This is a genomic window from Actinoplanes sp. NPDC051475 (genome assembly GCF_040689425.1).
GTDB lineage: Bacteria > Actinomycetota > Actinomycetes > Mycobacteriales > Micromonosporaceae > Actinoplanes.
The window spans coordinates 112,544-168,755 of record NZ_JBFAZZ010000010.1 but is presented as its reverse complement, the minus strand read 5'-3'; the positions used below and the strand labels follow the sequence as shown (position 1 = coordinate 168,755).

The window sequence follows — 56,212 nt, the reverse complement described above, 5'->3', positions numbered from 1 at the left end:
GATCGTGCGCGGCGACGAGGTCCCCGCGGCGCAGGGCGACCATACCGAGCAACCAGTCGACGGTACGGCGGCCACGATCCTCCGGCCGTCCCGCCTCGATCACCCGCGCCCCGCCGAGCAGATCGGCCGCCTCGTCGAGCTCGTCACGGCGCCAGAGCAGCTCGGCCAGCGCGATGATCGTGGGCAGCGCGGCGGCCGGCACCCCGGTCCGTTCCGCGGCCGCGATGACTTCCCGGCACACCTGCTCGGCTTCCCGCGTGCGACCCGCCTCGATCAGCGACACGCGGTGACCGGCGAGCGCCCGTACGACCATGGCGGAGTCACCGGCCGCCCGCGCGGCCACCTCGGCCCGATCCAGGAACCGTTCGCGCTCGTCCCGGTCCGACGAGAGCCCGGCATGCACGAGATAGGCGGACGCCATCTCGGCGCGGGCGACGGTCAGGCCCTCCAGCCGGCCGTACAGCCTGTACAGCAGGTCACGCCCCTCGCGCGCGCCGCCGTGCTCGCGCCACCACGGGTCCAGCGCCCCCACCAGACGCAGGCCGGCGCGCGGGTTGCCGCCGGTGACGGACCAGCGCAACGCTGCTTCCCACTCCTTCACGTACGGCGAGAGCTCGGTGAGCGACACCGTCCGCAGCTGCCCGTCGGTGTCGACCACCACCCCGTCCAGCGTGTGCAGCGACCAGTCGACGTGACCGTCCCGCGCCTGCCGCTCCTCCCCGGCGGCGAGGAGCCGGCGAACGGCGTACGCGCGAACCTGCTCGGCCATCCGGTAACGCGGCCCGGACACGACCTCGACGAGCGACCGGTCGGCCAGCTCCGAAAGGGCGCCGAAGGCGTCGCCGCCGGACCACTCGACGGCGGCGAGCTCGACCGGGCCGGCGAAGACAGCCAGCCGGCGCAGAAGGGCGGCGGCCGCTCCGCTCAGGCCACGATAGGACCAGTCGAGGTTGCGGGTGAGGCTGTGGTGCCGATCCCACGCGGTGCCGTGGGACAGGTCGCCGGAGGACGGTGCGCCGATGAGCGTGGCGCCCGGACGGGACTCCTGCGGCAGCCGGTCCTGGCCGCGGCCGATGTAGCCCAGCCCAGCTGCCGCACGACCCATGCCGAACAGGCCGATCGCCGAGCGGTCGAAGCCGAACAGGCCGCCTGCCGAGCGATCGATGCCGAGCAAGCCGGACGACAGATCTTCGGTGTGCTGCGGACCGGACGAGAAGTGGTCAGCGGGATGCGGCGGCCCTGGCGAGAGGTGGTCGAAAGCATGCGGCCCGGGCGACGGGTGGTCGGCGGGATGCGGCCTGGGCCGTCGTGGGTCGGCCTGGAGAAGGCCGGCCGGCAGGAGGTCGGCATGGGAGCGTCCCGCGGGCAGGCCGTCGGCGGGCGACGGTTCGCTCGGCTCACGGCCGGCGTCGAGAGCCGCGATGGGGTCGTCGAGGCGGGCGGAGAGCTGGGTGGCGGAGAGCAGGCGGAGCCGATCGGCGGCGAGCTCGAGGGCGAGCGGGTGACCGTCCAGCCTCGACGCCACGCGGCCCAGGTCGGCAGTCTCCTCGTCCGTACCGGGCCGGCCGCCGCGAGCCGCCACCACCCGCTGCGCCAGCAGGGCGTAAGCGTCGGCGGGCACCATCGGCGGCAACCGCCAGACCAGCTCGCCGGGAACCCCCAGCGGCGCCCGCGACGTGGCGAGCACGTCAAGCCGCGGGCACGCCGTCAGCAACCGCCGGACCAGCCGTTTCGCATCGCCCGGAAGCGCGTCACAGGTGTCGAGCAGGATCAGCATGCGGCCGCGCCGGCAACGCTCGACGATCGAGTCGAACAGCGGCCGGCCCGGCTCGGTGCGCACGCCCATCGCGGCGGCCAGCGCCGCCTCCGGTCGCCCGTCGGCGAGATCGACGACCCAGGCCCCTTGCGGGTACGCCGTGAGCACCTGTTCCGCCACCGCGACCGCGAGCCGGGTCTTGCCGGAACCACCGGAACCGGCCACGGTGACGAGCCGGTGCGTACCGACGAGCTGCCGCAGCTCGCTGAGCTCGGCCTGCCGACCCACGAAGGACGTGACCGGCGCCGGCAGGTTGTGGTTGGGGGCGGTCCCCGTGCGGGGGTGGGGGAAGGACCGCTCGAGCCCCGGCGCCATGATCTGGAAGAGCCGCTCGGCGTCGTCGAAGCCCCTGAGCCGGTGGAGGCCGAGGTCGAGCAGCTCGACATCCGCCATCGGACCCGAATCGCCCCCCGGTGCGGTCGCCGGGATCTCGGCCGTCAACGCTCCCAGCGCCACCCAGGCGGGAGGCACTTTGCGTAACGCCTCCGCCAACAGAGCGTCACCGGGCATGTCCCGAGGCATCCGGGCGACGGCGCCATCCCCGGCCTGCGCGATCGGCGGTCCGGTGGTGGGCTCCCTCGCGGCTCTGCGGGATCGTCCGGCGCCGCCCTTCCCTGCCCGCCAAGATCCGACACCGGTACGCCGTGCAGCCCGATGCGATCCCTCGGCAGCTCGCTGCGTGGTGGCTGCCCCGTGTTCCCAGTCCCCTTCCTGAACCGGCTGGTGCCGATGTCCTGGATCGGTGTCGGCCGCCGGAGGACCCAGAGTTCCGGCAGCCGGCGGCAGGTCCGGGGACCAGGTCGAGACGGCCAGGGCGGTCGCCTCCGAGCAAAGGATCTGGCCACCGTGCGCCGCGGCCGCGACCCGGGCGGCCCGGTGCACCTCGGCGCTCGCGTACTCGCCGGCTACCGGCTTTGCCCATCCGGTGTGGAGTCCCATGCGCACCCGCGGGGCCACGTCCGGGCTCGGCCACGGGTACTCGTCGAGTGCGTGCTGTGACGCCACACAGGCCGCCACGGCGGCGGCCGCATCCCCGAAGGCAACGAAGAAAGAATCACCCTCAGTGAATAGCTCGACCCCGGAGTGATTACGGACAGCGCGGCGCAACACGCCCCGATGAGCGTTCAGCACACTGCCGTAGTCGTCGCCGAGCATCCGGGCCAGGCGCGTAGAGCCTTCGATGTCGGTGAACACGAAGGTCACCAGCCCGCTCGGCAGCTCGGTCCGTCCCGACACGGTGAGAACCTCCGCCCCCTTGGAAGTCGCGCTCCATGCTGCCGCACCGCGATCACACGGCACATCGTAGAAACGGTCGGTAACCGTCCACCCGCCACGACCGACCCCGGAAGGGCGACCCCCGGACGAGTCATCGACGCCTACGCACGGCACTACGCGTGACGTAACGACCCGGTTCATGTCCGAGTCACGCGGTGGATGGTCAATTCCCCCGGGCCGAACGGGCGTACCCACAAGAGTCACCTAGTGCGACTACCTGTGCGACTCCGTCAGGTGACCACTCGCTCACCTGCAGAGACTGCCCTCACAGGACACTTCGCGAGCCCGGAGCCCGGCGCGCCGTGGCCGCTCGACCGGACAATCCCGAGCCGCATCCGGAGGGCCTCGTTGCCACGCTGGAGTAGCCACGGGCGCCCAAGCGGTCCTGGACCGCGCCCTGGCTGCACCATCGGCAAGTACCCGTATCAGCAGCCGCACGCCCCTCCGCAACAGCCGCCACCACCGCCGCCGGGCGAGGGCACTGACGGCATCGCGCCACCCCGGCCCGTCACGGCAACCGTGGAAAGCAACTTGACGGTGTCGGCGTGGCCCTGAGGGCAGCTCGCCGGTGCCGAGGACTCGGCCATCGGACGATTCAGCTCGAAGGTGTCGCCGCACGCGCGGCATCGGAAGTCGTAACGCGGCATCCGAACAGGGTATGGGCTGGGCCGCGGGATCCGCTGCACCGCAGATGCGTAGTTGTGGACGTCCGACATCGGTCCCGGTGCATGAGATCCCAGGTAGCCCCTGCCCGGTAGTCTCTTGCGGGTGGTTGACGGGCAGAAGACACCCTCGAAGCGTCCGGCGGCACCGCACCTCGGCGGACCGCTCGGCAGCTCGGGTGCGGCGCCCGAGAACCTGACGCCGCCAAGCGAGCCCGCGGTGCCCGCCAAGGTCGAGCAAGCCGTCGAGCCCGCACGGGCCGAACCCGTCACCGAGGCAGCGAAGCCGGCCCCAGCAGCCAACCCGGAAGTGAAGGCCGAGCCGACCGAAGCAGCCAAGCCGGCTGAGGGCACCGACAAGGCGGACAAGACCGACGCGGCGGCGAAGACCACCGAGTCCGCCGAGACGACCGCCAAACCGTCCGAGGACAGATCCGCCCAGCCGTCCGGGGACGAACCCGCCGAGCCGTCCGGGGCCGAGCCGTCCGGGGACAAGACCGGCAAAGACGGCCCGGCGGACGGCATGACCGCCCCCTCGGCCGCGGCCCTGGCGCTGTCCTCCGGCGGCCGCGCCACCCGGGTACTGCGCAAGGCCAACCCCGCACGCGTCGCCCGCAGCACCTCCGACTGGGCGAAGCGCCCCTCCGGCCGGTTCGTGCTGCCCGCGATCATCGCGGTGCTGCTGCTCGGCGCCGCCGGGACGGCCGGTGCTTATCTCGTACCGCAGGCTTTGCAGTCGGTGCCCGCGCCCAGCGCGACGCCCACCTTCGGGGCGGATGCCGGGGGGCCGTCGGTTCCGGTGCCGGGTCCGAGCGGGCTGCCCAGCCTGCCGGGCCTCAACTCCGCCCCCGCTGTCGTGGGCGGAGGTCTGCCGGCCACCCCGCCCGTGGGGATTCCCGGCGCACGGCCCGCCGATGCCCTGTCCGGCTGGGCGCAACAGACCGGCACCCGTGTCGGCATCCCGGTCGTCGCGGTTCAGGCGTACGGATATGCGGAGCTCGTCGTAGGCAGGACAGCCCCGACGTGCCATTTGAGCTGGACCACGATCGCCGCCATCGCGAAGGTCGAGTCGGCGCACGGCAGCGCGAACGGCGCGGTGCTCGGCGCGGACGGTTCGGTGTCGCCGCCCATCTTCGGCCTGCCGCTCGACGGCAAGGGCGGGCGGCAGCTCATTCCCGACACCGACCAGGGTCTGCTCGACAAGGACGCTCAGTTCGACCGGGCGATGGGTCCGCTGCAGTTCATCCCGCAGACGTGGAACGAGATCTCCGTCGGCAACGCGGTGGACGCCGACAACAACGGCGTCTCCGACCCGAACGACATCGACGACGCCTCCCTCGCCACGGCCGTCTACCTGTGCAAGGGCGGCCGGGACCTGTCCAAGGCGGACGCCTGGTGGGACGCGATCCTTTCCTACAACGCCGTACGCCCGTACGCGCAAAAAGTCTACGACGCGGCCAACGAATACGGCGTCCGTAGCCGGGTCTAGACGACAACCCACAGTGACTGGTCGCATACATTTGCACACCCGGCCCTTCCCTGAAGGTCGAGATACCGGCAAGCTGTACGGGTGAGGGTGCGTGAGTGGGATCTGCGGTCCGCGTCGGACGCGGAGATCCGATCGCTCGTGGAGACGCTGAACCAGGTGCTGGCAGCAGACCTTCCGGACGATCCACCGTGGCAGGACGTGCAGGTCAGGGACTATCTGGCCGAGACGATGCCCGGCGAGCGCCGCATCAGCTGGGTGGCCGAGGACGACCGGCTCCCCGAGGGTGAGAGCACGGTGTTCGGGCACGTCACGCTGCTGCTGCTCGGTGACATCGGGGTGCTGGAGGTGCTGGTGCACCCCCGCCTGCGCCGCCGCGGGCTCGGCCGGCAGCTCGTCGCCGTGGCCGCACGGCGGGCATACCTGGAGGGGTTCTCGTCGATCGGGGTCGAGGCGATCGGTGACACCCCGGCCATCGCCTTCTACGAGTCGCTCGGCTTCGAGCGGGAGTTCGTCGAGGCCCGTAGCGTCCTCACTCTGTCCGGCGTGGACTGGAATTCCCTGGGCGCCATGGCGGGCAGCATCGGATCCGACTACAGGGTGGAGTACCACCCGGGCGGCCCACCGGCCGAGCTGCTCGAGGCGTACGCGCTGGCGAAGCTGGAGGGCCAGGACGAGGACAACGACCTGGACCTGCGCCCGAGCTCGTCCGACCCGCAGCGGCTGCGGGACAGCCTGGACACGCTGCACCGGCGCGGGCTGAAGCCGTACATCGTGCTGGCCATGCATGAGCCGACCGGAGTGGTCGCCGGCCTCACCGAGGTCGTCGTGCCGGCGCAGCACCCGGAGCGCGCCGACCAGTACGACACCATCGTCGTGCGGGAGCATCGCGGCTACGGGATCGACCGGGCGATCAAGGCCCGGATGCTGTTGGAACTCCGCCGGGCAGAGCCGGAGCTGCGCGAGGTGCAGACGTGGAACGCCCAGCACAACGAGTCGATGCTGAAGGTCAACGCCGAACTGGGCTTCCAGTCCGACCGGGATTGGTATGAGTACGGCGCCGACGTTGCCCAACTGGTGCAGAGGCTGGAACCCACGGATTGACCTGGGGCTTCAGGGTCGGCGTACCCGTTCTCCGCTCCGCTGTGGAGGCTCCGTGCGTCTTCATGAGCACCCTCACGTCGCTCATCGGCGGCTACGCGCCGACCGTGGGTGACGAGATCGTCGTGAAGGCGCGGGTCGCCGAGCGCTTCTCGATGACGCAGCTGTCCGGCGCGTCCCTGGTCACCAAGATCGCGTCCGACGGTCTGCTGAGCGAGGTGCAGGTCGACGACGCCGCCCCGCCGGTCGACTCGGCCGCCGCCGACAGCTTCTGGGAGCGGCACGAGGGCGCGCAGCTGCGAGCCCGGCCGGCTCCGGGGTCGTGTCGGGACTCCGAGATCCGGGTCGTCGACAAGGACGACGCGCTGCTCGAACGCGACGACCCGAACGCCCGGCGCGGGGCCGCGATGCGCGGGCCAGGCAGTTCCTTTTTCCGGTACGGCTGAGAGCACGCGGCCAGAGTGCCGGAAAACCCCGGTCGGCGCGGATGGCCTGTGGACAACCCCGCATTGTGGATAACCGATTCGGCCGGCCGACGGCGGGGTAGGTTCGCCGCATGACAGACGAACCGGTCGAAGCAGTCGAGGAAGAAGAAGACGTGCGGGTCAACAAGGGGTCGGCGGACGAGCCCTGGGAGCCCGGTGAGCAGCCCTACAGCGACAGGCCGGAGCAGGGCGGCGAGACCCCGGGCCCGGTCAACATCGAGCCGCCGGACTGAACCCACGCCCCCGCGAGAGCCCGGCCTGCGGAGACGGTTTCGCGGCGACGAGAGGGGTCAGTAGCGAGCGCGGAGGAGCCGGGCAGCCTCGGTGGCCCAGTAGGTGAGGATGATCTGGGCGCCGGCGCGCTTGATCGACGTCAGCGTCTCCAGCATCACGCCCTCGCGGTCCACCCACCCGTTGGCCGCGGCGGCCTCCACCATCGCGTACTCACCTGACACCTGGTAGGCGGCCACCGGCACGTCCACCCGCTCGCGCACCGCGGCGACCACGTCGAGGTACGGCAGAGCGGGCTTGACCATGACCATGTCGGCGCCCTCCGCCACGTCGAGGTCCACCTCGCGCAGCGCCTCGTGGATGTTCCCGGGGCTCTGCTGGTAGGTGCGGCGGTCGCCCTGCAGGCTCGACTCGACCGCCTCACGGAAGGGGCCGAAGAAGGCGCTGGCGTACTTGACGGCGTACGCGAGGACCGCCACGTCCTGGTGTCCGGCCTGGTCGAGGGCTCGGCGGACGACGCCGACCTGGCCGTCCATCATCCCGGACGGCCCGACCACGTGGGCGCCCGCCTCGGCCTGGGCGACGCCCATCCTCGCGTAGAGGGCCAACGTGGCGTCGTTGTCCACCGTGCCGTCCGGGGCCAGGACGCCACAGTGACCGTGGGAGGTGAACTCGTCCAGGCACAGATCGCCCATGACGACCGTGGAGTCGCCGACCTCGGCGATGACATCCCGGAGGGCGACGTTGAGGATGCCGCCCGGGTCGATGCCACCGGAGCCGGTCTCGTCCTTGTGCTCGTTCGTGGGCACGCCGAAGATCATCAGCCCGCCGACTCCCGCCCCGACGGCCTCGCTGGCGGCCTTGCGGAGCGACTCACGGGAGTGCTGCACGATGCCCGGCAGCGACGAGATCGGCCGCGGGTCGGTCAGCCCCTCTTTGACGAAGAGGGGCAGGACCAGCTCGGCGGGCGAGACCCGGGTCTCCTCGGCCAGCCGCCGCATGGCGGCCGAGCGCCGCAGCCGGCGCGGACGGATGTCGGGGTACGCCATGCTCACTCCCTGAGCCGAGCCGACCCACCCGGGCCGACGAACCACAAACCAACCCGGCCCACCGGGCCGCGAAAGCACGAACCAAACCGGGCCGGTCGCAAGAAGCGCCCGGCCCGGATGAAACGACTAGCGGAACCGCAAAGCCGTCGGCCCCTGCACCTTCGACCCCCGCCGCTGCTTCGCCGGCATCGCCGCCAGCTTCTCCCGGAGCTCGACCGCGTACGAGGCCAGCGCGTCCACCAGGTCCGGCACCGACGCGTGCTGGGGCTGAACGTCGACCCGCAGGCCGAACTCCGTCGCCGTCTCGGCCGTCTTCGGGCCGATCACCGCGACCACCGTCCGGGCGTGCGGCTTGCCCGCGATGCCGACGAGGTTGCGCACCGTCGAGGACGACGTGAAGAGGACGGCGTCGAAGCCGCCCGACTTGATCGCGTCGCGGATGTCGGCCGGCGGCGGGGCCGCGCGCACCGTCCGGTACGCCGTGACGTCGTCGACCTCCCAGCCGCGCTCGATGAGACCCGCGGCCAGCGTCTCGGTGGCGATGTCGGCGCGCGGGAGCAGCACCCGGCCCACCGGGTCGAGGATCTCGTCGTGCGGCGAGAACTCCGCCAGCAGACCCTCGCTGGACTGGTCGCCGGCCGGGATCAGCTCTGGCTGGATGCCGAACGCCCGGACCGCGTCGGCCGTCGCCTCGCCGATGCAGGCGATCTTCACGCCGCCGAAGTGGCGGGCGTCGAGGCCGTGCTCGGCGAACTTCTCCCAGACCGCTCGGACCGCGTTCACCGACGTGAACACCACCCAGGCGTAGCGGCCGTCGACAAGACCCTTGACCGCGCGCTCCATCTGGGCCGGGGTGCGCGGGGGCTCGACGGCGATCGTCGGAACCTCGCACGGGATGGCCCCGTACGCCCGCAGCCGGGCACTCATCGCCCCCGCCTGCTCCTTGGTGCGCGGGACGAGGACCTTCCAGCCGTACAGCGGCCGGTTCTCCCACCAGCTCAGCTTGTCGCGGTCGGCGACCTCCGAGCCGACCGTGAGTACCACGCGGCCGGTGAAGCCGAGCGCCGCCGCGACGAAGCTGTCGACGGTCGACGTGGTCGTGTACTGCGTCTCGCCGGTGCCGTCGCCGGTCACGCCGACCGCCGTGCCGGGCTCGACGCCCGACGCGAGCAGCCCGTCGCGGACCGCGGCGAGGTCGCCCGCGTCCACCGCCACCGCGAAGGAGCCCTTCTGGGCCGCCGCCGCGAGGGCGTCGAAGTCGACCGCCGTCACGTCGTCGATGTCGGCCACCGTACGGACGCCGGGCAGCGGAACACCCGCGTACGTGGCGACGCCCTCCGCCTGGCCAAGGCCCGGGACCACCTCGAAGTGCACCGCGGTGCGGGCGACGGCCTGCACCTCGCGGACCACGGACTCGTGCCCGAACGGGTCGCCGGCCACCAGGTGCACGGCGGACAGGCCGGACTTGGCGGCGGAGAGCAGCACCTTGGCGACGTCGCCGGGCGCGCCCTCGGCCGGGCTGAACTGGGTGTCGTCCTTGGCCTGCGCCTTGATCGCCGCGAGCAGCGACTCGGGGACGCCGCGGTCGTAGACGACCTGGTCGGCGTCGGCGAGGGTGTCGTGGGCCCGGCGCGTCAGCAGCCCCGGGTCGCCGGGTCCGGCGCCGACGAACGCGATGCGTCCCGCGCTCTTGCGGGCGGTGCGGGTGGTCATTCTGTGCTCCCCATCAGGGTGTCGGCGCCGGCTTCGAGGAGATCGGCGGCGAGCGCCTTGCCGATCTCCGCCGCGTCGGCGGGCGTTCCGGTGCGCGACAGCCGGACAGCTCGGGCCCCGTCCGGGCTGATCACCGCACCGCGCAGGTAGATCTCGTCGCCGTGATCGCCTTCGGCGAACTCGGCGTGTGCCGCGACCGGAGCGGAGCACCCGGCCTCGAGCGTGGCGAGCATCGCCCGTTCCGCCGTGACGGCGGCGCGGGACGGTGCATGATCGAGCGCCCCCAGCAGCTCGACCAGGTCTGCGTTGCCGGACCGGCACTCCACCGCCAGCGCACCCTGGGCCGGGGCGGGCAGCATGAGCATCGGGTCCAGCGTCTCCGTGATCTCGGCGGCCCGGCCGAGACGCACCACGCCCGCCCGCGCCAGGACGACCGCGTCGAGGTCGGCCTCGGGGCCGAGCACTCGCGCGATGCGGCTGTCGACGTTGCCGCGGATGGGCGTGACCTGCAACTGTAGGCCCAAAGCATGCAGTTGCGCGATTCGGCGCACCGCGCCCGTGCCCACCACGGCGCCCGGCGGCAGCTCCGCGAGCGTCTTGCCGTCCCGGGCGACGAGCGCGTCGCGCGGATCCTCCCGCTCGGGCACGGCGGCGATGTGCAGGCCCGGGTGCACCCCGGTGGGCAGGTCTTTGTACGAGTGCACGGCGAAGTCGATCTCGTCCGCCAGCAGCGCGTCCCGCAGGGCCGACACGAAAACGCCGACGCCGAGCTGGGCGACCGGGGCGGCCGAGCGGTCTCCCGGGGTGACGATGCGCACTAGCTCGACCGGCACACCCGAAGATGCCGTCACCAAGGAGGCGACCATCTGGGATTGGGCGAGCGCGAGCGCGCTGCCCCGGGTGCCGAGGCGCAGCGGTGTCCTCACGCTTGTTCTCCGATCTCGGGCACGGCGTCGGCCTGGGTGGCGTGCGGGACGTCGAGGTCGAAGAGCTCCCGCAACAGGGCCGCATACTGGTCGCCGCCGGGCTCGGCCGCAAGTTGACGTACCCGGACGGTGGGCGAGTGCAGCAGCTGCTGCACGACCCGGTGCAGGGTACGGGAGACGTCGGCCCGCTGCTCCTCGGTGAATTCCGGCCGGCGGGCGGACAGTTTGCGCAGCTCGCCTGCGACCACCTCGTCGGCGCGCGTACGCAGGGCGGCGACCGTGGGGGCGATCTCGGCGCCGCGCAGCCAGGCGAGGAAGTGATCGACCTCGGCGGCGACGATCTGCTCGACGGCGGCGGTCTCCGCGGCGGCCGGCATGGTGCGCCGGCTGGTGGCGAGGCTGTCGATGTCGACGACCGTCACCTGCGGCAGCTCGGCGACCTCGGGTGCCACGTCGCGCGGCACCGCCAGGTCGAGCACTACCAGCGGACGCTCCCGGCCGGCGAGGCGGTCGGGGGTGAGCACGGGCTCGGCCGAGGCTGTGGCGCAGACCACCACGTCGGCGTCGCGCAGGGCTGCGTCGAGGTCGGCGAAGTCGACCGCGGTGGCGCCGTACGCCTCGGCGAGCCGCGCGGCCCGTTCGGCGCCGCGGTTGGTGATCTGCAGCGGCCCGACGCCGGTCCGGGTCAGGGTTGCCACGGAGAGCGCGCCCATTGCGCCGGCGCCGATGACCAGGCCCGGACGCCCGCTGAGGTCGCCGCCGAACGCGTCGGCCGCGACGTCGAGGGCGGCGCTGACGACGCTCTGCCCGGCCCGGTCGATGCCGGTCTCGGCGTGCGCGCGCTTGCCGACCCGCAGCGCCTGCTGCATCAGCTCGTGCAGCAGCCGGCCGGCCGAGTCGGCCTCGGTGGCCGCGTGGTACGCGTCCCGCAGCTGCCCGAGGATCTGCGCCTCGCCGACGACCATGGAGTCGAGCCCGGAGGAGACCCGGAACGAGTGGCGTACGGCCGCCTCGTCGTAGTGCACGTAGAGGTGCCCGGCGAGCTCGCTGGCGCCGATCCCCGACTGCTCGGCGAGCACGTTGCAGACGTCGCCGAGGCCGCCGTGGAAGCCGGAGACGGCCGCGTACACCTCGACCCGGTTGCAGGTGGAGAGGACGACCGCCTCGCCGATGTACGGCTGGGCGACGAGCTTCTGGAGCACGGCAGGGATGTCGGAGCCGGCGATCGTGAGCCGCTCGAGGGTGCCGACCCCGGCGGTCCGATACGACGCGCCGACGCTGAGCAGGTTCACGACCCGACCGCCTCTATACCGCTCTCGTCCACCCGCCCGCCGGGAAGGGCCGTCAGGGACGCCTTGCGATGCTCGTGGAAGGAGAGGATCTGGAGCTCGATGGCGAGGTCGACCTTGCGGACGTCGACCCCGGCCGGCACGGACAGCACGCAGGGAGCGAAGTTGAGGATGCTGGTGACCCCCGCGGCCACCAGCTCGTCGGCGACGCCCTGCGCGGCGTTGGCCGGGGTGGCGATGACCCCGATGGTGATGCCTTCCTCGACGACCGCGCGGCCGAGCTCGTCGATGTGCCGCACCAGGAGGCCGTTTATCGGCTTGCCGACCCGCTCGGCGTCGGCGTCGAACAGGGCGACTATGCGGAAGCCGCGGCTGGCGAAGCCGTCGTAACCGGCCAGCGCGTGGCCGAGGTTACCGACACCCACGAGCGCGACGGCCCGGCGCTCGTCGAGGCCGAGGATGTACTCGACCTGGTCGATCAGCAGGGCGACGTCGTACCCGACCCCGCGGGTGCCGTACGACCCGAGGTGGGAGAGGTCCTTGCGGAGCTTGGCCGAGTTGACCCCGGCGGCGGCCGCGAGGCCCTCGCTGGAGACCGTGTCCGAGCCGCTCTCGGCGAGGTTGTGCAGGGCGCGGAGGTATTCCGGCAGCCGCGCGATCGTCGCTTCCGGGAGGTCCGGGAAGGCGGTCACCGCACCGGGATTGCCGGGCGTGTTTCCATGACGCTGCTGACTCATCTGACTCCGTGCCGACAAGGTTGTGAACCTGCGGTGAGCCCTCTGTGGCCTGGATAGACCGGCTGTGGTAGCGGGGCTCGTCGGAGTCACAGAGTAGGCGCTTGTGAAGGCGTGCACAAATCGCGATCTTGATAGCGGAACTGGACAAAGATCGAGTCAGCGTGTTATCCACGCCGACACCTGTCCGAGTATTACCGCTTCTGCGCCCCCGCGACCACCGGCGTCGGCATACCGACGACGAGTATCACAACGTCCTCGCCAGTGCTACGGCGTCGACGAGGGTGTCGGCCACCGGCACGCCCGAGGCGCGGAGCCGGGCGGGCTCGGTGAAGCCGCCGGTGTAGAGCACGCAGCGGGCACCCACAGAGGCGGCCGCGTCGGCGTCGTCGATCGAGTCACCGATGAGCACTGCCTGGTCGCCGGGGACGTCCAGCTGGGCCAGGTGCCGGGCGAGGTGGCCCGCCTTGAGACCGCCGTCGACCTCGGTCGGGCGCCCGTCGATGCGGGCGAACATCCCGGCGAGGCCGCGGGACTCCACGGCCGGGATCAGCTCGTCGTGGAACCACATGGACAGCAGCGACTGGGTGCCGGTCCACGACTTGATCGCGGCTTCGGCGTCGGCGGCGAGCGGGATCGTGGTCAGGCCCATCCGGTACGCCTCGTGGAAGATCCGGTCCAGCTCCTCGAACTCCTCGTCGGTCACCGCCCGCTCGAGGACCTCGGCATAGAACTCCGCGACCGGGCGCCGGAAGCGCCGCCGATGTTCGTCGGAGTCCACGCTGCGCCCGCCGACCGCCGCGAACGTGTGGTTCGTCGAGGAGACCACCAGCGACAGGTCGTCCAGCAGAGTGCCGTTCCAGTCCCAGACAAGATGAGTACGCGCCACGGCCGAGAGGCTACAGCCGAGGGGCCCCCGGCGGTCGAGCCATATCCCGCAGGAGGCGCTCCTCCTCGACCCGCCAGTAGCCGTGCTCCTTGCCGTCCAGGATGACCACCGGCACCCGGTCGCCGTAGTCGCGCTCGAGCTCGATGGAGTCGGCGACCTCCACCCGGGTCCACTGGCCGGCCGCGATCCGGTCCAGCACGGCCTCGGCCTCCTCGCACAGGTGGCAGCCGGTGCGACTGATGAGGGTCAGGCGGGTCAACGGAGGTCTCCCTTGCGTACCTTGCCGATCGCGGAGTGAGGCAGCTCACCCACGAGCTCGATCCCGGTGGGCAGTTTGAAGCGGGCGAGGTGCGCGGCGCAATGCACCTGCAATTCGGCCGGCGTGGGCGGCGGGTCGAGGGCCGGGACCACGTACGCGTACGGCGCCTGACCGGTCTGCGGGTCCGGCACCGCGATCACGGCCGCCTCGGCGACGCCCGGGTGCCCGTCGAGCACCCGTTCGATCTCCGCCGGATACACGTTGAAGCCGTTGACCAGGATCAGCTCGCCGATCCGGTCGACCAGCACGAGATCGCCGCCGGCGTCCGCGTACGCGATGTCGCCCGTGCCCCACCAGCCGTCGGCATCGGGGCCGTCGCGCCCGTCGGGCCAGTAGCCGGAGAACAGGTTGTCACCGCGGACGACGATCTCGCCCGGGTCGGTGCCGTCGACGTCCGAGAAGTCGATCTCCACGTCGTCGGCCAGGGCCTCGGACACGGCGCCATCGCGCCAGAGCACGCCGCCGTCCGCCGACCTCAGCAGCAGCGAGACACCGGGCAGGGGACGGCCGATCGAGCCCACCTTCTCGCGATCACTCACCGCTGTCGTGGTGAGGACCGGGGCGGCTTCCGTCAGGCCGTACCCGATCATGATGGACCGTCCGGTCACGGCGGTGAAGCGGGCGGAGTCGGCCGAATCCAGCGGAGCGGCGCCGCAGACCGCCGTGCGCACCGTCCCGAAATCGGGCGACTCCTCCCGCGACCACGCGGCATACATGGACGGCACGCCGATCACCGTGGTGACCGCGTGTTGCCTGATCAGACCCAATGTCGCGGCGGCCTCGAAGCGGTCGACCAGCACGCCGCAGGCACCGTGGTGGGCGACCGCGCCGAGCCCGGTATTGAGCCCGTAGGCATGAAAGAACGGGATCGCCAGCAGCACCACGTCGTCGGCGCCGACCACCGGCGGGTCGATGCGCTGCAACTGTTCGTGGTTCGCCTCGAGAGCACGGTGCGTGAGCATCGCGCCCTTCGGCCGGCCGCTCGTCCCGGACGTGTAGAGCAGGACCGCGAGGTCCGCCGCGGCCGGTCCGCCTGCCGCGAGCTCCGGGCCGCCCTCCGCAAGAGCATGCGACGGTACGGCCACATCCTCCCCCAACCGCAGCCGACCCAGCACCGCCTCCTCGGCGACCACCCGGGCCGCGCCACTGTCCGCCAGCGCGAACGTCACCTCGTCGGCGGTGTAGCCAGGATTGAGCGGCACCGCCACCCGGCCCGCCCGCAGCGCGCCGAAATACGCCGCGGCGAACTCCACGGTGTTGCCGAGGAGGATGGCCACGCGGTCGCCGGGAGCCGTGCCCGCGGCCAGACGCCGGGCCGCGCGGTCGACCCGTTCGTCGAGGTCAGCCCAGGTGAGCACGGTGTCGCCGGCGATCAAAGCCGGGCTGTCGGGGCGGCGCCGCGCGGCGGCGCCTACGGGATCACGGGCCGGGTCGTCGGTGAGGTCTCCCACGACGCCCGAGTCTGGCACACCGCCCACCCGAACGGGGTGCGCCGGACAGCCTGTCCGCGACCGATTCGAGGGCGTCCTGCATCGTGGCAGAAGTTCCTTCTGTCGCGTCTGCGCCACTTCGGACTATTTTCGCGCAGCGCACACAGTGTGCGACTCCGTGTGCTCAGGCTCCGTAATACTTCCCGTCTGTGTAACGGAGTCCACATCCGTGGGTGAGGTCGGCCTGCTTCGTCGGGCCGCTTCACCCGTTTTGTTGTGGACCGCCTTTCGGCACCCCTTCATCGACGGCCCGTCGGGTCAAGGAGGCGCAGTGAGTCATGTGTACGCCGGCGACCCGTACGGCCGCGGTTTCTTCGCGACTTACACAGGCGTTCCGCAGGGGCTGAACGCCCTCCGCGAGGGCGTCGCCCAGGCGATCCGCGGCGACGGACCCAAGCGAACACGGAACCGGCCGCACATCAACGAGTCGCCGAGCCGTCAGTTCCCCCCGACCGGAAACGTCAAGGGCGGCCGTGTGGCCGTACCCGGGCGCCTGCAGCCACCGCAGCAAGCGGGACCCGACCGCCGGACCGGCACGGTGGACGGCGACCAGAACGTGGTCGTGCCGAGCCAGAGCACCACCGGCCCACCCACCGAGTCGGAACCGCCGAAGTATCCGGCGCGCCCCGACCCGGGCGACGCCGCGGCCGAGGTCTGGGCCCTGGTCGAGCGGGCCCAGGCCGGTGAGTCCGCCGCCTTCGGCCTGATCTACGACCGGTACGTGGACACCGTCTTCCGCTTCGTCTACTTCCGCGTCGGCAACCGCCAGCTCGCCGAGGACCTCACCTCCGACACCTTCCTGCGCGCCCTCAAGCGCATCGGCAGCTTCACCTGGCAGGGCCGTGACCTGGGCGCCTGGCTCGTCACCATCGCCCGCAACCTGGTCGCCGACCATTTCAAGTCCGGCCGCTACCGCCTCGAGGTGACCACCGGGGACGTCCTCGACGCCGACCGCGAGGACCGCGGGCCCGAGGGCAGCCCGGAGGCCGCGGTGGTGGACCACATCACCAACGTGGCGCTGCTGACCGCGGTCAAGCAGCTCAACCCCGAGCAGCAGGAATGCATCGTGCTCCGCTTCCTGCAGGGCTTCTCCGTCGCCGAGACCGCCAGGACCATGGGCAAGAACGAGGGCGCCATCAAGGCGCTGCAGTACCGGGCCGTCCGGGCCCTCGCCCGGCTCCTGCCCGAAGGGTTCCAGTGGTGACGGCAATTTCCCCGATGTCGATCTCTTCCCACGCTGTGGTGCAGGTCGCACCCGTAACCGGTCCTGGCGGTCGCGCGTTTGTCCGGATGCGACCCGAGGTGGACCAACGGTCCGCCGGTTCCGTCGCGCCCGCCGGCAAAGCCGCCGGCGAGTCAGTCACGAGCGAAGGGGGGTGCCCGCGATGAATCTGGACTTCTTCGATCGCCGGAGCGCCGAGCGCTTCGCGGAGCTTCTCGACGAGACCAGCGGCGGCCGTCGCCACCACGCCCGCGGCCAGGCCGACGAGCATCTCGCCGAGCTGGTCGCCATCGGGCACAGCCTCTCCGCGGCACGGTCCGGTGTGCAGGTCGATCCCGAGTTCCGGATGGGGCTGCGAGCGATGCTCGTCGCCACCGCGGAACGGGACGGCATCGGTACGACGGCCAGGGCCGCCGATCCCGAGCCGGACGCCGCCGAGCCCGCCCGCAAGCTGTTCGGGCTTGCCGGGCGCCGCATCCGGGCCCGCGGTGCGATCGTCATCGGCGTCGCCGCCGGTGCCATGGCGGTCTCCGGGATCTCCGCCGCAAGCGAGAACGCCTCACCGGGCGACGCCCTGTACGGCGTCAAGCGCTCCACCGAGCGCGCTCAGCTCGCCATGGCCGGTTCGGACATCACCCGCGGGCAGCTCTCGCTGACCTTCGCCCGCAACCGGCTCGCCGAGGCGGCCGCGATGGACGGCGACGACCTCAAGTTCGGCGACGCCCTCGACGACATGGACGCCGACACCAAGCAGGGCGTGAAGCTGCTGAACTCGGCGGCGGTCACCCGCCGCGAATCCACCAGCCTGACCAGCGTCGACTCGTTCGTCGACAACCAGCGCCGGGTCCTGAACTCGGCCGTGGACACTCTCGCGCCCGCCAACCGCGAGCGCGCGGAGAAGTCGCTGAGCCTGCTCGACGCGGTCCACCAGCGCGCCGAGAACCTGCGGGACGGACTGGACTGCGACAACGTCACGCCGGCCGGCACCGACGCGCTCGGGCCCAAGCTGGGCGCCTGCCGGGCCGGTGCCTCGGACTCCTCGTCGCTGGAGCACCAGGAGGGCCAGGGCCAGGACGAGAAGGCCGCGCCGTCGGGCAGCCGGGACGCGAACAAGTCCGCGCGACCGAAGATCAGCGACGACCCGACGGAAGACCCGGGAACCACCGGCAAGGCCGTGCCGTCGGCCACCGATGACTCGTCCGCCCCGGCGACGGGCGACCCGACGCCGCTGCTGACGGACGACCCGGACAACCCGGCGACCGGCGAGGACAAGAGCCTGATCGGCGGCCTGCTGGACGGCATCTTCCACGGGGACTGAGCCGAGACAGCCCGAACATGGCGAGGGGCGGTGCCGACACTAGTGTCGGGGCCGCCCCTCACTTCGTACTGTAGCGCCGTTTGTCTATGTCTTCACCGGCCGAACGGATCGGGCCGCTTCTCGAGCAGTGAGTAGAGCGTCGCCTGAATGGTCTCGCGCACCTGGTCGGCCAGATTGAAGACCACCATCGGATCGTCCGCGTACTCGGTGAGGTGCGCGGTCGGGATCGGCGGGCAGAACTCGATCAGCCACTTGCTGGGCAGCGGCACCAGTCCGAGCGGCCCGAGCAACGGGAACGTCGGCGTCACCGGGAAGTACGGGATCCCGAGCAGCCGGGCGAGCGGCTTGAGGTCGGCCAGGATCGGATAGATCTCCTCGGCCCCGACGATGGCGACCGGGACGATCGGCGTACCGGTGCGCAGGGCCGCCGACACGAAGCCACCGCGACCGAAACGCTGCAGCTTGTACCGCTCGGCGTAGGGCTTTCCGATGCCCTTGAAGCCTTCGGGGAAGACGCCGACGAGCTCGCCGCCGCTCATCAACCGCTCGGCGTCGGGGTTGCACGCGACGGTGGCGCCGGCCTTACGGGCCAGCTCGGACAACACCGGCATGCGGAACACCAGGTCGGCCCCGAGCAGCCGCAGATGCCGCTCGCGCGGGTGCTGGTCGCGCAGGGCGGTGGTGAGCATCAGCGCGTCGAGCGCCAGCGTGCCGGAGTGGTTGCCGACGACGAGCCCGCCGCCGCTTTCGGGCACGTTCTCGACGCCGAAGACCTCGGTGCGGAACCAGTCGCGATACAGCACGCGCAGCATCGGGTGGAACACGGCCGCGGTGAGCTCGGGATCGAAGCCGAAGTCGTCGACCTCGTACGCACCGGCGAGCCGTCGCCGGAGGAACGCCAGCCCGCTGGCCACCCGCTGGTCCCAGATGTCCACGGCGTCGAGCGGCGGCGCCACGGTTTCCGGCGCTGCGCCGACTGCCGGTGCCGAGCTCTCCTCGTCGGGCTCCGGGGTCTTCGCCGCCGGGCTACTGGCTGCTGAGCTGCTCGCGTCACCCGCGTTCGCCGCCTTGCTGCGGCCGGCCGGCCGGCGCCGGCTGGAGGCACGGGTCGGCGGGGTCGCCGGCGTCGCTGGGCTGGCTGGGGTCGCCGGCGTCGCCGGGGTGTCGCCGGGCTCGTCCGCACCCGGTTCCGCCGCATCGTGGTGCTCGTGCTTCTCGGTCGCGGCGGCCGCGGCGGTCGCTTGCGGGCGGCGCCGGGGACGACGGGCCGCCGGCGGCGGGTCGGGCATCGGGATGGGCCGCTTGCCGTTCACCGGCTTGGGCCGCACCGGCTCGGGCAGCGTGAAGTCGGCGTTCCCCGGCAGCGCGGCGTGGTGTTGTTCGTCCTGGCTCATCGCGTGACGGCCTCGTGTTCGTCGGCCTGGTCAAGGGTCGGCGCGCTCGGCTCACCCGCGGCGGCGGCGCGTACTCGGCGGATGCCGTCGAGGATCGCGCGCTCGGCGGCGGCCAGCCGGTCGGCCGTCAGCGAGGAACCGTTGCGGTGGCCCTTGATGAAGTCGTCGAAGGCGGCCGCGGTGCTACGCGGCGTGAAGCCGAACTCCTTGACCAGCTTGGCTGTGTCCACCACCCGGCCATGCACGAAGAGGTCGATCTGGTCCAGGCCGATCTCGCCCACGCCCACGTTGCGCGCCAAGCCGGCGACCGTCGACAGGGTGCCCTCCGGCAGCGGTACGGCGACCCTGCCTGCCCGGCGCACCGCCTGGGACAGCGCCAGCACCCCCGCACCGGCGACGTTGAACGTGCCGGGGTGATCCTCGACCACCGAGCGGTGCAGGATCTCCAGCGCGTCGTCCACGTGCACGAATTGAAGGCGGGCGTCGCGGCCCAGCACCGTCGGCACGACCGGGCGGGCGAAGTAGCGGGTCAGCGACGTCTCGGCGGTCTCGCTGAGGAGCGGCGCGAACCGCAGCACGGTGGCCGCCACCTCGGGACGGCGCCGGCGGAAGCCGCGGACGTACCCCTCGATGTCGAGGATGTCGCGGGCGAAGGAGCCGCGCGGCACGGCGCGGGGCTCGGTGTCCTCGGTGAAGACGGCCGGGTCCCGGAACGAGGCGCCGTACGCGGCCGTCGACGAGCGCACCACCAGCTTGCGCAGCCGGCGCGCGCCCTGAGCCGCGGCGAGCAGCTGCATCGTGCCGATGACGTTCTGCTCTTTCATCGCCGCCCGCCCGCCGTGCTGCGGGTCCGGGGCGCTGGTGACCGACAGGTGGACGACCGCCTCGGCGTCCAGCTCGGCGATGGCAGCGGTAGCCGCACGCGCGTCGGCCCGGATCTGCTCGACGTCCGCCAGCAGGCCCGCGAGGGCCGGCGGCGGGGCGTGCGGATCCAGGCCGATGACCCGTTCGATCCGGGGGTCGGCAGCAAGCCGGGACGCCACCCGGGCACCGAGGAAGCGACTGACCCCGGTGACCACGACGACCCGCGGCGGGGCCGCGACTTCAGACGACACCACGGGCGCGCCTCTCACGTGCGGCTTCTTCGAGAAGGGCAAGTGCGGAGGCCGGGTCCAAGACCCGGCCGGGCGTCACTTGCCGAGACGGCGACGCTGGACGCGGGTCTTGCGCAGCAGCTTACGGTGCTTCTTCTTCGCCATACGCTTGCGGCGCTTCTTGACCACGGAGCCCATACGTCATGCCTCTCGAAACCATGTGGGCCGGTCGCTGCGCGCGCAGTGGCACGCCGACCGGACTGACAGCGGTTCGCCCCTCGGCCGCGCGGCGCCAAGACGCGCACGGGTATCACGGGGCGAACCGCTCCAGCGTAGCGGCCCGGCGGCGGCGGGACCAACACGGCCCCTCACCGGGGGCCGCGGGCCCGGGTTGTCAGGCGGTCTGGGAGAAGGCTCCCCGCAGGTACGTGTGCACAGCGTGCTCGGGCACCCGGAACGAGCGGCCCACCCGCACGGCGCTCAGCTCGCCGCCGTGCACCAGCCGGTAGACGGTCATCTTCGAGACCCGCATGAGCGCGGCCACCTCGGCCACGGTCAGGAAGCGCACCTCGGCCAGGCGCTCCTCGGCTTGGGCTGGACCCGTCATCTCCTCGCACCGATCCTTTCGCAGGCGCCACCGCCGAGGCCGGACAGGCCTTGCGCCGCGGCGGGCTGGCGCGCGTGTCATCAGTACGGTATCGAGACGGCTGTTACGAGCGCGATGCGTTCCGTGAAATGACCAGAAAAAGTCAAGCCGACACGCGGGATTTATCCCGAAAGGTGACTTACTTCTTACTCGTGAGTGCTTTGCCGAAGAAGGCGATGTTCGACGGGCGCTCCGCGAGGCGGCGCATCAGGTAGCCGTACCACTGGTCGCCGTACGGGACGTAGACGCGCACGGTGTTGCCGGCGGCGGCCAGGCGCGCCTGCTCCTCCGGGCGTACGCCGTAGAGCATCTGGAACTCGTACTCGTCGGCCCCGCGGTCGAACCAGCGCGCCCGGTCCTCGGCGATGGCGATGAGCCGCGGGTCGTGCGTGGCGATCATCGGGTAGCCGTCGCCGGACATCAGGATGTTGAGGCAGCGCACGTACGCCTTGTCGACGTCCAGCGCCGACTGGTAGGCGACCGACTCGGGCTCCGCGTACGCCCCCTTGCACAGCCGCACCCGCGACCCGGCGGTGGCGAGCTCCCGGCAGTCACCCTCGGTCCGCCGCAGGTAGGCCTGCAGCACCGCACCGGTGGTCGGGTAGTCCTTGCGCAGCTCGGCGAGGATCTCGAGGGTCGAGTCGGTCGTCGTGTGGTCCTCGGCGTCCAGCGTCACGGTGGTGCCCGCCTCGGCCGCCGCGGCGCAGATCGCGTGCGCGTAGTCGTACGCCATCCGATCGTCGATCTTCTGGCCCATGGCCGAGAGCTTCAGGCTGACCTCGGCCGCCGGCGTCAGGCCGGCGTCGCGCAGCCGGCCGAGCAGCGTCAGGTACTGGTCCCTGGTGGCGGTGGCCTGCTCCGCCGTCAGGGTGTCCTCGCCGAGATAGTCCAGGCTGATCGCCAGGCCGTCGTCGGCCAGCGCGCGGCTGGTGTGCAAGGCGTCGCCGACACCTTCGCCGGCGACGAACCGCTTGACGATCCCCCGGGTCACCGGGGCGGAGGAGATCAGCCGCTCCATCCGGGACGACCCGGCGGCGGCGAGAAAGACGGAACGGAGCATGGGCCGAGCGTATCGCCCGCGCGCGGCCCGGTCGCGGCGGAGCCGCCACCACCCGCGCCGGGCGGGCGGAACCATGTTCGTCCGGGACAGGTGAGGTTACGGTTGTCGGGTGAACTTCGATGCGTACGCGCGCACAGCGGTGGAGCTGGTCAACGCGGGCCTCGGCGACCTCGACGGGCTCAGGGCATTGTTCGGCGACGAACTCGCCTGGATGAGCGCCGAGGTCACGGAGAAGGACCTCGCGGTGTTCCGCCGTGCCCAGCGCCGGCTGCGCGACGTCTTCGAATACGGCACCTCGGGCCGGGACACCGAGGCCGTCACCGAGCTGAACGCGCTGCTCGAGGCTCACCCGGTGCAGCCGCGCATCTCCGGCCACGACGCGAGCGACTGGCACATGCACGTGACCAGCCGCGGCGCGTCGGTGAGCGCCGAGTTCCTGGCCGGCGCGGTGTGGGGCCTGTCCGTGTGGCTGTGCGAATACGGCAGCGCCCGCTTCGGTATCTGCGCGGACGAGCGCTGCGGCAACGTCTACCTGGACACGTCGTCGAACAACTGCCGCCGCTTCTGCTCCGAGCGCTGCGCGACCCGCTCGCACGTCGCGGCACACCGGGCCCGCAAGCGCGCCGCGACCCTCACGCCCGCGTAGCCGCCGGGGTCGGGGACTCGGCCGGGGCGAGGTGCCGGCGGGCGAACTCCAGCGACTCCCTCAGGTCCTGCACCCGGACATCGCGGCTGGTCACCTTGCGGGTGGAGACCTCCAGCGCCACCGAGCCCCGGAAACCGTTGCTGGAGAGCGACCGCAGCAGCTCCGCACACGGCTGATTGCCCCTGCCGGGAACCAGGTGCTCGTCGCGGCCCTCGCCGGTGCCGTCGCCGAGGTGGACGTGCTTGAGGCCGGACCCCATGCGCGCGGCCATCTCCATCGAGTCCGTGCGCGCCGCCGCGCAGTGCGAGATGTCCAGCGTGTACGCGTCGTAGCCGGCCTCCGTCGGATCCCATCCCGGCACGTACGGCACGAAGTTCCGGCCCGCCATCCGGACGGGGTACATGTTCTCGATCGCGAAGGTCGTGTCCGGATGCCGGGCCTGCACCTTGGCCAGCCCCGCCGCGAAGTTCCGGGCGTAGTCGCGCTGCCAGGTGAACGGCGGGTGCACCACCACGGTCGGAGCGCCCAGGGTCTCGGCGAGCTCCGCGGCCTTGTTCAGCCGCTCCCACGGGTCCGGGCTCCACACCCGCTGGGTGACCAGCAGGCACGGCGCGTGCACGGAGAGGACCGGCACGCCGTAGTGTTTCGCCAGGCCCTCGAGGGCGCCGGCGTCCTGGCTGACGGCATCCGTCCAGACCATGACCTCGACACCGTCGTAGCCCACCGTCGCCGCCATCTCGAACGCGGCCGCGGTCGGCTCCGGGAAGACGGAGGAGCTGGACAGGAGCACGGGGACGCGGGAAGTCACGCGTCAAGGGTAGACCCGTCCGGCTCGGCTGCCAGTTCCTCGGTCGGTATACATGGGGGCAAACCCGGCCCGCTGCGCACGGGTACGCGGCAGGCGCGCGTACGCTGTCGCAGGTGAGTCGCCGCACCCAGCTCCGCATCGTGATGGACGACGCGGCCGCCGCCCGCGCCCGCGAGGTGACCCTCGACTTTCCTCGCGAATGGATCGAGTTCACCGATCCAGCCGACGACCAGCACGTCGTCCGCGCCGACCTGACGTGGCTGCTGTCGCGCTGGACGTGCGTGTTCGGGTCCGCCTGCCATGGCATCATCGCCGGTCGCGCCCAGGAGGGCTGCTGCTCGCACGGCGCGTTCTTCACCGATGCCGACGACGAGAACCGGACGAAGCGCGCGGCGGCCCGGCTGACGCCCGAGAACTGGCAGCACTACCGCCGGGGTTTCAAGAACTACACCGAGATGGACACCATCGACGGGTCGAAGCCGGCCCGGCGTACGGCCACCCAGACGGACGACGGCCCCTGCGTGTTCCTCAACGACGCCGACTTCCCGGGCGGTGGCGGCTGCGCCCTGCACGCCCAGGCTCTGCGCGACGGCGTGCACCCGCTGACCTACAAGCCGGACGTGTGCTGGCAGCTGCCGGTACGCAGGGAACAGGACTGGACGAAGCGCCCGGACGGCACGAAGTACCTGCTGTCGACGCTGACCGAGTTCGACCGGCGCGGCTGGGGACCGGGCGGGCAGGACCTCGACTGGTGGTGCACCTCGTCCCCGGACGCGCACGTGGGGACCGAGCCGATGTACAAGTCGTACGGGCCGGAGCTCGCTGCGCTCATCGGCCAAGAGGCATACACAGAACTGGCCCGCCTCTGCGATCAGCGCGTTGCCTCAGCAATGGTCGCCCCGCACCCCGCCACCGTCGCCGCCCAAGCATCAGCAGCCCCGAGAAAGCGCGGCGGCCGCGAGCCCGCCGCCCCGCCGCGCTCCTGAGCCGGCATCACGGCTCGAACTTGTATCCCAGACCCCGCACCGTGACGATGTAGCGCGGTGCGCTGGGCTCCGGTTCGACCTTGGAGCGCAGCCGCTTCACGTGCACGTCGAGGGTCTTGGTGTCACCGACGTAGTCCGCGCCCCAGACCCGGTCGATCAGCTGCCCCCGGGTCAGTACCCGGCCGGCGTTGCGCAGCAGCAGCTCCAGCAGCTCGAACTCCTTGAGCGGCAGCTGCACGCCCGCGCCGTCGACCGTCACGACGTGGCGTTCGACGTCCATCCGGACCGGGCCCGCCGCCAGCGTGGGCGTGGTGACCTCGGACGCCTCGGCTCCCTGCCGGCGCAGCACCGCCCGGATGCGGGCGACCAGTTCCCGCGGCGAGTAGGGCTTGGTGACGTAGTCGTCCGCGCCGATCTCGAGCCCGACGACCTTGTCGATCTCGCTGTCCCGGGCGGTCACCATGATGATCGGTACAGCCGACCGCTGCCGCAGTTGCCGGCACACCTCGGTGCCGGACATCTCGGGCAGCATGAGGTCGAGCAGGACGATGTCGGCGCCGGTCCGGTCGAACTGGGTCAGCGCCGAGGTGCCGGTCGGGGCGACCGAGACCTCGAAGCCCTCCTTGCGGAGCATGTACGACAGGGCGTCGGAGAACGACTCCTCATCCTCGACCACGAGCACGCGAGCCAATGGGGGTTCCTTTCCTACTCGCCGGCCGTCAGGCCGAGGGGAGCCCGGCCGCGCCGGACTCGATCTCAATCGCAGCCGGTGACGGCAGCGGGGACTCCGGGGGTCGCGCCGGTAGGCGCAGGGTGAACGTCGAGCCACCGCCGAGTGTGCTGGACACGTCGACGCGGCCGCCGTGGTTGGTGGCGATGTGCTTGACGATCGCCAGGCCCAGGCCGGTGCCGCCGGTGGACCGGGAGCGGGCCTGGTCGGCTCGGTAGAAGCGTTCGAAGATGCGGTCGACGTCGTGCGCGGCGATGCCGATGCCCTGGTCGGTCACGTCGATCTCGACCCACTCGTCGTCCTGGCGCATGGCGAGCGACACCTGGGTGTCCTCCCCCGAGTACGCGATGGCGTTCTCCACGAGGTTGGTCACGGCGGTGGCGATCTGGGTGTCGCTGCCGTACACGGTGGTGCCCTTGGGGCCGGCGTACACGACCTCGATGTGCTTGGCCGCCGCGGTGGTGCGGGTGCGGTCGATCACCTCGGCGATGACCCAGTCCAGGGCCACCGGCTCCGGGGTGGGCAGCGGCTCGGCGCCCTGCAGCCGGGTCAGCTCGAGCAGCTCGTTGACCAGCCGCCCCATCCGGGCGGACTCGTGGTGGATGCGCTCGGCGAAGCGCCGGGCGGCGATGAGGTCCTCGGACCGCGCCTCGGGCGCCGTGTCCGGCAGCTCGGTGGCGTCGAGCAGCGCCTCGGCGAGCAGCTGGAGCGCGCCGATCGGGGTCTTGAGCTCGTGGCTGACATTGGCGACGAAGTCCCGGCGCACCCGCGCGAGGCGGTGCGACTCGGTGACGTCGGCAGCCTCGACGGCGACGTGGGTGGTGTTGAGGGCGACCGCGCGCAGGTGCAGACCGAGCGGGGCCTGAGCGTTGCCGGCGCGACCACGGGGAAGATCGAGCTCGACCTCGCGCCGTACGCCGGTGCGCCGCACCTGGCCGGCGAGGGTCCGCAGGATCGGGTGCGCCGCGATGGTGGCCGGAGCGCCACCGGACCGCAGCAGACCCATGGCCCGCGCCGCCGGGTTGACGAGCACCGGGTTGTCCTCGGCGTCGAGCACGACCACGCCCACCCGCAGCGAGTCGAGGCTCTTGCGGCCGAGTCCCTTGAGCCCGTGCTTACCGCTCGGCTCCTCGTCGATGTCGATCTTTGGTCCCCCCTCGCTCGCACCGGCCGGAAGATCGGCCGCCGTCGCCGGCGTGCCGGGCCTCCGGGAGCGGGACAGCAGCCACCCTCCCACTACGCCCATGACGAGCGCAGCGAGAATGAGTGCGATGCCGTACACCGTCTCCACGCAGCGATCGTAGGGTCATTGTTTACCTGGGTCGCGTAGATAATCGGACAAATCCGGCACGCTTCGAACAATGTTCACCGCCCGGCCCGGCGTCGTTCACCGCCGTTCATGTCCACGCCTCCGGACCCTCCTAGCGTGGCCTCTGCAAGCCCTGCTCACCCAGGCTGCCGACCCCGGTCCGGCCAGCCACGAACCCCCAGGACGAGAACATGCGCGAGGAGTTCCAAGCCGACCTCCACGAGGTCAGTCGCCTGCTGGTGACGATGGCGGAGGCGGTCCGCGCCGCGTTGCGCAAGGCAACCACCGCGCTGCTGACCGCGGACCGGGAGGCCGCCGAGTCCGTCGTCGCCCGCGACGCCGAGGTCGACGAGATCTACCGGCAGGTCGAGACGAAGGTGGCCGACACCATCGCCCGCCAGGCCCCGGTCGCCTCGGACCTGCGCATGGTGATCACGGCCCTGCACATCTCCGCCGACCTCGAGCGGATGGGCGACCTGGCCGAGCACGTCGCCAAGACCGCACTCCGCCGCCACCCGTCCCCGGCCGTACCGGCGGAGCTGCGTCCGGTCTTCCGGCAGATGGCCGAGGTCGCCGACCGGATGGCCGACAAGATCACCACGGTCATCGCCAACCCGGACGCCGAGCTGGCGGCGGAGCTGGAGAAGGACGACGACGCGATGGACGACCTCGAGCGGGACCTCTTCAAGGTCCTGCTCCACGACGACTGGCCCTACGGCGCCGAGACCGCCATCGACGGCGCTCTCCTCGGCCGCTTCTACGAGCGCTACGCCGACCACGCCGTCAACTCCAGCGAACAAATGATCTACCTGATCACCGGCCGGCCGGTAACCCAAGACTGACTACCCACAGGAACACGGAAGCCGGGATGCCACGGGGGCATCCCGGCTTCATTGCGTTCTTCGGTTTCAGCGACCCTGGTTGGCGACGGCAGCAGCGGCCTCTTTGGCGAGCTCGGGGTCGAGGTACGCGCCGCCCGCGGTCACCGGGCGCAGCGCGTCGTCCAGGTCGTAGCGCAGCGGGATGCCGGTCGGGATGTTGAGCTTCGCGATCGCCTCGTCGGAGATCTGGTCGAGGTGCTTCACGATCGCGCGCAGCGAGTTGCCGTGCGCCGCGACCAGCACCGTCTTGCCCTCGCGCAGGTCCGGGACGATCGCGTCGTACCAGTACGGCAGGGCGCGCAGCAGCACGTCCTGCAGGCACTCGGAGCGTGGCTTGAGCTCCGGGGGCAGCGCCGCATAGCGCGGGTCGTCGAACTGCGAGTACTCGTCGGTGTCCTCGATCGGCGGCGGCGGTACGTCGTACGACCGGCGCCAGAGCATGAACTGCTCCTCGCCGTACTGTTCAAGGGTCTGCTTCTTGTCCTTGCCCTGCAGTGCGCCGTAGTGGCGCTCGTTGAGCCGCCAGTGGCGCTTCACCGGGATCCAGTGCCGGTCCGCGGCGTGCAGGGCGATCTCGCTGGTCCTGATGGCGCGGCGCAGCACGCTGGTGTGCACGACGTCGGGCAGCAGCCCGTGCTCCTTCAGCAACTCGCCGCCCCGGCGGGCCTCGGTCTCACCCTTGGCATTGAGGTCGACGTCGACCCAGCCGGTGAAGAGGTTCTTGGCGTTCCACTCGCTCTCGCCGTGGCGCAGCAGCACAAGGGTCCCAGTCATGCCCTCCATTTTGCCGCAGCCCAGGTGGCCCCGTGCGCCGCCCCTCAGTGGCGACCACCACGTGGAAACCGGGCTGCGCGTGCCTCCGAAGATCACTAGGTTGTAAGTCCAGAAGGTTCCAGCGGTGCTTACACGGGGGTACGAGCGTGCGCGCGTTTTTGCGGGAGGCGGCGGGCGGACTGCCCCGACAGTTCTGGTTCCTCTGGACCGGCACGCTGATCAACCGGCTGGGCTCCTTCGTCGTCATCTACCTGGCCATCTACCTCACCCAGGACCTGCACTTCTCGCAGAGCCAGGCGGGCCTGGTGCTGGGTGCGTACGGCGTCGGCGGCGCGATCGGGACCATGGGCGGCGGGGTGCTCACCGACCGCTGGGGGCGGCGCCCGACGATGCTGACCGCCCAGTTCGGCACCGCCGCGCTGATGCTCACGCTCGGCTTCGCCCACGGCTTCTGGCAGCTGCTCGCCGGCGCCTGGCTGCTCGGGATCTTCGCCGAGGGGGTGCGACCCGCGTTCCAGGCGATGATGGTCGACGTGGTCCCGGACCGGGACCGGGTCCGCGCGTACTCGCTCAACTACTGGGCGATCAACCTGGGCTTCGCCAGCGCAGCGATCGTCGCGGGTTTCGCCGCGCAGGTCGACTACCTGCTGCTCTTCGTCGTCGACGCGGGCACCACCCTGATCACCGCCCTGATCACCCTGACCTTCCTGGCCGAGACCCGGCCGGCGCGGGTGGCCGCCCGCCGGGCGCGCGGCGGGCCGGGTCTGGGCACGGTCTTCCGCGACCGCGTGTTCCTGGTCTTCCTCGGCCTGAACTTCCTGATCGTGCTGGTGATCATGCAGCACATGTCGACGCTGCCGATCTCGATGAGCGCCGACGGCCTGAGCCCGGCCACCTTCGGCTGGGTGATCGCGGTGAACGGGCTCATGATCGTCGCCGGCCAGCTGTTCGTCCCGAAGCTGATCGACGGCCACAACCGTTCCCGGGTGCTGGCCCTCGCCACGGTCATCCTGGGCATCGGTTTCGGCCTGAACGCCTTCGCGGGCACGGCCGCGTTCTACGCGATCACGGTGGTGATCTGGACGCTGGGCGAGATGCTGCAGAGCCCGTCCAACTCCGCGCTGGTCGCGGAGCTGTCGCCGTCCCTGCTGCGCGGCCGCTACCAGGGCGTCAACTCGCTCTCCTGGTCGGCCGGGTCGGCGCTGGCCCCGGTCATCGGCGGGTTCGTCCAGCAGCATGCGGGCAGCGCGGTGCTGTGGCTGGGCTGCGCGGTGATCGCCGCCCTGGTGGCCGCCGGCCAGCTGATCTCCGGCCCGGCCCGGGAACGCCGGGCCGCGGAGCTGCGCGTCTCGGAAGGAGTCGTGACGAGCCCCGCCCCGGCCGCGACAGAGACGCTGCACGAGGAGGACGTCACCCCGCCGCGCGAGGTCCGCGTACCGGCCGACGACTGAGGAGTCACACCGGCTCCTCGCGCCGGATCGCGGGGCGCGCAGCACGCCGTAGCCGTCGCCGCTCCAACTGCTGCTTTACGCTCTGTTGACGTCCGCGCACAGGGGGTAGAGCAATGGTCCTTCCGGGCGAGGCGGGGCTCATCCGTGAGGGTGGAGTTGCCTTGTGTGATGGTCCCGACAGATGGCAGTCAGCCAACTGGCTTGTAAGCCTTGACGACCCCAACTAGCGTGGTCGATGGACGCCGAACCGTCAGTTCGGGGAACGGGTCGGCCCTTCGGGGTCGCCGCGGATCGGTGTCCGGGGACGGGTGGCATCAGCCGTTGGGGGACGGCGCGACCCGAGACCGGCGGTTAGTGCGGGCGACGCCTATGGGGATGGGTGTCGCCCGCCGCCGCCGGCGCCAACTCTCTCGCCCTCGCCACTCGTCTCTCCCGTGCCGGGCCCGCGGCCAGGTGCGCACACGCGCCCGCACCGCCGACCGCCGCCAGGATCAGCCAGTGGCCCTCGCCGAAGACCTGCAGGCCGGCCCCGCCGAGCGCCGGCGCCAGGAACGATGCGGCCGGGAACGTCAGGAAGAACACCGCCTGATAGCGGCCGCGCAGCTCGGCCGGGGCCAGCTCCGAATTGATCTCGGCGTTGGGCGGGGCGGCCAGCATCGAGCCGACCGTCCACACCGCCGCGGCCAGCAGGTAGGCGGGCAGGCGGTCGGCCACGGCGAGGGCGGCGAACCCGGCCGCCATCACCGCGAGGGCGACGGCCAGCACCCGGTCCTTGCGGTGCCGGTCGATCACCCGGGGGACGAACAGCTGCCCCATGACGATGAGCAGCCCGCTCAGCGCGGTCAGCAGGCCGTAGTCCGACGGGTCCAGGCCGTCGTCCCGCATGGCCAGCGGCACGATGGTGTTGGTCTGGCTGTAGAGCAGCGCCTGCAGCAGGGTCAGCCCGACGAACACCAGGAAGATCCGGTCGGTCAGGGCGGTGCGCATGCCGCCCGCGGCCGGTTGCGCTCCACCGGCCCGCTGCCGGGTCTCCGGCACCTTCCAGGCGATCAGTACGCCGGTGAGCAGCGTCGACGCGCCGTCGACGAGGAACAGCCCGAGGTAGCTCCACTCCGCCAGCACGCCCGCCAGCAGGGAGGCGCCCGCCATGCCGAGGTTGAACGCCCAGAACTGCAGGTTGAAGGCCCGCGACCGCCTCTCCGCCGGCACCACGTCGATGATTGCCGCGACGAAGGCGGGGCTCGGCATGGCCTGGGCGAGGCCGAGCAGCACGGCCAGCGCCGCGATCACCGGCAGGTTCGTCGTCACCGCCAGCCCCACCAGCAGCGCCGCCGTGACGAAGTGCGAGGCAAGCAGCGTGGAGCGGCGGCCCCAGCGGTCCGTGAGCACGCCGCCGAGCAGGGTTCCGGCCACGCCGCCGATCCCGTACCCGCCGACGATCAGGCCGGCCAGCGCGGCGGAGGCACCGCGCTGGGCGGTGAGGTAGAGCGACAGGAACAGGACCGCGAATCCGCCGACCCTATTGATCAGGAGGCCGGTCCAGAGGTACCAGTACGTCGCGGGCAGCCCTCCGGCCGTGTTCGCCCACCAGTTCCGCACCGGCCCCCGTCTATCCTTCCCGGGCGGCCGGGTCCGCGAAGTGAGCGAACGCCTGGAGGTTGGCCAGGGACTCGCCGCGCTTGACCCGCCAGTCCCATTCGCGGCGGATGGCCGTACCGAAGCCGATCTCCAGCATCGAGTCGAACGACTCGTCGGCGTACGTCAGGACGGCGCCGAGCAGGCGGTCGAGCTCGTCCTCGTCGAGGCCCTTGAGGCTGACCCGGCCGGTCAGGTAGATGTCGCCGGCCTGGTCGATGGAGAAGGAGACGCCGTACATGCGGGCGTTGCGGCGCAGCAGCCAGGCCCACAGCTCCTCGTGCTTCTCGTCGGGGTGGCGCATGACGAACGCCTCGACCCGCAGGGCGTGCTCGCCGACGATCAGGTTGCAGGCGGTCTTGAGCTTGTGCGTGCCGGGCATCGTGACGACCCAGGAAGCCTCGCCGGTGGACTCGCAGGGCAGCTCGCGTTCCGCACACACGCGCTCGATCAGGGCGCCGATGTCGTTCACCACGAGAACGAGCCTGCCAGACGCGCGGCGATCAGTGCACGGTGCTCCGCGACCGCCTCGCGATAGACCCGGAGCAGGCCGGCCGCCGTACGGTCCCAGGAGAACTTCGACGCGTGCCGCACCGCCCCGACCGACAGCCGCAGCCGGCGGCCCGGCGAGCGCAGCAGGCCGGCCAGCACGGTCGCCCAGTCCCCCGGGTCGTGTCCGTCGACGAGGACGCCGCTGACGCCGTCGGTGACCGCGGTGACCAGGCCGCCGACCGCCGCCGCGACGACCGGCGTGCCGCACGCCTGCGCCTCCACGGCGACCAGCCCGAACGACTCGTTGTGCGACGGGACGGCCACCAGATCGGCCGACCGGTAGAGCGCGGCCAGCGCGTCCCCGGTCTGCGGGGGCAGGAAGCGGACCTTGTGGGAGACGCCGAGCGAGGCGGCGAGCTCGATCAGCGAGGTCGGCCGCTCGAGGCCGCTGCCGCTCGGCCCGCCGCAGATGACGACGGTGACGTCCGCGGTCCGCAGCGGGTCCTCCGCCAGCGCCCGGATCAGCACGTCGGGCCCCTTGAGAGGCTGGATGCGGCCGACGAACGCGACCACGTACCCCCGCTCGGGCAGCCCGAGGCGGCGGCGGTCGGCCGTCCGGGAGCCGTCGGGCCGGAACCGGCCCAGGTCGACGCCGGGCTCCACCACGCTGAGCCGGGTGGGGTCGGCGTCGTAGCAGGAGACCAGGTCCTGCGCCTCGAACCGGGTGTTGGCGACCAGCCGGTCGGACTCGGTGATCACCTGCTCCTCGCCGATGACGCGGGCCTTGGGCTCCGGGCGGTCACCGGCGGCGATGAACCTGTTCTTGACCTTGGCCAGGGTGTGCGCGGTGTGCACGTGCGGCACCCCCCAGCGCTCCCGCGCGAGCCAGCCGACCTGTCCCGACATCCAGTAGTGCGAGTGGATCAGGTCGTAGTGGCCGGGCGGGTGGGCCGCCTCGGCGCGCAGGACGCCGTTGGTGAACGCGCAGAGCTGGGACGGAAGCTCTTCCTTCGACAGGCCCTCGAACGGCCCGGCCGTGATGTGGCGCACACTGACACCGGGTGCCATCTCGACCACCGGCGGCAGCTCGCTCGAGGTGGCCCGGGTGAAGATCTCGACCTCGACGCCCAGCGCGGCCAGCCGCTTGGAGACCTCGACGATGTAGACGTTCATCCCGCCGGCGTCCCCCGTGCCGGGCTGTTCGAGCGGTGACGTGTGCACCGAGAGGGTGGCGATACGCCGGGGAGTCGGCCATTGGCCCGCGGCCCGCGGATCAACCACGTCCTGTCCCTTCGAAAGCTTGTTACGCCGTCGTTCATCTTCCCAGGGCGGTAACGCTGAATCCCATTCCAGGCGTCCCGGGGTGACCCATGTCATGAGGCAGGATCGAGGCATGGTGCAGAAGAAGATCGCCGTTGTCACCGGAGCGTCCAGCGGCATCGGTGCGGCCACCGCCCGCCGCCTGGTCGCCGAGGGGTTCCACGTGGTCGCCGCGGCCCGCCGCGCGGACCGGCTGGAGGCCTTCGCCAAGGAGGCCGGGTCCGCGTCAGCCACCGCCGTGGCCTGCGACGTCACGTCCGACGAGTCGGTGGCCGGGCTGGCCGCCGCGGTCGCGGAGCTGGGCGGGGACGTCACCCTGCTGGTCAACAACGCGGGCGGCGCCCGCGGGATGGATCCGGTCGCCACCGGGTCGGTCGACGACTGGCAGTGGATGTACGACGTCAACGTGCTCGGCACCCTGCGCGTCACCAAGGCCCTGCTCCCCGCCCTCGAGGCGAGCGGCGCGGGCACCGTCGTCACGGTCGGCTCCACCGCCGCCTTCACGGTCTACGAGGGCGGCAGCGGCTACACGGCCGCCAAGCACGCTCAGACCGCCCTGGTCGGCACCCTCCGGCTCGAGCTGGCGGGCAAGCCCGTACGCGTCATCGAGATCGACCCGGGCATGGTGCACACCGAGGAGTTCTCCCTCAACCGCTTCGGCGACCCGGACCGGGCCGACGCGGTCTACGCCGGGGTCAAGGACCCGCTGGTCGCCGACGACATCGCGGACTGCATCGCGTGGACCGCCACCCGCCCGCAGCACGTCAACGTCGACCGGCTGGTGGTCCGCCCGATCGCGCAGGCCGCCCAGCACAAGGTCGTCCGCGAGCAGCGCTGATGACCAGGCCACTCGGAGCCGTCACGCGGGGTACCACCAACCCCAATCGGCTGCGCCGGGTGGACAACTTCATCGCGTTCCGCTGCGGGGAGCTGCTGGCCACCGCGGCGGCACCGCTCGTGATCGACCTGGGTTACGGCGCGACGCCGATCACGGCGATCGAGCTGCGGGCCCGGCTGGCCTCGGCGGTCCGTCCGGACCTGGCGGTGGTCGGTCTCGAGATCGATCCGGTACGGGTGTCAGCAGCGCAGCCGTACGCCGCCCCGCCCCTGCTCGAGTTCCGCCGCGGCGGCTTCGAGCTGGCCGGCCTGCGCCCGAACGTGGTCCGGGCGTTCAACGTCCTGCGCCAGTACGCGGAGGACGAGGTCGCCGCCGCCTGGCGAACGATGACCGCGACGGGCGCGGTGCTGGTCGAGGGGACGTGTGACGAGCTGGGCCGGATCGCCACCTGGGCGGTGGTCGAGGCGGGCGCCGCCCGGACCCTCACCCTGTCGGCGCGACTGTCCCACCTGGACCATCCGGCGACGTTCGCCGAGCGGCTGCCGAAGGCGCTGATCCACCACAACGTGCCCGGCCACCCGGTGCACGACCTGCTCGCGGCGCTGGGCGCGGCATGGGAGGCGAGCGCCACCCCGTTCGGGCCACGCCAGCGCTGGCTCGCGACCGTCGAGCGGTTCCGGTCCTCGTGGCCGGTCCTGGACGGGCCGGCACGGTGGCGCCGCGGCGAGCTCACCGTGCCCTGGCCGTCTCCGGGACCGCAATGACGGAACGGGCCGGCCTCCATGCGGAGACCGGCCCGTTCCTCGGGGGGCGCGCGAAGCCTTACTTGGTGATGGTCACGTCGAACATCGGGTCCGCGGCGACCGTCTTGAACGCGGCCAGGGCGGAGGCGGTGGAGTCGACCGAGATGTCGCGGTCACCCTCGTCGTCGTTCTTGGTGTCGAAGTAGACGACGGCCTTGACCTGCGGGTGAGCCTTCAGCTCCGGGATGACGGTGTTGAACGCCGGCGCCTTGTCCACGATGGTCTTGGTGCGGTGGTACATGCCCCACTCGGCGACCATGATCGGCTTGGTCGGGTGGTTGGTGACCGACCAGTCGTACCAGCCGAGGCCACCGCCGGACGGCTTGCGGTCGAGGATGTCGCCCATGTCGCCGTAGTGGTAGTAGCCCTTCTCGACGCTGACGTACGAGTCCAGGCCGACCCAGTCCACGACGTCGTCACCCGGGTAGAGGTCCTTCCACCACGACTGCGCCATCCACTTCTCGTTGCCCATGTAGGCGACCACGTTGATCGCGTTGGTGACGCCGTTGGCGCGCAGCCGGGTGATGACGTAGCGGTACATCGCGGCGTAGTCCTTGGCCGTCATGCCCGAGCCGGCGGTGTTGTTGACGTCGTTCTCCGGCTCGTGGTGCAGGGCCAGGAAGAACTTCTGGTTGTAGGTCTTCTTCACGTACGCCGACCACGCGTCGATCCGCGCGTCCTGGCCACCGGCGGCGACCTTGGCCCACGAGGTGCCGTACGCGACCTTCCAGTTCAGCAGCAGCACCCGCGGGTGGGCCGGGTCCTGGGTCATCGCGATCTCGGACTTGGTCGGGAACATCTCGTTGCCCTTGTGGTACGTGTGGAAGATCGCCGCGGTCCGGCCGGTGGTGGCCTCCCACTCCTTCAGCGCCTGGTCGCGCGGGGCGTCGGTGAAGCCGCCGGCCGCCGCGCCCCAGAGCACGCCGCACGAGGGCACCAGCAGCGCGTCGGTGGCGCAGCCGGTCGCGGGAGGCGTCATGGTCGGCGGCACCGTGGTCGGCGCGGTGGTCGGAGCCGTGGTCGGCGGGGTGGTGACCGGTGCGGTCGTCGGCGGCACCGTCGTCGGCGCGGTGGTGGGGACCGTGGTCGGCGCGGTGGTCGGGGCCGTGGTCGGCGCCGTGGTGACGGGGGCCTTGGTGGGCGCGGTCGTCGGGGTGGTCGCGGCCGGCTTCTTCACGGTCAGCAGCAGCTCAGGGCCGCCGCCGGTGACGTCGCCGTACTCCAGCGAGCGAATCCGGGTGACGCCTGTCGTGGCCGCCGACTTCAGCGCGAACGCGTACGTGCCCGACTTGGTGACGACCTTGGACAGGTCGAAGACCAGGGTGGTGTCGGTGATCCGGGGCTTGATCGAGGCGATCGCCGCGCCGGGGACCGGGGCGTTCGCCGCGGTGAGGGTCTTCTCGGTCCAGCCGGTCGAGACCCGGTGGATGCTCAGCGTGGCGGCGATCGGCTTGCTCTCCAGCGGCAGCCGCAGCTCCGCCCGGGCCACGGTGGTGCCGGCCGCGATCTTCGGCGCGAACTTCAGATACGAGAACTTCGTCTCGCCGCCGTCCTTGCCGACGACCAGCTTGTCCGCCTGACCGAAGTTGGCCGTCCGGCGCATGCTCGACGTGTACGAGTCGTCGGTGCTGAAGACGCTCACGGTCGAAGTGGTGGTCGCGGCGTTCGCAGTGCCCGCCAGCGCGAAGCCCGCGCCCATGGCGACCGCACCCGTCACGGCAACGCCGATCATCCTTCGCCTGGCAGTCACGTCGAGTCCCCCTGTATGTCAATGAATCGCTGTCTGACATCCAGGTTCGACAGGGGCGGGTGCCGCTCCGGCTTGCAATCGGGTGCAGCCCAGGTGCCGCTCCCCCGGCCGGGGGCAGGGCGGCAAGGGGCGGTGCGGATGAAGGGCTTTTCGGCCGATGTCGCGCACCCGGCCGGACATGCGAAAGCGCCGCCGGACAGTGGTCCGGCGGCGCCTAGGGGTACTGCGGGTGGATCAGCTGGTGGGTGCCTTCTCGGCCAGGATCAGCCGCAGGGCGTCCAGCAGCACGTCGGAGGTGAACGGCTTCTTGACCAGCAGGGCGTCCTCGCCGATCAGGCCCTTCGTGACGGCGATGTCCTTGGGCAGGCCCGAGATGTAGACGACGCCCATGTCCGGACGCAGTTGCATGCAGCTGCGGGCCATCTCGCCCCCGGAGACGCCGGGCAGGCCCAGGTCCGTGACCAGCACATCGATGATGCCGGGGTGTTCCTGGCAGACCGTCACGGCCTGGTCGGGATCGCCGGCGACCAGCGTCGCGAAGCCCCGGCGCTCGAGCATCCGCCGCATGATGTCACGCAGGTCCTCCTCGTCGTCCACGACGAGGACGGTGGGGCGCTCTTCCGAAACTTCCGACATCGAGAGCCTCCTGACAGCGGTGTGACGTTCACGCTAACCGCGAGCTCTAGCCCGGGTGCCGCTTTCCGGCAATCAGAGCCTGAGCTGCCACTCGTCCAGAACGCCGGTCGTGGTGCCGTAGGTGTCCTTGACCTGGAGCGACCATTTGCCGTTGCGCGGGGTGCCGGACAGGTCGATCGGGTACGTCTGCGCGATGTCGGCCTTCTTGTCGGACTTGTCGGCCGACTTGAGCGTGTACGTGACGCCGTTCGGGCTGGTCAGGGACACGACCAGCGAGCCACGGTACGCGTGCAGCACCGCTCGAAGGGCCCACAGGCGGTGGTCACGACCGGATCCGCGCTTGTGTCGGTGTTGAGGAAGCCGGTCTGAAGCAGCCCGCCGACCGACCCCTTGCCCGGGCTCCGCACCGTGTCCATGGCCGCGTTGTCGACCAGCGCGGCCCGGACCTGCGCCGGCGACCAGGCCGGGTGCGCCGCGGCGACGAGGACGGCGGCACCGGCCACGTGCGGGGTCGCCATCGAGGTGCCGCTCATGATCGCGGTCGCGGTGCTGGACGACGCGGCGGCCGAGGTGATCTTCACGCCCGGCGCGAAGATGTCCAGGCACGAGCCGTAGTTCGAGAAGGACGCGCGCGTGTCCGTGCTGTCCGTCGCGCCGACCGTGATGGCGTTCGGCGCGGAAGCGGGCGAGTAGGCGCAGGCGTTCCGCCCGTCGTTGCCGGCGGCGACCGCGTACGTGATCCCCGCCGCGATCGACCTGGCCACCGCGCCGTTGAGGGCCGAGCTGACCGGTCCGCCGACGCTCATGTTGACCACGGCCGGCCGGACCGCGTTCTTGGTGACCCAGTCGACGCCCGCGATGATCGCCGAGTAGGGCCCCTTTCCCGCACAGTTCAGCACCCGTACGCCGACGAGCTTGACGTCCTTCGCGACGCCGTACGTCCGGCCGCCGACGGTGCCCGCCACGTGCGTACCGTGGCCGTTGCAGTCCTGGGCGACGCTGTCGTTGTCGATGAAGTCCCGGCCGTTGCGCGCGCGGCCGCCGAACTCGCTGTGCCCGATCCGGATGCCGGTGTCCAGGACGTACGCGGTCACGTTCGACGCCGAGCGGTAGGTGTAGGTCTTCGAGAGCGGCAACTCCGGCTGGTCGAGCCGGTCGAGACCCCAGACCGCGTTCGTCTGAGTCTTGACGTCGGCGAGCGTGACCACCGCGTCCTGCTCGACGTAGGCGACGGCGGGGTTGGCGGCGAGGCGGCGGGCCTCCAGCGCGCTCATGCCCGTCTGGAAGCCGCGTACGGCCGACGAGTAGCTCGCGCGCACCTGGCCGCCGTACCGCCGGGTGAGCTGGCGCGACACCGCCGGCACCTCGGTGGCCCCGTCCTTGAGCACGACGATGTAGCTGCCGCCGATCGCGTCGGCCGTCGCGGCGCGGACGGTGCCGAGGGGCAGGGCGGCGGGCGTTCCGGCCGAGGCCGTACCCGCGACGCCGGTCACCGCAGCCACGGTGGCCAGGCCGGTGGTCAGCGCGAGGCGTGCGGCGCGGCGCCGCCCGTCGTTGCAGATCATTTCCGGGTCCCCTCATCCGTCCGCGGGACATAGCCGGCGGAGCCAGGCATGCCGGCGGCAGCTTGGGGGAAATGCTGATAGCGGGGCGAAGCCGCCCCGGGACCTCGGAGGTTGCTCCTGAGTTGCAGCCGTCTCATCCGGGCCCCGAGGGCTAAGTCGCCCCCGGGCCGGGCCGAACTACCCGCTGTCAGGACCGCTTGCACCGCCACCGAGCAAGGAGAGCGCTATGACCACCGTGCTGTCGCCCGAGATCGTCGCTGTCGACTCCCTGGCCGAGCGCTGCGACCGCTGCGGCGCCGCCGCGAAGCTCGAGCTGGCCCTCGCCGGCGGTGGCGGCCTCGCGTTCTGCGGGCACCACGCCAACAAGTTCGCCGACCGCCTCGCGCCGGTGGCCGTGAAGGCGACGGTCGAGAACGGCTTCGAGTGGGCCGGGCAGTCTCAGTCGGCGTGACCCCTTGATCCCATCCGCCGCGATATGATCACTCCCTCACAGTTGGGCCGAAACGCCCATATTTAGAGGGGTTCCACCGGTGCAGATCGCGGCGCACGACGTGGGCAGGGTGTCCCGGCTCGCCGCCGGGAGCACCGGTGTCGCAGTCGCGATTGCCGGGGCCCTCAGTCTGGTCCTGTCCCCCGCGGGCACCCCTGTCCCCGAAGCGTTGACGGCGAGCCCGGCGGCTGCACTCGTAGCCGCCGGGCTCGCCTTGTTCCTGCTGTCCCCGGCCCGGCCCCGGCGTGCGGCGCGCGGTGCCGCGTACGCACTCGCCGCCCTGGCCGCCGCCCTCGGCGTCGCGGCACTGCCCCGCCATCCGGCGGCCGGCGTCGCCACCACGCTCGCCGGGCTCGGACTGGCCTGCCTCGACCTGAACGTCCACCGCCGGGCCGGCGACCCGGTGCGGTACCGGGTGGCCGATCCCCTGCTGGCCGGCAGCGCGATCATCGCGCTGGTGGCCCTGGTGCCGCGGATGTTCGCACCCACGTTCCCCGGCGGCCGGGGGCCGGACACCCTGATGCCGCCGTACCACGCCGGAGCCCTCTTCGCGCTCGCCGTCGGCATGGTGCTGGCCCGGCCCGAGGCCGGCCCGCTGCGCACCGGCGCCGCCGCCGGCCCGGGCGCCAAGATCCGCCGGATGCTGCCCTCCGTCATCGCGATCCCGGTCATCGCCGCGCTGGTCAGCGCCCTCGCCGTACGGACCGGGATCAGCCGGCCGGCCGCCGCCATCAGCACCGGGACGGTCCTCGCCGCGCTCGCCCTCGTGGCGCTCGTCGGGTATCTGGTCCGGTCCCTGGAGGGCGCCGACCGCAAGCAGCGGGAACTCCTCGCGGAGCTGCGCGAGCGGCGCGAGTTCGCCGACACCCTGCTGCAGTCGATGAACGAGGCGGTGATGGTGCTGGACGCCAACCACCGGGTCATCGACGTGAACCGGCGCTGGCGGGAACTGACCGGGGACAGCGGGCCGGACGGCACCGAGCCACCGGACCTGCCGCCGGCGGGCACCCAGGACTGGTCGATCCGCCGCGCCGACGGCACCGACGTCCCGGTGTTCGCCACGATGGCCGCCATCCCGGACGCAGCGGGCCGCCCGCGCGGCTACGTCGCCACGTACGTCGACATCACCGACCGCAAGCGCGCCGAGGACGAGCTGACCAGCCACGCCGCCGAGCTCGAGATCAGCAACACGCGGCTGCGCGAGGCGCTCGCGTTCAAGAACGATCTGACCTCCATGCTGACCCACGACGTCGCCCAGCCGATCAGCTCGATTGCGAGCCTGGCGGAGCTGCTGCACGCCGACTGGGCGGACCTGCCCGACGACATCCGGCTCGAGCTGGTCTCGAAGATCGACAAGAACACGAGCCGGCTCATCAAGATGATGAACGACCTACAGCTGCTGTTCCGGCTGGACACGGGCGCGGTCACGGCCCGGCGGGCGCCGGTGCCGGTGCGCGAGGTCGTCACGTCGGTCACCGCTGAGCTCAATTGCGAGGGCGACGTCGTGGTCGTGGTGGACGAAGACGTCTCCGCGCTCGCCGACCGGCAGCACGTGTGGCACGTCCTGCGCAACCTCATGGCCAACGCGCTCGCCTACGGCGAGACCCCGATCGAGGTGCGCGCCACCCGCGACGACGAAACCGTCGTCCTGATCGTGGAGGACCGCGGCGGCGGCATCCCGGAGGAGCTCGTGCCGCAGCTGTTCGACCGCTTCATGCGCGGCGCCGGCCTCGGCCTGTTCATCGTGCGCCACCTGGTGGAGGCGAACGGAGGCTCGGTCCGCTATGAGCGGGCCGAGCCCCGTGGTGCGCGGCTTGTCGTGACCTGGGAAGCCGCTTCCCTGTAGCAGCGGCGGCTACCAGCTGCCGCGCTCCTCCTCGTTGATCACTCCGTCGCCCCGGCCGTCGCGGGTGCCCATCACCTTGCCGCCCATGCGGGCCGACGCCGACACCTGACCACCGGCACGGGTGCCCGCGGCGCCGCCCCGGATCGTCGAGGAGCCGGAGATCCGGCGGCCGGGCGCGAGCACGTCGTCGAGATCGTGCGGGTCGTCGATGCCGGGCGCCGACGTGATGTCGACCCGGGTACCCGCGTCCGAGATGCCCAGGGGATCGGTGTCGGCGTTCGGCCGCAGCGTGCCGAGGCCGTCCCGGCGGGCGTTGCTGAACTCGCCGGCGCTCGTACCCCAGCCGGCACCCGGCCGCGAACGCCCGCCACGGGCACGGTTCGCCACCGAGGCGGGCGAGGCGAAGGCACTGCCGGTCATGTTCTTCGAGCTGGCACCGGTCAGCCCGCCGGAGTCGCCCAGCTTGCCGGTCTCGATGAGGCCCTTGAAGGCGTTCAGGTCGGCCCTGAGGCGCCGGCTCAGCGCCTCCTGGGCGTGCCGGTCGCTGGGCAGCAGGAACGCGGCATCGGCGTCCAGCTGGGCGATGATCTGGGTCCTCGTCTCGCCCATCGGCCGCAGCGTGATGGTCTCGGAGAGCCGCGGACCGTCCACCGCCTGCCACGAGACCCGCTCGTCGAGTGAGCGCTCGGTGATCTGCGCATCGAACTCGCGGCGGTGCCCATCGACGTCCAGGACCCAGTGCGTCTGGTCGTGGCCGATGGGGGTGACCTGCTCGACCCCGGTCATGAAGCGCGGGTAGTTCTCGAACGCCGCGAGCTGCTCGTACACCGTGTGCAACGGTGCACTGATCTCCACGGCCTGCTGAACCAAACTCATCGCATCTCTCCCATGCTGAAGTGCCGGCATGACAGAGAGTACGTAGACGATTACACCTCGCGTCTGGTTTTCGGGTCAGACCCGGCGCAGGTACTGCCAGTTGCCGACCTCGGCGGCGTACCGGGCGTCACTCGCGGCCACGAGCGCCACGTCGGCCTCACGGAGCATGGCGACCACACGAGGCGACGGGCTGCGCCAGGCCTCACTGATCTCGACGACCGTACCGGTGCCCCGGCAGGCCGAGGAGAGCGCGCAGAGGATCTCCGGCGTGACCGCGGCGTCGTCGATGCCGACCTGGCCGAGCAGGCTCAGCGGGCGGGCAAGCTGCGTGGGCGCGTATCGCGAGGCACGCTCAAGGCCCTTGATCGTGGCGGTCACGACGATCTCGGCCACCTGGTCGGGGACGAGCAGGCCGGCGGCCAGCATGGCACGGACCTCACGGGCACCGGTCGGGCCGTCGGCGAGCGGCAGCCGGGACACGGCGACCGAGACCGCCTCGAGGTGCCCCAGGTCCGCGGGCCACGCGAGCCAGCCGTCCTGCTGGACGACCTCGACCTCGGCCGCGACGCGCAGGGTGAGCTCCGTACGCTGCCGCGCCCGGCGCACCGCGTCGGCGTACGCCGACAGCCACGTCGTGTCGGGGCCGACCTGGTCGGCGAAGGTCAGCGCGGCGAGCCCGGCGCGGTCGGCGGCGGAGACGACCACCCCGATGCTGTCCCGCCCGGCCGCGAAACCGGTGTGTACATGCGCGTCGGCACGCAGATCGAGGGCGGCCGCGGGGGCGGCGAGGATGGTGCCGTCCATGACCGATTCGCGTTCTGCACCCACGATGTCTCCCGACGAGGTCAACCGGACGAGCTCCTCTCGTCCTGGGAGAAACTCTGCGGCCGCGGTGTTGTGGACCGGGGCCGCACCAGGTGCATTCCGGGTGCGCGGTTTCCCAGCCGGGAAACCCCTGCAAAGGCCACGATGACAGGTACGGCCTCTGCGTGTTCTGCCCGCAACCGTTCTGCACTTCCCGTGCACCGCTCGCGGCATCCGCCACTCGGCAGCCTGTGCCTGTACGCCTCCAGAAGGGAACCCATGAAGCGCCGACATACTTTCGCCCTGCTCACCGCCGGAACCCTTGCCGGCACCGCGATCGCCGGCGCACCGGCCGTCGCAGCCCCTTCGAATATCGCCGCCACCGGCCAGGTGGTCACCGGCGGCACCGCACTCAACGCGCGCAGCGGCCCGTCCGCGAGCAGCCCGAAGACCGGTACGGTGCCCAACGGCACGACCGTCTCGATCGTCTGCCGGACCGCCGGCCAGTTCATCAGCGGCACGGTGACGAACACCGGCTACTGGGACCGCCTGACGGACAACACCTACATCTCCGACGCGTACGTGCAGCGGGCCGTCACCGACATCCCGAAGTGCACCGCCACGACGTCGCTCCCCGCCGTTTCCGGCGCCTGGATGCTTCCGGTGACAGCGGGCCTGGTGAGCGGCTTCCGCACCGTCCAGCGCCCCGCCCACGACGGCGTCGACCTGGGCGCCGCCCGCAACACTCCCATCCGCGCGGCCAGCGCCGGCACGGTTATCCGCGTGGTCTGCAACGTCTCCCGAGGCAGCTGCGACGTGGACGGCAACCGCACCATCAGCGGCTGCGGCTGGTACGCCGAGGTGCAGCACCCCGGCAACGTCGTCACCCGCTACTGCCACATGGTCCGCCGCCCGTCGGTGACCGTCGGCCAGACCGTCGCCCGCGGCTCGATTCTCGGGTACGTCGGCACGTCCGGCTCGTCGTCCGGGCCGCACCTGCACTTCGAGGTGCATGCGAGCGTACCGGCGACGCGGGAGAACGCGATCAGCCCGATCGCCTTCATGAAGGCCCGCGGCCTGACCATCGGCTGACCCGAACGCACCGAAGGCCGACTCTCTGCGGAGAGTCGGCCTTGTGTGTTCGTGACAAGCCGGCTCAGTCCGGATTGGAGGCCGGGCGCAGCATGTCGGTGACGGCCTGCACCGCCTCCTCATCGGGAGACGCCGCTTCGCGGTTGGCGGCCTTCAGCTCGTTGTAGACCTCCTCGCGGTGCACCTGCACGTCGCGCGGAGCCTTGATACCGATGCGAATGACGTCGCCGCGCGCCTCGAGGACGGTCACGACGACGTCATCGCCGATGATCACACTTTCGCCGGCCTTCCTGGTCAGCACCAGCATCGTGGCTGCCCCTTCTCCATCCGTGGACAGGACATTGCACGCCCGGGCCGAGGCCCGTGGAGCGTCAGAAAGCCTTGCGCATGACCGCGCGGACCGGCATGTTGCTGCCGTTGAGAATGACCTGCATGGCGCGCTTGGAGTCGCGGTCCACGATGATCGGGGCGAACAGGTTCGCGGTCGTCTCTTCGACGCCGGCGGTGATGACGACCATGACCAGCAGCCGGTCCGGGTCCTTGGTGTTCAGGGCCGCCAGAGTCTCGTTCTCGATCTCCGGCGCGTAGTCCGGGAAGAACGGCTCGGGTGGGGCCACCAGGAACCGCAGATCCGGGTCCTGAATGGACGTGAAGGCGAAGAGAAGACCGTCTTCGTTCAGGCGGACCAGCACGAACTGCCGATGCGCCGGGAAACCGGGCATAGGCACGGCCATGTCGATGATCGGCATGTCCAGCTCGGTGTCGGACATGGTTGCCCCAATCGGTCGGGACGCGATGCTAGTACTCATGGTCACCTCAGGAAATCGATGAGCGAGGGCTGGATCACCTTGGCCCCGGCGGCCAAGGCGGCCTGGTACGACGTCTGCTGAAGTTGCATGTCCATAATGGTCTTCGGCAGATCGATATCCTCGATGTCGGAGAGCTGCGTCGTCACGGACAACAACCGGTCCTGTGCGGACTCCTTCATCTGCGTAATCCGATTATATCGAGATCCGATCTCCGAAATGGCCGATTTCAGTTTGTTCCCGGACTTGTCGAGGTCCTGCAGGTCGGACTGCAGTTTGGTGTTGTCCCCGGCGCGGATACTCGCCGAGATGTTCGACAGCACCTTGAAGAGTCCCGTGGTGTCGTCACCGAACGCCTCTGGTCCCGTCATGTCGACCCGCACCTTGACGCCGCTGCCGACGGTGCGAGACACGCTCGTGGTGGCAACGTTGTTCGGGTCGTAGGTGTTGCCGGTGTATGCGCCAGTGGTCCGGTCGTACGCCTCAGGATCGGCTGTGTTGCCACCGAAGACGGGGCGATCGAGGTATCGGGTGTTCGCGTATCCGACCAAGGCCTCGCGAGCCTGGTCGATCTCCAGGGCCAGCGCCTCGTTCGCCTGCGTTCCGTTCGTACTCGTGTTGAGGCCCTGGACGGTGAGGTCCCGGGCCCGGTTGACCAGGGTGGACGCGCTGCTCAAGGTGTCCTCGAGCGTGCCCAGCCAACCAAGGCCGTCGTCGGCGTTCCGGCTGTACTGCTCGCTGGTGCGAGCCTCGGCGCGCAACTGCAGGGCCGACACTGTGCCGGCCGGCGAGTCCGACGGCCGGTTGATCTGCTTGCCGCTCGACAGCTGATCCTGGATCTGAGCGCCCTTGGCGAGATTGCGCTGAAGGTTGGCCAGTACCCGGGTGTGGATACTGCCCTCGGTGACTCTGCCGCCGCCAATCATTGACTACCCCTTACCTTCCGACCAGACCGGTACGGTTGATGAGCTGGTCGAGCATCGAATCGATCGTGGTCAGAACCCGGGACGCGGCCTCGTACCCGCGCTGGTACGTGAGCAGGTTGGTCATCTCCTCGTCGAGGTTGACCCCGGACTCGCCCTCGCGGGCGGCGTCGACCTGCTCGGTCACCACGGACTGGATCTCGGCGCGGCGGGCGGAGCCCTGCGAGTCGACGCCGAGCCGCCCGATGATGCCCTGGTATTCGCGGTCCGGACCGCCCGCCGTGTCGCCGATGTCGGCGATCTTGTCGGCGACCGAGTTGTCCATCGTCCCGGCCGTCGCCGACATCGCCACCTTGGCCGGGCTCTTGACGAGGACTTTGATGTCCGCGGCGGTCGTACCGCCGAAGAAGTCGAGGCCCGTGGTCCCGTCGGTGCTGTAACCGGCGCGGTGCTTGATGTTCACCGAGTCGACCAGGTTCTTGGCGACGGAGTCGAGATCCTTCGACAGGTCCGGGATGACGTACGTCATGGTGTCGACGGCCGCGCCGACCTTGCCGCCGGCCTGGATCGGCTTCTGGATGTCATGCCACTGAAGCTGCACCGGATCAGCACCCTGATCCTCGAGCCTGTCCGCGCCGACGAACTCCACCTCGCGCACATTTGTGCCGGTGACCAGGTTCTGGCCGTTGATGAAGACGTCCATGCTGCCGTTGTCACGCTTGGCCGCGTTGGCGCCGGTGAGTTCGGCCAGCCGCATGGCCAGCACGTCTCGCTGGTCCTCGAGCTCGTTCACGGTCAGCCCCGTGGCGTTGGCCTTGACGATGCTGTCGTTGAGCTGGGCGATCGACTTCGCCGTACCGTTGATCTCGTCGACGTACGCGTTCATCTGGCTCTCGTTCAGCTTCCACTGCCGCGCCAGCGCCTCGTGGGAGGCGTTGAGCTGGTCGGCGACCGTGGAACTCTGCTGAATCAGGGCGGATCGCGGGGCCTCGAGCTGCGGATTGTTCGCCACGTCGCTCCAGCTGCCCCACATGTCGCGCAGCTGGGCGGCGAGGGCGGTGTCGCCCGGCTCGCCGAAGGTGTCCTCGATCGCCACGTACGAGGAGCTCTGCGCCTTGAGGTAGGCGTCCGTCCCGTGCTCGGCGCGGCCCCGGTTCTCCAGGTATTCGTCGCGCAGGCGCTGGACGTCGGTCACCGCGACGCCGGTGCCGAGGCCGTCGGTCCTGGCGTACATGGCCGCGGACAGGGAGCCGACCTGGGAGTTCATGTTGACGCGCTGCCGGGTGTATCCCTCGGTGTTCGCGTTGGCGATGTTCTGCCCGGTCACGTCCAGGCCGCGCCGTTGCGCGTAGAGAGAGGTGAGGGCGGTGTTGATACCGCCGAAGCTGCTACCCATCAGATCGCCTCATCCACCAGGCTGGGGCGGCGCACGCCGCCCGTGACGGTTTGGCCCTGCCGGCCATACGTTTCCACGCTTCCGGCGAACACGAGCATGGTTTCGCGAGCCGCGCGCTGACCCGCGGTGAGCAGGTCCCGGTTCGTCTCCGCCATGGCGCTGATCTCGGAGGTCAGGGTGAGGAATGCCTTGCGGTGCTGGTGCAGCAGCTCGGACCAGGGCGCCGGCGCGGCGTCCGCGAGCTCGCCGAGCGAGGCCTCCACGTTCAGCCCCAGTTCCTGGGCGACCGCCTGCGCGTACGCGGCCCGGGCCACCTCGGTCTGCCGGATCTGATCCAGGACCACTTCCACCTCACGGGTGGCGTGCGCGAGCCAGCGCGACCGGTTCGAGGCGAGCAGGAGCTGCTCCTCCTCCAGCTTGAACAGCAGCAGTTCCAGCAGCTCCCGTGAGCGCCACAGGACGCTGGACAGGTCGGTCAGGCTCACCGGCTCCTCCGTCTTCACTCGCGGGCCTTGCTCCCGCTTCATCCGTCACGTCGGCAACCGATGAGGGTCTCTGAGGACTTGGAGCGGCTTTGGTTGCGAACCGGTGCGGCCCGGTTTCCGCGTTCGCCGGACGCACCGTGAAGAAATCTCAAATAATCCTCAAGGCCGGAGGGACCCGGTCGATCACTGATGGCGTAAGCAATCGGCTCACGGATGGGCCGGCCAGAGACCCCACTCAAGGAGGAATTTCAAATGGGTCTTCGTATCAACCAGAACATCGCTGCCCAGAACGCCTACCGCAGCCTCTCGGTCTCCGACAACCAGATGTCGAAGCAGCTCGAGAAGCTGTCGTCGGGCTTCCGGATCAACCGGGCCGGCGACGACGCCGCGGGCCTGGCGATCAGCGAGGGCCTGCGCAGCCAGGTCGGTGGCCTCAAGGTCGCCACCCGTAACGCGCAGGACGGCGTCTCGGTCGTGCAGACCGCTGAGGGTGCCCTGAACGAGGTGCACTCGGTTCTCCAGCGCATGCGTGACCTGGGCGTGCAGGCGGGCAACGACTCCAACAACAAGGACGCGCGGGACAACATCGCCACGGAGGTCTCCAGCCTCCGCGACGAGCTGGACCGTATCGGCCAGACGACGAACTTCAACGGCACCAAGCTGCTCGACGGCAGCGCCAACCTGAAGTTCCAGGTGGGCGCGGACGGCACCTCCAACAGCCAGATCGGTGTCGACCTGCAGTCGATCAACGTCTCGAGCCTCTCCGCCGGTCTCGGCAACAGCTCCGCGAAGTTCGCCATCGCCACGCCCACGGCCGTCACCGGCGCCATGACCTTCGGTGTTTCCGGCGACGCCACCAACGACGTGACGGTCACCCTGGGCGCTGCCAACACCTACAAGACCGTCGGCGACGTGGCCGACGCTCTCAACTCCAACTCGGCGTTCGCCGCCAAGTTCGGGGCGTCGGTCGACAAGGCCAGCAACAACCTGGTGGTGACCGCCAAGGTCGCCGGGCCCACCCCTGGCACCTCGGTTGTCCAGGGTGGCACCGGTGGTGCCGGCAACGCTGCCGTCGGTACCGGCGTCGCACTGGCCACCAGCCAGACGGTCGGTCTGAACTTCACGGACTCCACCGCCGCCCAGGCCGCCATCGGCAAGATCGACACGGCGATCCAGACGGTCTCCACGGCCCGCGCGAAGCTCGGTGCCTACCAGAACCGGTTCGAGCACACCATCAACAACGCCAACGTCGCCATCGAGAACCTGTCGTCGTCGGAGAGCCGGATCCGTGACACGGACATGGCTCAGGAAATGATGTCCTACACCCGGTCGCAGATCCTGACCCAGGCCGGCACCGCGATGCTGTCGCAGGCCAACCAGTCGCAGCAGGGCGTTCTCTCCCTCCTGCGCTGATCCAACGTGGTGATCCTCTCGTCGTAGCGGGGACCACCACCGCGGAAATCGCTCAGTCAAACGCACGGACAACCGAATAGACGGGCGGTCGGCGTCATCGCCGACCGCCCGTCCCGTACCAGCCCCACCGACGGAGGGATCACAGGTCATGGCTAGTGTCGACGGCCTCATCACCGGTATGAGCACCACGGACACCATCAACCAGCTCATGCAGGTCGAGGCTGCCCCGCAGGCCGCGCTGAAGACCAAGATCTCCACCGCGAACAAGGTCGTATCCGCGTACCAGAGCGTGAACAGCCGGATGTCCAGCCTGGTGTCCGCGGCGCAGGCCCTGGGTAGCTCCGACGCGTGGGGCGCCATGAAGGCCACCTCCAGCTCCTCCGCGGCCGTGGTCTCGGCCAAAGCGGGGGCATCGCCCGGCTCGCTCAGCTTCCACGTCGACAAACTCGCGTCGACGCAGGTGCTGACCTTCACCGGCGGGTCGATCACCTCGGCCAGCGACGCCACCGGATCGCCTGCCGTCTCCGGCGCCACGTTCGACGTCACGCTCAAGGACGGCACGACAAAAACCCTGACGCCGACGGACACGTCGCTCAACTCGGTCGTTTCCGCCATCAACGGCGAGGCCAACCTCGACTACAAGGCCGCAGCCGTGCAGATCGGCCCGGGTAAGTTCACGCTGCAGCTCACCGCGAAGGACAGCGGCGCGACGGGCGCCACCAAGGTCACCGCGGCGAAAGCGCCGACGGGGCTGAACCTGGGCGGCGCCGCCACAATCACGGTCACGGGCGACGACGCCAAGCTCACCGTCGGCAGCACGAATCCGTACTCGATCACGTCGTCGACGAACACCTTCGCCGACGTGCTGCCGGGTGTGACCGTCACCGCCGCCCAGGCGCAGGCCCCCGCCGACGCCCCCGTCACCATCAACGTGACGGCCGACGCCGACGGCATCGCGTCCAAGGTGCAGGCCCTGGTCGACAATGCCAACGTGGTCCTGAACGAGATCAGCTCACAGAGCAAGATCAAAACGGGCAACGTCTCCGCCGGAGCGCTCGTCGGGGACAGCGAAGTCCGCAGAATCGCCCAGGACATCATGAGCGCCGTCTCGGGGGGCGCCGCCGGGCTGGGCTCGGGCGGCATGACCGCCAGTTTCAACGAGGTCGGCGTCTCGGTCGACCGCAAGGGCGTGCTCACGTTCGACAAGCAGAAGTTCCTCGACGCCTACAACGCCGACCCGGCCAAGACGGAGAAGTACTTCGACTCGTACACCGACAAGGCCGGGGGCACCGCCGGCAAGTTCGAGCCGGGCTTCGACACGTCGACCGGACTCGCCCGCAAGCTGGAGACCATCGGTCTGACCGCCAGCGTTGGGGTCACCGATCCGACCCAGCCGAACAAGGCGAAGCAGGGCATCCTGCAGAGCCTGATCGAGCGCAACACCAACACGATCAGCGGCCTGAACGACCAGGTCACCGAGTGGGACGTACGGCTGGATCTGCGCAGGACGGCCCTGCAGAAGCAGTTCTCCGGCCTCGAGGTCGCGCTCGGCAAGATGAAGTCGCAGTCCACCTGGCTGGCGGGTCAGCTCGCCGGCCTTGGCTGAGCGGAGCGCACCATATGAGCACCCCTTCACCCGCCATGCGCGAGCGCTACCTCGCTGATGCCACTGCCACGGCCTCGCCGGCCAAGCTGCTCCTGATGCTGTTCGACCGACTGATCCTGGACCTCACGCGAGGCGAGGAGGCGCTGAACGCGGGCGACCGGCCGGAGGCGAACACCCACCTGAAGCACGCCCAGGACATCGTGATGGAGCTGCACGTCACGCTGAACGTGGATGCCTGGGAGGGCGCCAAGAACCTGGTCGCGCTCTACACCTTTGCGCAGACGGAACTCGTCACGGCGAACGTCCAGGGCGACGCCGCCAAGGTCACCGCCGTCCGCGCCCTGATGGAGCCGCTGCGCGACACCTGGCGGGAAGCGGCGATGACCGTCGCGGCGGCCGAGGGCTGATCCGCCATGGCCGACCAGTGGCGGCAAGCCTGGATCGAAGCGCTCGACGAACTGGAAGAGGACGTCGAGGCCGTCGAGCGGATGATCTCGGAGGAACACCGCGCCCAGGAACTGCCGCTCGCGAAGCCCTGGGAGCCACCGGCGGGCCTCGGCCCGCTGCCGCTGGACCTGAAGCCCCGCGCGGACTTCATCCTGACCCGGCAGCTCGAAGCGGCCAAGGCGGCGGCGATGGCGATCACCGCCAACCGCCGGCAAAGCGCGTTCGCCTCGCGGGTCGAGGTCGGCACTCCCGGCAAGCAGGTTCCCACCTACATCGACTGCGCCATGTGACCCAGTAGCACCACCGAACACCGGAACCCGGTGCCCCCTGAAGGGGCGCCGGGTTTTGCGTGCAACCGGTCAGCAACCGTTCCACCCTCAGCGGATCGGAGGACGGGCCGAAGCGAAAGGTACGAGCAAAGGACTGCTCGGCCAGGAAGCCAAGGACCGGCGCCCTCGCACCACTGGGAAGGAAACGCCGCCGTGTTCGATGACGTCGCATCGTCCTCGCTCCGCGTCGCAGTTGCCGGTCTGTCCGCGCGGCAGAACGCCATCGCCAACAACATCGCGAATATCGAGACCCCCGGCTACACGGCTCGTAAGGTCAAGTTCGAGGAGGCGCTGAGCAGCGCCGTCGCGAACGGCCAGTCGCCCTCGATGGTCTCGCCGACCGTGCAGAACTCGCTGGAGCCGACGCGCCTGAACGGCAACAACGTCAACCTGGACGAGGAGACGCTCTCGCACATCGACACCACGATGCGCTACCAGCTCACCGTCCGCGCTCTCGACGCCAAGTACGGCCTCATCCGCGACGCGATCAAGGGAGCCTGACCCAGATGAGCACCTTCAACGCGATCGGCGTGGCCAGCACCGGCGTCACCGTCTCCCGCAAGTGGCTCGACGCCGTGTCGGACAACATCGCCAACATGGACAACGTCTCCCGGACGTCCGAGAAGGCCTTCCAGGCCCGCTACGTCGTGGCCCAGGAGGCGCAGGACGGCAACGGCGTCCAGGTCGCCGGCATCGCCTACGGCAGCGCCGAGGGTCAGCTCGCGTACGAGCCGGACAACCCGCTTGCCGACACCGAGGGCTACGTACGCCGGCCGGACATCGACCTCGGCGGTCAGATGGCCCAGATGATGATGGCTCAGCGCTCGTACCAGGCGAACCTCGCGATGGTCGACCGGGCGAAGGAGTCGTACCAGGCCGCGATCAGCCTCGGGAAGGGCTGATCATGACCTCGCCGATCAGCGCGCTCGGTGCCGTCAGTGGCGTGTCCGGGATCTCCCCGGTCACCGCCACGTCCGGCACCGATCAGGTCAGCGGACCGAACACCGACTTCGCCGGCATGTTGTCCAAGGGGCTGGAGAGCGTTCAGGCGTCCCAGTCCAAGGCGAGCGACCTGGCCGTGCAGGTGGCCAACGGCACGCTCCAGGACCCGGCGCAATACACCATGGCGTCGACGGAGGCCGCGCTCGGCCTCCAGCTCACCATGGCGATCCGGAACAAGGCCCTGGAAGCGTTCCAGGAGATCATGAGGATGCAGGCGTAACATGACGGACCGTCTCCCCGCGCCCGTACGCAAGGTCGGCGACGCCTTCAAGTCCTTCACCGCGGGGCAGAAGGCCGTCACGATCGCTGCGGTGATCGCCCTCGCGATCGGTGGCTACTTCTTCGCCACCTGGGCCTCCACGCCGTCGTACTCCCCCCTGTTCAGCAACCTGTCCAGCAAGGACGCCAGCGCGATCGTCGAGTCGCTGCAGAAGTCCAGCACGCCGTACGAACTGGCCAACGGCGGCACCACGATCATGGTGCCCCAGGACCAGGTGTACGACCTGCGCCTGCAGCTGTCCGGCGAGGGCCTGCCCGGCGAGTCGGACACCGGCTACGCCCTGCTGGACCAGCAGGGGATCACCACCAGCGACTTCATGCAGCACACGAACTACCAGCGGGCCCTGCAGGGCGAGCTGGCCAACACCATCAAGTCGATCGACGGCGTCGAGGCGGCCACCGTCAACCTCGTCATCCCCCAGAAGGACGTCTTCGCCGACGACACCAGCAAGACCACCGCCTCCGTGCTGGTGCAGTCATCGCCCAGCAAGCCCCTCTCGACGCAGACCGTGCAGGCCATCGTGCACCTGGTCGCCTCGAGCGTGGAGGGCCTCGACCCGACCAACGTCACCGTGGCCGGCGCCGACGGCAAGATCCTCTCGGCCGGCGGCGGCCAGGCCGTGGCCACCGGCGGGGACAGCGGCTCGGACTCCGCGACGGTCTCCTTCCAGAACCGCCTCAACTCCTCGCTGCAGAACATGCTCGACGCGGTCGTCGGCCCCGGCCACGCCGTGGTCACCACCACCGCCGAGCTGGACTTCGACCAGACCTCGACCACCACCGAGACGTACGCCTCGGACCCGAACGTGGCCGCGCTGTCGGAGAGCATCAGCCGCGAGGCCTACAACGGCAACGGCACCGGTACGGGTGGCGTACTCGGCCCGGACAACATCCAGGCGCCGAACGCCGGCGGCACCACGGGCACCGGGCAGTACGAGAACAGCAACACCGTGCGCAACAACGCGGTCAACAAGACCACCGAGGCGCGCAAGAGCGCTCCGGGCGGCATCAAGCGGCTCAACGTCGCCGTCCTGCTCGACGCCACCACCGCCGGGGCGGTCAACCAGGCCGACGTGCAGCAGCTCGTGAGCGCCGCGGCCGGCATCGACCCGACCCGTGGCGACACCGTCGCGGTCAGTGCCATGGCGTTCGACACCAGCGCCGCCACCGCCGCCAAGGACGCCCTGGCCGCATCCGCCGCCTCGGAGCAGACGGTGAAGCAGACCTCGCTGATCAAGACCGCGGCGATGGCCCTGGTGGTGCTCTTCCTGATCTTCCTCGCCTGGCGCTGGAGCCGGAAGCAGCGCAAGCGCAAGGCGTTGACCCCGGCCGAGCTCAAGCACCTCGAGGACATGCAGGCCGCCCTGGAGGCGCAGCGCCTGGCCGAGCTGAACGCCGCGATCCCGTCGCCGGCCATCGAGGCCGCCAACGTGATCCACGAGGCGCTCGAAGAACGGCAGCGCGAGATCGAGCAGATGGTCGAGGACCAGCCCGAGGAGATGGCCGTCCTGCTGCGCAGCTGGCTCGGCGCCGGTCGCTGATCCGCACCTGACGAGGCACGAATCCCCTGGTTCAAGGAGGAACCGCGTTGAGCTCACCAGCACTGTCCACCACGTCGATGACCGGCCTGCGCAAGGCCGCCATCCTGCTCGTACGGATGGGCAAGGAGTACTCGACCCGGGTGCTGGCGAACATGAAGGAAGGCGAGGTCGAGGAGCTCTCCGCGGAGATCGCCCGGCTCGGCAAGCTCGAACCCGACGTGGTGGTCGACGTCATCGACGAGTTCTACGCGATGGCGACGACCAAGCACGCCGGGGCGGGCGGCATGGCGTACGCGCGAGAACTGCTCGAGGCGTCCCTCGGCACGGAACGGGCCCAGCTGATCCTCGACCGGCTCCAGGCGTCGATGACCGACATGCCGTTCAACTTTCTCAGCCACGCCGACCCCCGGCAGCTGCTGTCGTACGTGCAGTACGAGCACCCGCAGACGATCGCGCTGGTGCTGGCGCACATCCCGTCGGCGCTGGCGTCCTCGATCCTGTCCGGGCTCGCGCCCGAGGTGCAGTCCGACGTGGCGCACCGGATCGCGGTCATGGACCGCACCTCGCCGGACGTGATCCGCCAGGTCGAGCTGGCCCTGCAGCGCAAGCTGTCCACCGTGCTCCAGCCCGACGAGCTGTCGACGGTCGGCGGTCTCGGGCCGCTGGTCGACATCATCAACCGCGCCGACCGCACCACCGAGCGGCTCATCCTCGAGGCGCTGGAGGCGCGTAGCCCGGAGATCGCCGAGGAGATCCGCCGGCGGATGTTCATGTTCGAGGACATCGTCACGCTCGACGACCGCTCGGTGCAGCTGGTGCTGCGCCAGGTCGAGCCCTCGGATCTCGCCACCGCGCTCAAGGGCGTCAACGACGAGGTCCGGAACAAGGTGACCGGCAACCTGTCCGAGCGCGGCCGGGACAACCTGCTCGAGGAGATGGACCTCATGGGCCCGGTCAAGCTCAAGATGGTCGAGGAGTCGCAGCAGAAGATCGTTGCGGTGATCCGTTCGCTCGAGGACTCCGGCCAGATCGAGATCCAGCGTGGTGGCGAGGCCGATGAGCTCGTCTCCTGAGGAAGGGCCGGTGCTGCGCGGCTCGGTGGCCGATTCCGCCGCCGCCGTCACCTTCGGCGTGGACCTGCGCCGGGGCGTACCCATGGACAGCGCCCCGGTGGAACGGGCGAAGCAGGAGGCCCGTACCGCCGGCTATGCCGAAGGCTGGGCACAGGGCCAGCGGGCCGCCGCACAGGAGGCCGAGGCGGCCGCGGAGCGGGCGCGGGCTCGTGAGCAGGCGCACGAGCAGCGCCGGGCCGCCGCGCTCGCGCAGGCGGTCAACGCGCTGGGCCGGGCGGTCACCGGCCTCGAGACGCAGCTGATGCCCACCCTGCACGAGCTGCAGGAGGCCGTGCTGGCACACGCCTTCGAACTTGCCGAGGCGATCGTCGGCCGGGCCATGGACGACCCGGAGGGCCGGGCCGAGGCCGCCCTGCGCCGCGCCATGAGCGCCGCCCCGGACCAGGGCGACATCGTGGTCAGCCTGCATCCCGAGGATTTCCGCAATCTGGTCGGCACGGCAACCGACGCCGACTACAACTACGAGGGTCGGCCGGTGCACCTGCGCCCCAACCCGGCCCTGCGCCCCGGCGACGCCGTGGCCGAGACCGGTACGACCACGGTGGACGCGTCCATCGCCGCTGCCGTCGCCAGGGCGCGAGAAGCTCTGCGACTGTGAGGAGTCCCCACCGGTGACCGACGTCTTCCGCAACCGCATCAACGCCGCCCTCACCGCCGCCCAGCCACTCACCCGCGGCAAGGTGACCGGCGCCGTCGGCTTGCGGGTCACGGTCAGCGGGCTGGACGCCCGCGTCGGCGACCTGCTCCAGATCGGCGAGGGCGACGAGACGGTTTTCGCGGAGGTCGCCGCCCTCGACGGCGAACGCCTCTCCTGCCTGCCGCTGGGCCCCATCGCGGGCCTCGGCACCGGCAGCCCGGTGGTCTCGACCGGTGGCCCGCTGCGCATCGCGGTCGGCCCCGACCTGCGCGGCCGGATCCTGG

General features: G+C 70.8%; 58 protein-coding genes and 1 pseudogene (2 of these 59 cut by a window edge). 26 read left to right on the top strand and 33 right to left on the bottom strand.

Annotation, left to right across the window (positions count from 1 at the left end; genetic code table 11):
• Together AB0368_RS21630 and AB0368_RS21625 are read right to left on the bottom strand one after the other, a co-directional pair.
• Positions 1-3,052, bottom strand: partial view of an adenylate/guanylate cyclase domain-containing protein gene (locus tag AB0368_RS21630; protein WP_366155709.1) — the 5' portion only. It extends 350 nt beyond the left edge of the window; the window shows 3,052 of its 3,402 coding nt (coding positions 1-3,052); its start codon is at positions 3,050-3,052; its stop codon lies beyond the left edge, outside the window.
• Between the two features lie 464 nt (positions 3,053-3,516).
• Entirely contained in the window at positions 3,517-3,738 is a 222-nt protein-coding gene (locus AB0368_RS21625; protein WP_366155708.1) for a zinc ribbon domain-containing protein, read from the bottom strand.
• Between the two features lie 121 nt (positions 3,739-3,859).
• Here AB0368_RS21625 and AB0368_RS21620 point away from each other — a divergent pair, with 121 nt between their 5' ends.
• The 4 genes and pseudogenes from AB0368_RS21620 (at position 3,860) to AB0368_RS21605 (ending at position 7,058) form a co-directional block, all read left to right on the top strand.
• On the top strand, positions 3,860-5,242 hold the full coding sequence (locus AB0368_RS21620) for a murein transglycosylase (RefSeq protein ID WP_366155706.1): 1,383 nt from the start codon (positions 3,860-3,862) through the stop codon (positions 5,240-5,242).
• Between the two features lie 81 nt (positions 5,243-5,323).
• The gene (locus AB0368_RS21615) at positions 5,324-6,343 is read left to right on the top strand and encodes a GNAT family N-acetyltransferase (RefSeq protein WP_366155704.1); all 1,020 of its coding nucleotides are present in this window, start codon (positions 5,324-5,326) and stop codon (positions 6,341-6,343) included.
• Between the two features lie 56 nt (positions 6,344-6,399).
• A pseudogene (locus AB0368_RS21610) lies at positions 6,400-6,738 on the top strand (endonuclease); the annotation flags it as partial.
• A 158-nt stretch (positions 6,739-6,896) separates the two neighbouring features.
• Positions 6,897-7,058 carry a hypothetical protein gene (locus tag AB0368_RS21605; protein WP_366155703.1) on the top strand — a complete coding sequence of 54 codons (162 nt, stop codon included), beginning with the start codon at positions 6,897-6,899 and terminating at the stop codon, positions 7,056-7,058.
• Positions 7,059-7,115: 57 nt separating this feature from the next.
• On the opposite strand, the gene hemB is transcribed toward AB0368_RS21605, so the two are convergent.
• From hemB to AB0368_RS21565, 8 genes are all read right to left on the bottom strand, one after another.
• Positions 7,116-8,105, bottom strand: a complete 990-nt coding sequence (hemB, locus tag AB0368_RS21600; protein ID WP_366155702.1) for a porphobilinogen synthase — start codon at positions 8,103-8,105, stop codon at positions 7,116-7,118.
• 126 nt (positions 8,106-8,231) lie between these two features.
• Complete coding sequence (locus AB0368_RS21595; protein WP_366155701.1) at positions 8,232-9,818, bottom strand: uroporphyrinogen-III synthase; 1,587 nt, start codon at positions 9,816-9,818, stop codon at positions 8,232-8,234.
• Positions 9,815-10,744, bottom strand: coding sequence for a hydroxymethylbilane synthase (gene hemC, locus AB0368_RS21590; RefSeq protein WP_366155700.1), 930 nt, complete (start codon positions 10,742-10,744; stop codon positions 9,815-9,817). The genes AB0368_RS21595 and hemC overlap by 4 nt, the downstream gene beginning before the upstream one ends.
• Positions 10,741-12,036, bottom strand: coding sequence for a glutamyl-tRNA reductase (locus AB0368_RS21585; protein WP_366155699.1), 1,296 nt, complete (start codon positions 12,034-12,036; stop codon positions 10,741-10,743). The genes hemC and AB0368_RS21585 overlap by 4 nt, the downstream gene beginning before the upstream one ends.
• Positions 12,033-12,770, bottom strand: coding sequence for a redox-sensing transcriptional repressor Rex (locus AB0368_RS21580; RefSeq protein WP_366155698.1), 738 nt, complete (start codon positions 12,768-12,770; stop codon positions 12,033-12,035). The genes AB0368_RS21585 and AB0368_RS21580 overlap by 4 nt, the downstream gene beginning before the upstream one ends.
• Positions 12,771-13,014: 244 nt before the next feature.
• A complete protein-coding gene (locus AB0368_RS21575; RefSeq protein WP_366155696.1) occupies positions 13,015-13,656 on the bottom strand; it encodes an HAD hydrolase-like protein in 642 nt (213 codons plus the stop codon).
• Between the two features lie 10 nt (positions 13,657-13,666).
• Entirely contained in the window at positions 13,667-13,915 is a 249-nt protein-coding gene (locus tag AB0368_RS21570; protein WP_366155695.1) for a glutaredoxin family protein, read from the bottom strand.
• The gene (locus AB0368_RS21565) at positions 13,912-15,426 is read right to left on the bottom strand and encodes an AMP-binding protein (protein WP_366155694.1); all 1,515 of its coding nucleotides are present in this window, start codon (positions 15,424-15,426) and stop codon (positions 13,912-13,914) included. The genes AB0368_RS21570 and AB0368_RS21565 overlap by 4 nt, the downstream gene beginning before the upstream one ends.
• Positions 15,427-15,808: 382 nt before the next feature.
• On the opposite strand from AB0368_RS21565, the gene AB0368_RS21560 reads away from it, so the two are divergent.
• Both AB0368_RS21560 and AB0368_RS21555 read left to right on the top strand, forming a co-directional pair.
• A complete protein-coding gene (locus AB0368_RS21560; protein WP_366155853.1) occupies positions 15,809-16,669 on the top strand; it encodes an ECF subfamily RNA polymerase sigma factor, BldN family in 861 nt (286 codons plus the stop codon).
• A 181-nt stretch (positions 16,670-16,850) separates the two neighbouring features.
• Entirely contained in the window at positions 16,851-18,005 is a 1,155-nt protein-coding gene (locus tag AB0368_RS21555) for a DUF5667 domain-containing protein (protein ID WP_366155693.1), read from the top strand.
• Between the two features lie 92 nt (positions 18,006-18,097).
• Here AB0368_RS21555 and AB0368_RS21550 read toward each other — a convergent pair whose 3' ends face one another.
• The 5 genes from AB0368_RS21550 to AB0368_RS21530 form a co-directional block, all read right to left on the bottom strand.
• Positions 18,098-18,961, bottom strand: coding sequence for a lysophospholipid acyltransferase family protein (locus AB0368_RS21550; protein WP_366155852.1), 864 nt, complete (start codon positions 18,959-18,961; stop codon positions 18,098-18,100).
• 434 nt (positions 18,962-19,395) lie between these two features.
• Positions 19,396-20,517 carry an NAD-dependent epimerase/dehydratase family protein gene (locus AB0368_RS21545; protein WP_366155692.1) on the bottom strand — a complete coding sequence of 374 codons (1,122 nt, stop codon included), beginning with the start codon at positions 20,515-20,517 and terminating at the stop codon, positions 19,396-19,398.
• Positions 20,518-20,589: 72 nt separating this feature from the next.
• Entirely contained in the window at positions 20,590-20,691 is a 102-nt protein-coding gene (locus AB0368_RS21540; RefSeq protein ID WP_007465623.1) for an AURKAIP1/COX24 domain-containing protein, read from the bottom strand.
• A gap of 196 nt (positions 20,692-20,887) precedes the next feature.
• The gene (locus tag AB0368_RS21535) at positions 20,888-21,100 is read right to left on the bottom strand and encodes a helix-turn-helix domain-containing protein (RefSeq protein ID WP_125803603.1); all 213 of its coding nucleotides are present in this window, start codon (positions 21,098-21,100) and stop codon (positions 20,888-20,890) included.
• 178 nt (positions 21,101-21,278) lie between these two features.
• Complete coding sequence (locus tag AB0368_RS21530; protein WP_366155691.1) at positions 21,279-22,199, bottom strand: proline dehydrogenase family protein; 921 nt, start codon at positions 22,197-22,199, stop codon at positions 21,279-21,281.
• 109 nt (positions 22,200-22,308) lie between these two features.
• On the opposite strand from AB0368_RS21530, the gene AB0368_RS21525 reads away from it, so the two are divergent.
• A complete protein-coding gene (locus AB0368_RS21525) occupies positions 22,309-22,845 on the top strand; it encodes a CGNR zinc finger domain-containing protein (protein WP_366155690.1) in 537 nt (178 codons plus the stop codon).
• Here AB0368_RS21525 and AB0368_RS21520 read toward each other — a convergent pair.
• Positions 22,832-23,653, bottom strand: coding sequence for a sugar phosphate isomerase/epimerase (locus AB0368_RS21520; protein ID WP_366155689.1), 822 nt, complete (start codon positions 23,651-23,653; stop codon positions 22,832-22,834). The genes AB0368_RS21525 and AB0368_RS21520 overlap by 14 nt on opposite strands.
• Before the next feature lie 143 nt (positions 23,654-23,796).
• Here AB0368_RS21520 and AB0368_RS21515 point away from each other — a divergent pair, with 143 nt between their 5' ends.
• Entirely contained in the window at positions 23,797-24,639 is an 843-nt protein-coding gene (locus tag AB0368_RS21515; protein ID WP_366155851.1) for a hypothetical protein, read from the top strand.
• A gap of 7 nt (positions 24,640-24,646) precedes the next feature.
• On the opposite strand, the gene AB0368_RS21510 is transcribed toward AB0368_RS21515, so the two are convergent.
• Positions 24,647-25,330 (bottom strand): response regulator transcription factor, encoded by a 684-nt coding sequence (locus AB0368_RS21510; protein WP_366155688.1) that lies wholly within the window; start codon positions 25,328-25,330, stop codon positions 24,647-24,649.
• A gap of 28 nt (positions 25,331-25,358) precedes the next feature.
• Positions 25,359-26,615 (bottom strand): ATP-binding protein, encoded by a 1,257-nt coding sequence (locus AB0368_RS21505; protein WP_366155850.1) that lies wholly within the window; start codon positions 26,613-26,615, stop codon positions 25,359-25,361.
• Positions 26,616-26,869: 254 nt separating this feature from the next.
• On the opposite strand from AB0368_RS21505, the gene phoU reads away from it, so the two are divergent.
• Complete coding sequence (gene phoU / locus AB0368_RS21500) at positions 26,870-27,520, top strand: phosphate signaling complex protein PhoU (RefSeq protein WP_366155686.1); 651 nt, start codon at positions 26,870-26,872, stop codon at positions 27,518-27,520.
• Between the two features lie 66 nt (positions 27,521-27,586).
• Here phoU and AB0368_RS21495 read toward each other — a convergent pair whose 3' ends face one another.
• Positions 27,587-28,342: a phosphoglyceromutase gene (locus AB0368_RS21495; RefSeq protein WP_366155685.1), complete on the bottom strand. Its 756-nt coding sequence runs from the start codon at positions 28,340-28,342 to the stop codon at positions 27,587-27,589.
• A gap of 137 nt (positions 28,343-28,479) precedes the next feature.
• On the opposite strand from AB0368_RS21495, the gene AB0368_RS21490 reads away from it, so the two are divergent.
• Positions 28,480-29,784 carry an MFS transporter gene (locus tag AB0368_RS21490; RefSeq protein WP_366155684.1) on the top strand — a complete coding sequence of 435 codons (1,305 nt, stop codon included), beginning with the start codon at positions 28,480-28,482 and terminating at the stop codon, positions 29,782-29,784.
• A 351-nt stretch (positions 29,785-30,135) separates the two neighbouring features.
• Here AB0368_RS21490 and AB0368_RS21485 read toward each other — a convergent pair whose 3' ends face one another.
• Genes AB0368_RS21485 through mshA form a run of 3 tightly spaced genes read right to left on the bottom strand, consistent with a single transcriptional unit; the run spans position 30,136 to position 33,192 of the window.
• Complete coding sequence (locus AB0368_RS21485; RefSeq protein ID WP_366155683.1) at positions 30,136-31,383, bottom strand: MFS transporter; 1,248 nt, start codon at positions 31,381-31,383, stop codon at positions 30,136-30,138.
• A gap of 10 nt (positions 31,384-31,393) precedes the next feature.
• Positions 31,394-31,891 carry a YbjN domain-containing protein gene (locus tag AB0368_RS21480; RefSeq protein WP_366155849.1) on the bottom strand — a complete coding sequence of 166 codons (498 nt, stop codon included), beginning with the start codon at positions 31,889-31,891 and terminating at the stop codon, positions 31,394-31,396.
• The gene (mshA, locus tag AB0368_RS21475) at positions 31,888-33,192 is read right to left on the bottom strand and encodes a D-inositol-3-phosphate glycosyltransferase (protein ID WP_366155682.1); all 1,305 of its coding nucleotides are present in this window, start codon (positions 33,190-33,192) and stop codon (positions 31,888-31,890) included. Before mshA ends, AB0368_RS21480 begins: the two co-directional genes overlap by 4 nt.
• A 94-nt stretch (positions 33,193-33,286) precedes the next feature.
• Between mshA and AB0368_RS21470 the strand changes: the two genes are divergently transcribed.
• The gene (locus tag AB0368_RS21470) at positions 33,287-34,069 is read left to right on the top strand and encodes an SDR family oxidoreductase (protein ID WP_366155681.1); all 783 of its coding nucleotides are present in this window, start codon (positions 33,287-33,289) and stop codon (positions 34,067-34,069) included.
• On the top strand, positions 34,069-34,833 hold the full coding sequence (locus AB0368_RS21465; protein ID WP_366155680.1) for a class I SAM-dependent methyltransferase: 765 nt from the start codon (positions 34,069-34,071) through the stop codon (positions 34,831-34,833). The genes AB0368_RS21470 and AB0368_RS21465 overlap by 1 nt, the downstream gene beginning before the upstream one ends.
• A gap of 58 nt (positions 34,834-34,891) precedes the next feature.
• On the opposite strand, the gene AB0368_RS21460 is transcribed toward AB0368_RS21465, so the two are convergent.
• The 4 genes from AB0368_RS21460 to AB0368_RS21445 form a co-directional block, all read right to left on the bottom strand.
• A complete protein-coding gene (locus tag AB0368_RS21460; RefSeq protein ID WP_366155679.1) occupies positions 34,892-36,589 on the bottom strand; it encodes a DNRLRE domain-containing protein in 1,698 nt (565 codons plus the stop codon).
• Positions 36,590-36,856: 267 nt separating this feature from the next.
• Entirely contained in the window at positions 36,857-37,258 is a 402-nt protein-coding gene (locus AB0368_RS21455; RefSeq protein WP_366155678.1) for a response regulator, read from the bottom strand.
• Between the two features lie 72 nt (positions 37,259-37,330).
• On the bottom strand, positions 37,331-37,525 hold the full coding sequence (locus AB0368_RS21450) for a proprotein convertase P-domain-containing protein (RefSeq protein ID WP_366155677.1): 195 nt from the start codon (positions 37,523-37,525) through the stop codon (positions 37,331-37,333).
• Entirely contained in the window at positions 37,516-38,823 is a 1,308-nt protein-coding gene (locus AB0368_RS21445; protein ID WP_366155676.1) for a S8 family peptidase, read from the bottom strand. The genes AB0368_RS21450 and AB0368_RS21445 overlap by 10 nt, the downstream gene beginning before the upstream one ends.
• Positions 38,824-39,049: 226 nt before the next feature.
• On the opposite strand from AB0368_RS21445, the gene AB0368_RS21440 reads away from it, so the two are divergent.
• Positions 39,050-39,274, top strand: a complete 225-nt coding sequence (locus AB0368_RS21440; RefSeq protein WP_366155675.1) for a hypothetical protein — start codon at positions 39,050-39,052, stop codon at positions 39,272-39,274.
• A gap of 79 nt (positions 39,275-39,353) precedes the next feature.
• Complete coding sequence (locus AB0368_RS21435; RefSeq protein WP_366155674.1) at positions 39,354-41,159, top strand: ATP-binding protein; 1,806 nt, start codon at positions 39,354-39,356, stop codon at positions 41,157-41,159.
• A 9-nt stretch (positions 41,160-41,168) separates the two neighbouring features.
• Here AB0368_RS21435 and AB0368_RS21430 read toward each other — a convergent pair whose 3' ends face one another.
• Entirely contained in the window at positions 41,169-42,035 is an 867-nt protein-coding gene (locus tag AB0368_RS21430; RefSeq protein WP_366155673.1) for an SRPBCC family protein, read from the bottom strand.
• A 75-nt stretch (positions 42,036-42,110) separates the two neighbouring features.
• Positions 42,111-42,863 carry a hydrolase gene (locus AB0368_RS21425; RefSeq protein WP_366155671.1) on the bottom strand — a complete coding sequence of 251 codons (753 nt, stop codon included), beginning with the start codon at positions 42,861-42,863 and terminating at the stop codon, positions 42,111-42,113.
• Positions 42,864-43,118: 255 nt separating this feature from the next.
• Between AB0368_RS21425 and AB0368_RS21420 the strand changes: the two genes are divergently transcribed.
• Positions 43,119-43,931, top strand: a complete 813-nt coding sequence (locus AB0368_RS21420) for a peptidoglycan DD-metalloendopeptidase family protein (protein WP_366155670.1) — start codon at positions 43,119-43,121, stop codon at positions 43,929-43,931.
• A 64-nt stretch (positions 43,932-43,995) separates the two neighbouring features.
• On the opposite strand, the gene csrA is transcribed toward AB0368_RS21420, so the two are convergent.
• The 5 genes from csrA to flgN form a co-directional block, all read right to left on the bottom strand.
• Entirely contained in the window at positions 43,996-44,238 is a 243-nt protein-coding gene (gene csrA, locus AB0368_RS21415; protein ID WP_366155669.1) for a carbon storage regulator CsrA, read from the bottom strand.
• Between the two features lie 64 nt (positions 44,239-44,302).
• Complete coding sequence (locus AB0368_RS21410; RefSeq protein WP_366155668.1) at positions 44,303-44,701, bottom strand: flagellar assembly protein FliW; 399 nt, start codon at positions 44,699-44,701, stop codon at positions 44,303-44,305.
• A gap of 41 nt (positions 44,702-44,742) precedes the next feature.
• Positions 44,743-45,663, bottom strand: a complete 921-nt coding sequence (locus tag AB0368_RS21405; protein WP_366155667.1) for a flagellin — start codon at positions 45,661-45,663, stop codon at positions 44,743-44,745.
• Positions 45,664-45,673: 10 nt separating this feature from the next.
• Entirely contained in the window at positions 45,674-47,056 is a 1,383-nt protein-coding gene (flgK, locus tag AB0368_RS21400; RefSeq protein ID WP_366155666.1) for a flagellar hook-associated protein FlgK, read from the bottom strand.
• Positions 47,056-47,541 (bottom strand): flagellar export chaperone FlgN, encoded by a 486-nt coding sequence (gene flgN / locus AB0368_RS21395; RefSeq protein ID WP_366155665.1) that lies wholly within the window; start codon positions 47,539-47,541, stop codon positions 47,056-47,058. Before flgN ends, flgK begins: the two co-directional genes overlap by 1 nt.
• 252 nt (positions 47,542-47,793) lie before the next feature.
• On the opposite strand from flgN, the gene AB0368_RS21390 reads away from it, so the two are divergent.
• From AB0368_RS21390 to AB0368_RS21340, 11 genes are all read left to right on the top strand, one after another.
• Positions 47,794-48,954, top strand: a complete 1,161-nt coding sequence (locus AB0368_RS21390; protein WP_366155664.1) for a flagellin — start codon at positions 47,794-47,796, stop codon at positions 48,952-48,954.
• 148 nt (positions 48,955-49,102) lie between these two features.
• Entirely contained in the window at positions 49,103-50,560 is a 1,458-nt protein-coding gene (fliD, locus tag AB0368_RS21385; protein WP_366155663.1) for a flagellar filament capping protein FliD, read from the top strand.
• A 14-nt stretch (positions 50,561-50,574) separates the two neighbouring features.
• The gene (fliS, locus tag AB0368_RS21380; RefSeq protein ID WP_366155662.1) at positions 50,575-50,967 is read left to right on the top strand and encodes a flagellar export chaperone FliS; all 393 of its coding nucleotides are present in this window, start codon (positions 50,575-50,577) and stop codon (positions 50,965-50,967) included.
• Between the two features lie 6 nt (positions 50,968-50,973).
• Positions 50,974-51,297, top strand: coding sequence for a hypothetical protein (locus AB0368_RS21375; RefSeq protein ID WP_366155661.1), 324 nt, complete (start codon positions 50,974-50,976; stop codon positions 51,295-51,297).
• Between the two features lie 192 nt (positions 51,298-51,489).
• The gene (locus AB0368_RS21370) at positions 51,490-51,837 is read left to right on the top strand and encodes a flagellar basal body protein (protein ID WP_366155660.1); all 348 of its coding nucleotides are present in this window, start codon (positions 51,490-51,492) and stop codon (positions 51,835-51,837) included.
• A 5-nt stretch (positions 51,838-51,842) separates the two neighbouring features.
• Entirely contained in the window at positions 51,843-52,238 is a 396-nt protein-coding gene (locus AB0368_RS21365) for a flagellar basal body rod C-terminal domain-containing protein (RefSeq protein WP_366155659.1), read from the top strand.
• A 2-nt stretch (positions 52,239-52,240) separates the two neighbouring features.
• Entirely contained in the window at positions 52,241-52,558 is a 318-nt protein-coding gene (locus AB0368_RS21360; RefSeq protein WP_366155658.1) for a flagellar hook-basal body complex protein FliE, read from the top strand.
• Position 52,559: 1 nt separating this feature from the next.
• Positions 52,560-54,158 carry a flagellar basal-body MS-ring/collar protein FliF gene (gene fliF / locus AB0368_RS21355; protein ID WP_366155657.1) on the top strand — a complete coding sequence of 533 codons (1,599 nt, stop codon included), beginning with the start codon at positions 52,560-52,562 and terminating at the stop codon, positions 54,156-54,158.
• A 47-nt stretch (positions 54,159-54,205) separates the two neighbouring features.
• Complete coding sequence (gene fliG, locus AB0368_RS21350) at positions 54,206-55,231, top strand: flagellar motor switch protein FliG (RefSeq protein WP_366155656.1); 1,026 nt, start codon at positions 54,206-54,208, stop codon at positions 55,229-55,231.
• Positions 55,215-55,889 (top strand): FliH/SctL family protein, encoded by a 675-nt coding sequence (locus AB0368_RS21345; protein ID WP_366155655.1) that lies wholly within the window; start codon positions 55,215-55,217, stop codon positions 55,887-55,889. Before fliG ends, AB0368_RS21345 begins: the two co-directional genes overlap by 17 nt.
• 13 nt (positions 55,890-55,902) lie before the next feature.
• Positions 55,903-56,212, top strand: the 5' end (the start) of a protein-coding gene (locus AB0368_RS21340) for a FliI/YscN family ATPase (protein ID WP_366155654.1). The gene runs 998 nt beyond the window's last position; the window shows 310 of its 1,308 coding nt (coding positions 1-310); it begins with the start codon at positions 55,903-55,905; the stop codon falls past the right edge of the window.

Coding starts and splice junctions, on each gene's coding strand:
- phoU (WP_366155686.1), top strand. CDS start 26,870: ATGCGCGAGGAGTTCCAAGCCGACCTCCACGAGGTCAGTCGCCTGCTG.
- csrA (WP_366155669.1), bottom strand. CDS start 44,238: ATGCTGGTGCTGACCAGGAAGGCCGGCGAAAGTGTGATCATCGGCGAT.
- AB0368_RS21375 (WP_366155661.1), top strand. CDS start 50,974: ATGGCCGACCAGTGGCGGCAAGCCTGGATCGAAGCGCTCGACGAACTG.
- AB0368_RS21555 (WP_366155693.1), top strand. CDS start 16,851: ATGAATCTGGACTTCTTCGATCGCCGGAGCGCCGAGCGCTTCGCGGAG.
- AB0368_RS21430 (WP_366155673.1), bottom strand. CDS start 42,035: ATGAGTTTGGTTCAGCAGGCCGTGGAGATCAGTGCACCGTTGCACACG.
- AB0368_RS21540 (WP_007465623.1), bottom strand. CDS start 20,691: ATGGGCTCCGTGGTCAAGAAGCGCCGCAAGCGTATGGCGAAGAAGAAG.
- AB0368_RS21420 (WP_366155670.1), top strand. CDS start 43,119: ATGAAGCGCCGACATACTTTCGCCCTGCTCACCGCCGGAACCCTTGCC.
- AB0368_RS21465 (WP_366155680.1), top strand. CDS start 34,069: ATGACCAGGCCACTCGGAGCCGTCACGCGGGGTACCACCAACCCCAAT.
- AB0368_RS21605 (WP_366155703.1), top strand. CDS start 6,897: ATGACAGACGAACCGGTCGAAGCAGTCGAGGAAGAAGAAGACGTGCGG.
- AB0368_RS21445 (WP_366155676.1), bottom strand. CDS start 38,823: ATGATCTGCAACGACGGGCGGCGCCGCGCCGCACGCCTCGCGCTGACC.
- AB0368_RS21455 (WP_366155678.1), bottom strand. CDS start 37,258: ATGTCGGAAGTTTCGGAAGAGCGCCCCACCGTCCTCGTCGTGGACGAC.
- AB0368_RS21390 (WP_366155664.1), top strand. CDS start 47,794: ATGGGTCTTCGTATCAACCAGAACATCGCTGCCCAGAACGCCTACCGC.
- AB0368_RS21530 (WP_366155691.1), bottom strand. CDS start 22,199: ATGCTCCGTTCCGTCTTTCTCGCCGCCGCCGGGTCGTCCCGGATGGAG.
- AB0368_RS21580 (WP_366155698.1), bottom strand. CDS start 12,770: ATGAGTCAGCAGCGTCATGGAAACACGCCCGGCAATCCCGGTGCGGTG.
- AB0368_RS21345 (WP_366155655.1), top strand. CDS start 55,215: ATGAGCTCGTCTCCTGAGGAAGGGCCGGTGCTGCGCGGCTCGGTGGCC.
- AB0368_RS21625 (WP_366155708.1), bottom strand. CDS start 3,738: ATGCCGCGTTACGACTTCCGATGCCGCGCGTGCGGCGACACCTTCGAG.
- AB0368_RS21470 (WP_366155681.1), top strand. CDS start 33,287: ATGAGGCAGGATCGAGGCATGGTGCAGAAGAAGATCGCCGTTGTCACC.
- AB0368_RS21410 (WP_366155668.1), bottom strand. CDS start 44,701: ATGTCCGACACCGAGCTGGACATGCCGATCATCGACATGGCCGTGCCT.
- hemB (WP_366155702.1), bottom strand. CDS start 8,105: ATGGCGTACCCCGACATCCGTCCGCGCCGGCTGCGGCGCTCGGCCGCC.
- flgK (WP_366155666.1), bottom strand. CDS start 47,056: ATGGGTAGCAGCTTCGGCGGTATCAACACCGCCCTCACCTCTCTCTAC.
- fliS (WP_366155662.1), top strand. CDS start 50,575: ATGAGCACCCCTTCACCCGCCATGCGCGAGCGCTACCTCGCTGATGCC.
- AB0368_RS21595 (WP_366155701.1), bottom strand. CDS start 9,818: ATGACCACCCGCACCGCCCGCAAGAGCGCGGGACGCATCGCGTTCGTC.
- AB0368_RS21495 (WP_366155685.1), bottom strand. CDS start 28,342: ATGGAGGGCATGACTGGGACCCTTGTGCTGCTGCGCCACGGCGAGAGC.
- AB0368_RS21505 (WP_366155850.1), bottom strand. CDS start 26,615: ATGGGCGTAGTGGGAGGGTGGCTGCTGTCCCGCTCCCGGAGGCCCGGC.
- AB0368_RS21360 (WP_366155658.1), top strand. CDS start 52,241: ATGACCTCGCCGATCAGCGCGCTCGGTGCCGTCAGTGGCGTGTCCGGG.
- fliD (WP_366155663.1), top strand. CDS start 49,103: ATGGCTAGTGTCGACGGCCTCATCACCGGTATGAGCACCACGGACACC.
- AB0368_RS21515 (WP_366155851.1), top strand. CDS start 23,797: ATGGACGACGCGGCCGCCGCCCGCGCCCGCGAGGTGACCCTCGACTTT.
- AB0368_RS21405 (WP_366155667.1), bottom strand. CDS start 45,663: ATGATTGGCGGCGGCAGAGTCACCGAGGGCAGTATCCACACCCGGGTA.
- fliF (WP_366155657.1), top strand. CDS start 52,560: ATGACGGACCGTCTCCCCGCGCCCGTACGCAAGGTCGGCGACGCCTTC.
- AB0368_RS21535 (WP_125803603.1), bottom strand. CDS start 21,100: ATGACGGGTCCAGCCCAAGCCGAGGAGCGCCTGGCCGAGGTGCGCTTC.
- AB0368_RS21365 (WP_366155659.1), top strand. CDS start 51,843: ATGAGCACCTTCAACGCGATCGGCGTGGCCAGCACCGGCGTCACCGTC.
- AB0368_RS21440 (WP_366155675.1), top strand. CDS start 39,050: ATGACCACCGTGCTGTCGCCCGAGATCGTCGCTGTCGACTCCCTGGCC.